Here is a 57,671-nt window from a genome sequence, read left to right on the forward strand (position 1 = left end):
CTTCATTAGAGACAAAGATAGGGAAACTGGTTTTGAAATATTTCAATTTCAACTCAAAACTTATTCACAAATTGTTCATCGAACGCCAATGCGCTCGACCTTAGTTTGTTCCAGCGACGATAGCTTGTCAGTGATGGTCCCGCTCAACGATTGACGCACGGCCAGCACAATGCGGCACGACAGTTCAAACTGAGTCTCCAGTTGCTCCAGATTGTCGTCTTTGATAATGGTCATTACGTCGTTCATCGCAGGATATTCAAACTTCACTTCGAGCAAATCTTCCACGACGCGTTCGATGATTTCTGCTTGTTCCAGCGCGTCTTCGGCAGCGGTTCCGTATGCTTTGATGAGCCCGCTAACGCCGAGCAGCGTTCCTCCAAAATAGCGAACCACTACAATGAGGATGTTGGTGAGCTCTTTTGATCGAATTTGCCCGAGAATGGGACGACCAGCGGTGCCCGAAGGTTCACCATCGTCGTTGGCCCGGTAACGTTCCATATCGGCTCCAAGCCGCCAGGCGTAGCAATGATGACGAGCATTGTGATGATTCTTTTTAAGCTCGGTCAGAATTTCCTTGATTTCCTCTTCCGTGAAAACGGGATAAGCATAAGCGATGAATTTACTTCCCTTATCCTTGTACAGCCCTTCTGATGGTTCGGCAATGGTTAGATATGTATCGGTTGTTTCCATGAATCAAATGTAAACGAGGATAAAGATACTGATGAATGAGAGAATAATCCCGGTCCAGTTAACAGTACTCAGCTTTTCGCGGAAGAAGAGCATGCCGAGAATGGTGGAGAAGGCAACGATGCACATGTTGTTCAGGCCGAAAACCACCGAGCTGGCCAATCCGCTGTACGAAAGCGCATGGATCATAAAATAGAGCGAACCGAAATTGGCTGCTCCCAGGAAAATTCCTCCGGCAATAACGGGAAGGCGGAAGAACTCTTTCCAGCCAGGCCGTTTAAAGAGGGTTACTACCAAGCCAATTATTCCCGCGGTAGCGAACAGGATAGTCGTAAAAACAGCCGTTGTAGTTCCTCTTACGTAAACCTGTTGAACGTATTTCACCATTGAGTCAACCGCTCCGGTACCCAGAAAGATGACGACCGGCAATAAAACGGCATTCCAATTGGTTTTTCCGTTTCGTTTATAAATGGCCAAAAGCACGGCCAGTATAGCAGTTGCAATTCCGATTATCCGGAAGATGGTTACCCGTTCGCCAAAGAACAGAATGGAGTAGAGGATGGGTACAACCATTGAAAGCTTGGCCGCCAACGCCGTAATCGTAATCCCGGCCTTTTGCGAAGAGCGGGCTATCAAAAAGAAGATGGCAATAAAAAGGATGCCAATCAAAAGAGCATAGGGAAGCCAGCCAGCTTTTACTATCGTAGTTACCGAAGGCAAATGAGGAACCAGCCGGAATCCTAATACCGACGCGGTGATGTAATTCAGCAGAATGACGAGAAAAAGGTCGGCTTTGTACTTTTCCAGGAATTTGAATATGAAAAAGATAAGCGTCGACGACAGAATACTTAACAGCAGGTAGTGCATGGATTTGCGATCTTTTACGGACACGAAAATATAAAAAAAAGCAGACCCGGAGGCCTGCTTTTTCATCACTTAATGAAGCATTACATCTTCAGCTTGCGTTCAATTTCGTCGATGTATACCCTGAAGTTTTTGTCCGTATCTTTCAGATTACTTACCGTTTTGCAGGCATGTAGCACGGTCGCGTGATCTTTTCCGCCAATTTGCGAACCGATGGACGCCAGCGACGATTTGGTCATGCTCTTCGAAAAGAACATGGCAATCTGCCGGGCCTGTACAATTTCACGTTTCCGTGTTTTGGCCTGTAAACTGTCGATTGGCATACCAAAATAGTCACACACTACCTTTGTAATAAAATCGATGGAGATTTCGCGCCGGGTATTTTTCACCAGCTTGTTCACCATCTTGATGGCCAGATCGAGCGTAATCTCTTTTTTGTTCAGGGTTGCCTGGGCGAGGAGCGAAATCAAGGCTCCCTCCAGTTCACGGACGTTGGTGTTGATATGCGAAGCAATGTACTCGAGGACTTCTTCGGGTATATCAATACCGTCTTTGTAGATTTTCTTCCGCAAGATGTTCATGCGGGTCTCAAAATCGGGGATCTGCAAATCAGCAGTCAATCCCCATTTGAATCGCGACAAAAGACGCTGTTCCAGTCCCTTCAGTTCAATCGGTGGCTTATCCGATGTCAGGATAAGCTGTTTTCCGGTTTGATGCAGATGGTTAAAGATGTGGAAAAATGTTTCCTGTGTCTTTTCCTTGCCGGCGAATTCCTGCACGTCATCAATAATCAATACGTCAATCATTTGATAGAAGTGCAGGAAATCGTTACGGTTATTGTTCCGCGTCGCTTCCGCAAACTGTGTCTGGAATTTGTTGGCATTTACGTAGAGCACTACTTTTTCGGGGTACCGCTCTTTTACTTCAATCCCGATGGCTTGCGCCAAATGGGTTTTCCCAAGTCCCGAATTACCGTAAATCATCAGGGGATTGAAAGCTGTTCCTCCCGGGTTTTGTGCTACCGCGAAACCGGCACTTCTGGCCAGCCGGTTGCATTCGCCCTCCACAAAATTATCGAAGGTATTATCCATCTTTAGTTGCGGATCGATGTGCAACTTCTGGATGCCGGGAATCACGAACGGATTCTTGATAGATTTTTCCTCTTGCGTGAGGGGAGCTGAAAGCGGCCGGTTTTTAATTTTCTTGTTGTTGTTTGTCGGCAGCTTCACGGTATAAGGCTTGCTGTTAACAGTATTGTTGTTGTCAACCACAACACTGTACTCCAACTTGGCTCCAGTCCCGAGCTCTTTTCGCAGGGTCTTACGTAAAATGTCAATGTATTGCTCTTCAAGGTACTCGTAAAAAAACGGACTCGGTACCTGAATCGTCAATACATTCTCTTCCAATTTTACCGGAACAATAGGTTCAAACCATGTCCGAAAACTAATGGCAGGAACGTTGTCCTTAATAATCCTGAGGCAATTTTCCCAGGCCTTTTCATGGTCGTTGTTCATTTAGGCAGCAGGCTTAAAAGAAGTTCAACTTTGTTATTATTTCCATTTCCCAAGACAAAGGTTATAAAAAATTAGCCTGAAAAAAATTCCATCGACTCTTGCATTTTAGTATCGGTTTAGACTTCAGTTTATTAAAAAAGTAAAAAAAATAAAATAAATTAACTATCTAGTAGTCAATTATTTGAGTTCTAGCATGAGCCACAAAATCTTGGTAAGTAGATTTTTGTGAATTCATTCGCTAAGCTGGTTTTTGGAATCTTCCCGGTAGTGATGCGGCAGGCTCGGTTACCGGGAGGCTATTTCCGATTTTATTCAGCTATCGAATTTAAAAAAAATGAAATTGGAATGAAATTTATTTGTTAACCTTTTTTAACGCTCTTTCTAATCTGATTTTTTTACCATTTTTGAATGCCACGATCGAGGCGTCGGGAAAGACATTTTGCGCCTTATTTAAAATAGTTCTAATTTGCTCAATCGATGATGTGTTCCCGACAAAATAGTTAAAGTACTTACCTGATTTGACCTCTTCGACATCCTTAAATGGTTTAAACAGAGCTGATTCCATAGGTATTGCTGAAGTGCTGCTTACCAGTAGAACCCTAAATTTCACATTCTCATTAGGTTGCGATGTATGCTTAGGAGTGAGATAAATTTCTTTGCCTAGATCGAATGCAGAGAAGTGGATAAAACGCTTCGGATTTTGACGTAAATCGATCAACAACCGGTTCAGGTTTTGAGTTATCCGGTTAAGATTGTTATACAGCATCGGATCATTTACCAGTAATCCCAAACTTCCATCCTGGTTATTCACTTTGGTCATAATCTCATCCAGGTTGGTGAGCATATCGTCGAACTTGCTCAACGAGGCTTGCAGCTGCAGTGCTGAAAGTGTATCGCTTACGTTCGACAGGTTTTTCATGATATTATTAATATTGTCAGCGTTGTTGTTCAACGTCTCACTTATCTTTCTCAAATTGGTGATGGTGGAGGCCATGTTTTCTTTCTGGGCGGCCACCAGCAAGTTCAGGTTCTTGGATGTTTGTTCGAGATTAAGAATGGTATTGTTGATGTGGGCGAAGCTTTCCCGCAGATTGTCCCGGGTTTTGTCATTAAATACATAAGTAACTACCGTGATTGCAGAGTCGAGCGAACCGAGCAGGTTTTCAGCCTTAGCTTTAATCGGGGCTAGCTCCTCACTTACCTGTTGTTTCAGGTCAGCCTCTACGGAAGTACGAAGTGTATCATATGGTTGGTAATACTGTTGACTTTTTCCCATCGTCAACTTTACCGAACGTGAGCCCAGAAGGTCTGTGCTGACAATTTCAGCTACGGTTCCTTTAGGGATTTCGAAGTTCTTGTTGATGGCCAGTTTGACCATGAGATCACCGGAGCGATCTTCCTTAAAATAGATGTCGCTGACATAACCTACTTTGAAGCCGTTCAGCCGTACATCTGATGAGGCCTCGAGGCCGCCGACGTTATGATAACGGGCGTAATATATTTTTTCTGATTTGAACAGGTCACGTCCTTTCAGGAAGTTGATTCCCCAGATAAGTATCGCGAGGCTACCCACAGTGAGTATACCGATTTTTGTGGTCTTACTAATTTTCATGCGTGGCTAAGATTGATATAGAGTCTAAACAAAAGTAAAAAGGAAAATCCTGATAAAAAAAGCACTATTTTACTTTAATGCTTCTGCAGCGACTTTTCTTCGTGCCTTTTGCATGGAAACCGGATGGCCGTTTTCGTATGCTACCACGTACGCATCCGGGTACTTTTTCTGAATCTCTTTCAGTTGATTCTGCACATCATCTTCGCTGGTCGATGCGCTGGTGAGGTACTTATATATATTGTCGGTCTTGATTCGGTACAGATATTTGACCCCTTTAAAATTCTCCGGCTCGAGTTTCAGCTCTCGTTTGGAAGCAGCAATTTGGATGGCAAATACGACTCCTTTATACAGGTCAACGGTGTCTCGTTTGGACACAGCTAACGAGTCGATGGCCGGCTTGACTTCCTCTTTTTTGTTTTCAACCACCTGTGTGTGGTACTTGCTGCGTGCCTCAATGGTTTCCTTGTATTTCCGGAATGCCCGGAATATGGCCGACGCAATAATGGCTCTTCCGTTGTCACTTTCGAGGTAGTTCAGCTCTTTCTTGTTACTCATGTAGCCGGTTTCAATCAATACGCTGGGCATTGATGTTTCGCGGAGTACAAGGAAACCCGCCTGGCGAACGCCGCGGTCACGTCGTCCTGCCCTGGTTCTGAACTGGTCTTCCACATCGGAAGCGAACATCAGGCTTTGGTCCAGAAATTCATTCTGAACCAGTTCGAACATAATATATGATTCAGAGGAGTTGGGATCGAAACCTTCGTACCGCGTGGTGTGATCCTTCTCGAGCAAAATTACGCTGTTCTCTTTCTTGGCAACTTCGAGGTTGTCTTCTGTTCGGTGCAATCCCAGCGCATAGGTTTCGGTACCATGAATAGACGGTGTACCACAGATATTCGCGTGAACGGAGATAAATAGGTCGGCCTTTATTTTGTTGGCGATTTCAGCACGTTTGTACAATGGAACAAAGAAATCGCTGTCGCGCGTATAGACGACTTTAACGTCCGGCATGTATTTCTCAATGTAATGACCTAATTTTAAAATAATGCCGAGAGCGATATCCTTCTCCATCTTTTTTCCGACCATGGCACCGGGGTCGCGACCGCCGTGGCCTGCGTCCAAAACAACTGTTTTCAGTTTATAGTTTGGATCGTTTCCTGGCTGGGAAAAAGCGGGCTCCGGGAACAGAGCGGCCATTCCCAGTATGAGAAGGACGATCTTTTTCAGGTCTTTTATTTTATTGAGGTAGAGGGAATTTATAATGTACATTTTGTCGCTTGCTTTATCATAACTACTACAAAAATAGAAAGATTAAATAATTTTTAGGGAGACCCCAATTCTAAAGGAGGTTTTTTTACTTTTGCACTACATAATTTTATCGCTGATTCGGTAGGTTAAACGTATTTGAATAGACACGATTTTGAGTAAAAATCATCGATTATATCTTTTCTTTGTCATCCTGTTGTTTAATTCGTTGATGGCTTATGCTCAGGAACCGGTTGAACGGAAAACACCTCAGTTGCGCTCGGGTAATGTGAATCCTCAGATGCAGCCCGCAACCAATATTTCCCCGGTTCCGGATTCGCTGAGTCAGAATCAACAGCAAGATCAGAAATCTTCACAGCAAGTACAATCCATTGATGCAGAAATCACCTATACGGCGTCCGATTCGCTGGATTTTTCCATCACCGGGAAAAAGGTGTTCATGTACGGTGATGCTCAGGTTAATTATAAAGATATTCAATTAAAGGCGGCTTACATCGAATTGAACCTCGATAGCAGCGAAGTTTATGCGGTTGGTATGCCCGACTCAACCGGAACCATTCAGGGAAAACCAAACTTTAAACAAGGTTCCGAAGAGTTTCAGGCAGATAAGATTCGCTACAATTTCAAAACAAAAAAGGGAATTGTATTTGGTGTGACCACCGAACAGCAGGGAGGTTATGTACACGCCGAAAGAACCAAACTGGTTAACGATTCGACTTACTGTCTGAAAAACGGTAAATACACGACCTGTGATGCGGAACATCCGCACTTTTACCTGGAAATGACCAAAGCCAAGGTAATTTCCAATAAGAAGATTATCACCGGTCCGGCTTACCTGGTGGTGGAGGATTTGCCACTGTATTTTGCCATCATTCCGTTCGGATTTTTCCCGAATTCGCCAAAATATTCTTCCGGTTTTCTGATGCCTTCTTACGGTGAAGAGAAGAACCGTGGTTTCTTCCTGCGCGATTTCGGTTACTACTGGGCGGCCAGCGATTATTTCGATGTAGCACTCCGCGGCGATATTTATTCGAAAGGCTCCCGGGGAATAAAATTTCATACCAATTACAAGCTTCGATACAAGTTCAGCGGAAGCTTCGACCTGAAATATTACAAGAACGTTTTTGGTGACAAAGGTCTTCCCGGGTACAAAACACAAAACGATTTTGCTATTACGTGGAGTCACCGGATGGATCCAAAAGCGAGCCCAAACCAGACGTTCAGTGCCAGTGTGAACTTCTCGACCAGTTCGTATGATCAAAACAATGCGTATTCTACGCAGAATTACCTGACAAACACCAAACAGTCGAGTATTTCATATACCAAGCGTTGGGAAAATTCGCCGTTTTCCATGTCGGCTAACCTGCGGCATTCGCAGAACAGCCGTGATACGACCATTAGCCTGACGCTGCCGCAGATGACGATTAATATGAATCGTATATATCCGTTCAAGTCGAAGAATCGTGCGGGGAGGGAAAAGTGGTACGAGAAGATTGGTGTTAGTTATACGGCCGATATTCAGAATCGGACCAACATGAAGGAATACGACTTGCTGAATTCGTCGTTTATTACCGACTGGGAAAACGGAATTAAGCAGAATATTCCGATTAGTACTTCCTTCAAGGCATTGAAATTCGTTACCGTCAGTCCATCGTTTAATTACACGGAGCGTTGGTACACCAAACAAATACGGAAAGATTATAATTACGATACCAATAGATTACAGGTTACCGATACCATTTACGGCTTTACCCGCGATTACGATTATTCGTTTAGCGTGGGGGCGTCTACCAAGTTGTATGGTACGTACGCTCCGAAAAATCCGAACAGCAAAATCAAGGGTATCCGGCACGTGATGACGCCCAGTATCAGCTTCAGCATGCGACCCGATTTCAGTGATCCGCGCTACGGTATGTATGGAACAGTTGCTGTTTATGACTCCCTCGGAAGACCTGAAATGATCAGGTATCCGTATCACGATGGTGCCCTTTACGGTACTGCGGGAAGCGGACGTTCTGGTTCTATCGGCTTTAGCCTGAACAATACGTTGGAAATGAAAAAGCTGAAGTCGGAGAAAGATACAACCAGCAAGGATGCTTACAAAAAAATCAAGCTTCTTGACCAGCTTTCGCTGAGTGGCTCGTATAACCTGGCAGCTGATTCATTGAATCTTTCGAACATCAGTTTGCGCGGTCGTACCAAAGTGGCGGGAACCAACATCAACTTTGGTGCTATTTTCGATCCGTATGCCATGGTCGACGGGCGACGTATCAATACCTTCGAAGTGAACCAGACAGGTAAGTTAGCGCGTTTGACATCGGCAAATCTCTCGTTTGGTCTGTCCTTTAAGTCGAAGAAAAACGATGATAAGAACGGGAAAACGCCGGGAGAAGAAGCGGTGGATGACGGGCAGGGAAAAATTCTGCCCGGAGAATACCCGGAGTATGCAGACTTCAATTTGCCTTGGGACGTTCGCCTCGATTACAGTTTCCGGTACAGTAAAAACAGGCCTGACGTGAGTGCTAATATAACTTCCACTGTTGATTTTTCGGGTAACGTGAACCTGACGAAGAAGTGGAAAATTGGCTTTTCATCGGGTTACGATATTGGCAACAACCAGGTGACGTTTACACAATTTAATGTGTTCCGCGACCTGCACTGCTGGCAGATGTCTCTCAACCTGATTCCATTCGGATACCGCCGAAGTTACAGTTTCACCATCAGGGCCAGTTCGGCGCTGCTGAAGGATTTGAAACTGAACAAACGTCAAAGTTTCTACGATAATAATTAGGATATTTTTTCAGAGAACCACGCCGGACGTTTGAAACGCAATGTCAAGCAATTGGTATAGTTCCGGAATGTTGATGCGCGTGAAATCGGGCGAGCCTAGTTCGCCCTGACGCACAACGATCATGTTTTCTTTTGGAACGATAATCAGGTATTGCCCCATTTGACCACGACTGAAAATAACCTGCCGCCCACGGTAATTGGTAATCCACCAGTACCAGCCCCAGCTGTTAATCTCTTTGCCGGCGGCATTGCGCAATCCTTCTACCGGGGTAATCATCTTTCTGAGGTAATCCCGCGACACAATTTGTCTGCCATCCCAGTAGCCTTCGTTCAGAATAAGCTGACCAATGCGCGCTAAATCTTTCGCGGTAGCAAAGAAGCAACAAAATGCTTTCACATTTCCTACATCATCGACCGACCAAAGCGCCGGTTCAGCACATCCTAATGGTATCCAAATTTTCTTTTCAAGGTATTCTGATATTTTCATACCGGAGGCCCTCTCGATCACCATGGCCAGCAATTGTGCGTTGGCGCTGGTAAAATGCCAGGTTTCGCCCGGCGGCTCCGACGATTTCATTTTCAGGATGCGTTTGTTCAGATCTTTGGCATAATAAGCCTGAAGGGAAAAGGGCCAGCGTTTGGTCATATTTTGCGCAGGTTGTAGTCCGGATGTCATCTCGAGAAGATTCCGGATGGTTATGCCCTGGTTCATCTTCTCATAGAACTCCGGATAAAAATCACTGACATGTTGGTCGACGCTTTTAATGTAGCCATCCTGAATGGCGCTTCCGACCAGTAAGGAGAGAATTCCCTGCGTCAGATTAAATGAGTTGGACCTGAATTTAGCACCGGCATCCTGCGAGTAGTATTCTTTAACAATCTGGTTTTGATGAACAACTACATAGCTGAAAGTATGGCCCGCTGTAAGGTAGAGTTTCTGTTTTTCGCTAAGCGGAATCTGGCTTTTTGGGGGAAGTACAGACCATGGCTCAACACTGCCGGTATCAATCTTCTGATTATCGAAAAGTTTGTAATCGTCGTACCCTGGTGTACGATACATAAGAATTCTTCTGCTGAAACGGGGCATGACAAATGCAATCACTAATCCGATAATTATCAGGCTCAATGAGAAGAATATACGTCCCCTTTGTCGTTTAGTTAGTGCCAAGCTTTGTTTTTTGTTTTCAAACAGCTGTATTCTGTTATTGTTGAACAATGAACGACTTACTGTGTTAATAGTACGCAAATTAACTAACGCTTAAAACCTGATATTATGAAAAAATTGGTGTTCATTACCCTTTTTGCTCTTCTTGCTATGTTTTCGGGTGAGGCAAAAGCCCACTGTGAGATTCCCTGTGGAATTTATGGAGATTCGCTTCGTATTCAATTGCTAAAAGAAGATATCCATACGGTGGAAAAAAGTATGCAAATGGTAACCCAATTATCTGGTGAAACACCTGTTAATTATAACCAGTTGGTTCGTTGGGTAACCAATAAAGACGTGCATGCAACCAAAATACAGGATACCGCGACGCAGTATTTTATGTTTCAGCGTATCAAGTTGAGCGACGATCCGGAACAACAAAAGAAGAATACAAAAATGCTGGGACTGCTGCACGAATTATGCGTGTATGCCATGAAAGCAAAACAAACTACCGATTTGAAATACATCGGGATGATGAACGATGTAGTCGATAAATTTGCCGCTTTGTACTTCGAAGGGGCAGAGCATGAACATAGTCACTGATAGAAAGTTTAGGTAAGGAAGAAAGGCGGGAATTTTCCCGCCTTTTGTTTTGTTGTCAATATTTCTTGTTTACAGGAATAACTCACACCATTCGTTAAAACGGTTAATATTTTTCTGTCCGAAGCGCCCCATCGATTTTCTGATTTCGTCGAGCGATTTTTCTTTTTTCAGGTCCTTGCTTTTGGAAAAGAACTTATCGGCAAAGCAAATAATTTGTTCTTCCACCGATTCCGGAACAAAATCGCGCTCCGGCAGAGGTAGTTTGTTTTTTATCACTTCTTCTGCCGTAATGCCTACTCCGGTGTGACGTTCACATACCAGGGCATGGTCGTTCAGGCCTTCTGTTTCCAGCATTTCGCGCCCCAAATAACCATGGCACAAATAGGGAAGTTCGCCGTGACATCCAAGGTCGGGAGCATGGGTTTTAATAATGCCGATATCGTGCAGCATGCCGGCTTCGGCAATAAAATCCGAATCAGGATTGAGTTCCGGATGACGCTGGGCAATCCATAAGGCTTTTTCGGTAACCAAATGACTGTGAGTAACCAGAATTTGGTAGGCTTGAGTGTCTTTTCTGTAGTAGTGGTCAATAATTTTCAGTGGTTCCATGCTCCTGGTGTTTCGGGTAAAATTAACGTTTTTGAAGTTGCCCAATTAAACGTCTATCATAAAATTATATAAAAGGCGATTTCCTTTTTATCCCTAAAGGGAAAAAATATTACAGAAATTCGATAAAACCTTTTCATTCTGTTAACTGGTTACGTTATTTTTAAAGTCTGTTAAATCGATAAATAATGACTGAAAATAGTTTCCCCGAAAACAAATTGTTCCTGAGAGGCTTGGAATTGCTGAAGAGAGGCAAGGTAGAAAAAGGCCTCAAGCGGATTCAAAAAGCATTCGATTCCGGTTATAAGCCAGCAATGATATTCCTTGATTTCTACGAGCAGGAGAACTCATGGGAGACGGCATACGAAGCTTTCGAGAATTTGATGGAGAATGGCTTTTCGGATGCCGCCTTAACCATTGGGAAGTGGTATTATACGGGCGAGAACCGGCAAAAAGATGCCAGTAAATCGGTTCGTTGGTTTCTCGAGTCAGCCCGTGCCGGCGGTGCCGATGGTTGTAATTACATCGGAGAAATGCGCGAAACAGGTATCGGGTTGGAAGAGAATGACGAGAAAGCGTTTGAGTGGTATGAACGGGGAGCTGAGCGGGGAGACATTATTGCGAAGTATAATTTCGGACGACTGGTCCGTATTGGTAAAGGCGGCCGCCGCGATTTGGAAGAGGCCGTTGATAACTGGTACGAATCGGCAAAAGCCGGCTATGCCCCGGCGATGTATAAAATCGGGGAGGTTTTCGAAGAAGGATTGTCGGTGCCCGTAAAATTGCCAAAGGCATTTGAATGGTATTTGAAAGCTGCTGAAAAAGATTATCCTGAAGCATGCGGTAAGGTCGGTCGTTTCTTTTACGAAGGAAGGGGAACGGAACAGGATTATGCACTGGCTTATCATTGGTTCTCGAAAATTGGTGAACTCATTCCGGCTGATATTTCCATGAAAATGGGAAAAATACTCTTCGAAGGACTTGGTGTTGAGAAAAATATCGAACAGGCGAAGAGATATCTGGAACAAGCTGCCGACGCGAATTTCATGGAGGCAATGTTTCTGCTTGGACGTTTATTGGACGAATTGGGCGAGTCCCACGATTGGTACCAGGTAGCGGCCGATAAGGGGTATGCGCCGGCACAGGAAATAATTGCTAGCCAATACCTTGAAAAAGCCGAATCCGAAGGTGTCGAATGGCTCGAAAAGGCTGCTTTGGGAGGTAATGCAGAGGCCATGCTTCGGTTATCATATCTGTATGAAAAGGGTGAGAATGTTGAAGTAAATACGAAGAAAGCTGTTGACTATGCCAAACGTGCGGCGGATAAGGGTGTCGTTGAGGCGCAATATCGTTACGCCAGTATCTGTCTGGCGGGAGAAATCACAGAAAAGGATGAGCATGCAGCGGCCGACTATTTCAGTCGTTCGGCCGAAGCCGGACATCCTCGCGCTACTTACCTGATGGGTATCTTGCACGAGAAAGGACTGAGCTATTGGTCGGATAAGGAAAAAGCGTTTCAATGGTTTATGGATGCGGCTGAGAAAGGTGTACCCGGTGCCATGTTCCGCGTAGGCGTTTACTTCGAAAATGGCATCACGGTAGAGAAAAATACCGAAAAGGCATTTAACTGGTATCAAAAAGCAGCCGACGAAGGTTATGCCCGGGCTTTGTTTAATCTGGGCGTGCTTTACGAAGCTGGCCGGGGAACGGAGGCCAGCATGGAAAAAGCTGTGGAAATGTATCGCCTCGCGGCAGAAAAAGATATTCCGGGAGCCATGAATAATTTGGGCAACGCCTATCATCAGGGCAAAGGCGTGGAGGTGAACCTGGAAGAGGCGGCCAAATGGTATCAGAAGGCGGCAGACAGTGGTTTTGCTTTGGGCGAATACAACCTTGGTGTGCTCTATTACATGGGCGAAGGTTTAGAGAAAAATTATTCAGAGGCATTTCAGTTATTTGAGAAGGCTGCAGAGAAAGGCTCAGTGGAAGCAAAATATAACCTGGCCGGAATGTACTTTTATGGCGAAGGTGTCCCGAAAGATCAGGAAACGGCTTTTGCACTCTACCGCGAAGCAGCTGAAAATGGTTTCTCCGAGGCTTGGCGAACACTAGGCGAACTTTATTTAGATGGTGAGGGGACGGAAGCCGATCCGGTCAAAGCGGCCGAATGTTTTGCCAAAGGTGGCTATGGCGGCGATAATGAGTCGCGTTTTATGCTGGGACGTCTGTATGCCGGAAATGACGAACAGGCCGATTTTCCGAAAGCCATTTCATTTCTGGAACCCGCAGCGAAAGACGGATTCCTTCCTGCTGCTAACCTGTTGGCGACCTTATTGGTCTCGCCCGAACTGGAAAAACGTAATCCGGCAGATGCCTGGAAATGGTTAAACACAGCTGCTGAAGGTGGATTGCGCGCGGCCAAATTGAATAAGGCCACTTTCCTGAAAAGAGGAGAATTAAATGGTCCCGATTTTAAAGCTTGTTTGGAGCAATTAACCGAGTTGGCAGATGGCGGCGATGAGATGGCCCGTTTTAATCAGGCTTTGCTCTATCTCGCAGGTTTGGGAGTTCGCAAAGATGTGGATAAAGCCCGTGAATTGTTGGAGGATGCTTCTGTTGGCGGCTGGTTTACCGCTGCCGAATTATTGCACATGGAGAAACTTCCGGAAGGCCCTGCTGCGCTGGAATACTGGATGCCATACCTGGTAACCGATGCCGAGGGGAATATTCTGAAAGGAAATCTAAGTTAGAGGAGGTAAGAGACGATTTCCTGGTAAGCTGACCTAACAAAACCTACATACGATGGAAAGACGTGACTTTTTGAAACGAGCCGGTCTGGCAACAGCCGGAACACTCCTTACTTCGGGCAGTGCTATGGCTTTCGATGAAGCAAGGGATATTCGCCCGGGGAAAATTCCCCGCTGGTATGGTTTTAATTTGTTGGCCAAGTTTTCGGGAAATCAGCCCAACCGGAAATATGATGAGGAAGATTTTGCCCTGATGCAGGAGCTGGGATTCAATTTTGCCCGTCTGCCCATGTCCTACTGGAACTGGTCGAAACCGGAAGTGGACAAATGGATGGACATCAACGAAAAGATATTCCTCGATATCGATCAGGCAGTGAATTTCGGTCATCAGTATAACGTTCATATTAATATGAACCTTCACCGGATTCCAGGATACTGCATCAATGGTCGGGGTCTGGAACCAATCGATTTGTTCTATGGACCAGAGAAGGAGAGAGCTCTTGAGGCTGCCATTTACCATTGGCGCTATATTGCCCGGCGTTACAAAGGAATTCCGAATCGTCGTTTGAGTTTCGACCTAATCAATGAACCTCCTGTTACACCTAATGAAAACTACGCTCGTGTGGTCAGAGCGTTGGTGGAAGCTATCCGAGAAGAAGATCCGAAACGACTGATTTTTGCTGACGGCATCAATGTGGGACGCGATCCGGTTCCGGAAATTGCTGATTTGGGCCTTGTACAGAGTTGTCGCGGTTACGACCCGATGCAGGTTTCACACTACCGGGCGAGTTGGGTCCCGGGATATACTCCCGATAGCTGGCCGGAACCTTCCTGGCCGTTTACTGATAAGAATGGTAAAACCTGGAACAAAGAGGTGCTCAGAAAGGAAAAGATCGATCCCTGGCGTCCGTTGGTGAAGAAAGGTGTGAATGTGCATGTGGGCGAATGGGGATGTTATAAATATACTCCGCATGAAATCTGCCTGAGCTGGATGGAAGACTTTCTTTCGCTGTGGCGTGAAATGGGCTGGGGATGGAGTCTCTGGAACCTAAAAGGCGATTTTGGTATCTTTAATTCAGGCCGGAAAGATGTGGAATACGAAAATTTCCGTGGTAACCAGCTCGATCGGAAAATGCTGGAATTGTTGCAGAAGTACCGTTCGTAGTTTGGCTATTTTGTTTTATCGGAGGTTTGCTTTAATGAGGCATCGATAGCCTTAAGGACCCTGTTTTGGGTGTGCCAGTTCAATAAATTCATAATCAGAAAGAAGATCTCAATAAACACGAGGACAAAACCAATTATTTCATTAAAGTAAAAACTAAAAGCAGAAACTGGCAGCAATAGGATAAACAACCATTTAATAGTTGAAACGGAAAATAAACCTGATTTGAAATGTAAAGTCATTAGTGATTTTTGCTGACCCTGCTCTTCTATTTTTAAGAATACTCTGAATTCTGCAGATCCACCGAGTCCGCCATTTTCTGAAATTAATAGTTCGTTGGTTTTCTCTGTTTCATGAATGTATAAAGAACCAGCTTCTAACGATTGTTTTTTATAGTTGGCCCAGCCTGCTTCAGGCGCTTTTTTGAAGAATGGTGAATTTAAAAGCTTCTCCAGCGCAGTTTCAGCGTTTTGGTTGATAACTTTTTCTGATTTCGAGGTTAGGTCAGGCATGGTAAATATTTTGGTTATCGAGGGTTTTAGTTTTCTTTCTTCGAACTTCGGTAAATATTTCGATACTCTTTGGGAGTCGTGTGCATTATTTTTTTAAATGAACGATTAAAGTTCGAGAGGTTGTTAAAACCGCAGGCAAAGCAAACTTCGGAAATATACATATCGCTAACCGCTAGTAGTTTGCACGCCTCGCTGACGCGGGTCTCGATTACAATCTCCGAGAATGTTTTCTTGGTTACTTTCTTGACAAACTTGCACACCGAACTCTTATTCATATTTAATTCCTGGCTCAGCTCCGTAAACGAAATGTCGTTCGATTGATAGTTCTGCAAGATGTAGGAATAAATTCGCTCAATGCGGTTTGATGCTTTCAAACTGTCTTTCACTTCGTGATGAAAATGCGTAATGACTTCCTGTGTTTCTGCATTAGCCAGCAAATCCAAGAGACGGAAGAAGTGCAGGAGCCGGTTGAATCCATTTTCGCGTTCAATCAAAAACATTAGCGGCAATGCTTTCGACGACGTTTGTGAATTGAAAAAAATGCCCTGCTGACTCTTGTCCAGCAACTCTTCAATTTTTTTCATCTCAGGAGCATTCCAGAATGCGTCGCCAAACATGTCCCTTTTAAAGTTGACTACAATCTGCTCAGTGTACTGATTGGTAATCCAGGAGTGGGGAAGGTTCTCACCAATCAGAACAAAGTCACTTTCGGTATAATCGGAAATATTGTAGCCTACAAATCGCTTCCCGGAACTTTTCAGTGTGTAAGTGATTTCAAAGTCGGGATGATAATGCCACACGCCTTCGTTGTGGATGTCGGGACGTTTCGCCCTTACAATCCTTCGGCAAAGGATGGATTGTCCCGGGTCCTCTGTCAGCATTTCGATGGTTGGTCTTCCGGTCATCTGTTTAGAATGATTCTTACTTTATGTTATTAAAATGGCAGTGTATTGACGATAAAGTTAGTCATTAAATGAAGAAAGGCAAATGAAGTATCATAAATGGAAAATAAGAGTCAGGAGTCCGGGAATTTTAGTTCCTAGTTTTACCATCAGAAAATTCAATCCAAGTCCTATTAAAAAATAGTAAACCTATGAAGACTAACATTTTTTTAGTTCATTTTCTAGCCTTAATGATGTTATCTCTGACATCAATGGCGCAGGGAACAGGTACCTTATCAGGAAAGGTGACTGAGAGTGATAACGGCAATCCACTGCCTGGGGCACAGGTATATGTCGATGGCACAACAAACGGTACCATCACCGATGGAAATGGCCATTATTCACTGAGCCTTCCGGCTGGAACGAATACGGTTAGTGTTTCGTTTGTTGGTTATACAAAGCAAACCACAAAAGTTACCATCCAGGAAGGCAAAACACTTAACAAGGATTTTGCCCTCTCTGCTGACTTGTTTAACCTGAACGATGTGGTTGTAACGGCAACGTTTAGTAAACGGACCCAATTTGATTCACCGTTGTCGATGACAACCATGGATAGCAAAAAACTGGAGAAATTGACGTCCAACAGTCAGGCTGATATTCTGCGGACGGTTCCCGGTATCACAGCCGAAGGTGGCGGTGGCGAGGTTGCTTCCAACGTGTTTGTACGTGGTTTGCCTTCCGGCGGACAGTATCAGTTTACACCGATTCAGATTGACGGAATTCCGATTTTGAGTGCTTTCGGTCTGAACTCTTCGGCACATGACGTATATTTTCGGAATGATTTAGGCTTCCGGAATATGGAATTTGTAAAAGGTGGTGTTTCGACCTTGTTCGGCGCTGGTTCGGTTGCCGGTATTATCAACTATTCCAGTATTACTGGTTCGGCTATCCCCGAAAACAAAATTCAGCTGGAATGGGCTGATGGCGGACGCGCACGGGCAGATGTTCTCTCTTCAGGACAAATTAATAAAACGACTTTCTATGCCTTTTCAGGATTCCTCCGGTATGACGAAGGGCCTTTGAAAACAGGCTTAAAAACAGTTGGTGGACAGTTCCGTGGAAATATAAAAAAGATGTTGAATGACGGTAAAGGCGCTTTTACCCTTTACGGACAGTACATCGATGACAAAGTAGTATTCTATTTGCCTTATCCGCTGAAAAACGACAACGGAAACTATTCCCGCCCGAAGGGAAATGACGGAAAAACGGTTTATACGACATTGACGGGTGAAGCGACTGATTTCTCTTTCGATACTCCTTATGGTGTGCACAAATCGCAAATTAGCAACGGAGTAATGACCAAAGGTGGTTACCTGATGGCTGATTTCAACTACAATTTCGATAATGACTGGGTGTTGAAGGTTAAAACAAAATACGCCAGCTACCAACATCAGTTCAACTTGTTTTTAGACGGTGACGGAGTGCATAACGTTCCGGAACTGCAGTCTGATTATCTTGCTGCAAGAGGTTTGCCTGCCAATGCAACGTTCACATATGTTTCTACCGGACAGCCGTTAAAATCGACCGATTTGCTTTTCCAAAACCGTATTTTGGATCGTAATCGTCCGATGCAGGAATTGGTTGGTGAGTTCAACCTCTCGAAAAATTTCGCCTGGGGAAGCGCGAATCACAATCTTACGATTGGAACATTCAATTCGTACACCTCAGCCCGCGATGATGACTACATTTACAGCTATCTGGGCGATTTCCGGAATGAACCGAAAATGGTTAACGTAACTTACCAGGAAAACGGAGCGACTCAGAATTATACCGAAGGTGGTTACATTGTCGGTTCCGGTTCGCAGACGTCCAATAAAGTAAATGCGATGCAGAAATCGGCCGGTTATCTGGCTGACGAAATTAAGTGGGAGCGATTCAATCTGGATGTGGGTATCCGTTACGAGCATGCCAAAGGATTTATTACCAGTGAAACCGGAATTGGCTCCAACACTTTCGATAAAGGAACCGTACAAACCAATGGTTTCGCGTTGGCCATGGCTGGTTTGTATAAATTATCGCACCAGGCTAATTTGTATGCGAACTTCTCGAAAGGTTATTTCTTCCCCGAAATTCGTTCGGTGAAATTTATCAGCCCCGGTGTGACACAGTCATATAAACCTGAAAAAATTTATCAGGCGGAAGCCGGTGCTAAATTCGGATTTAAGAATTTTGCAGCCAATCTTGGCACTTACTACGTAACATTAGGCGACCGTCGTTCAGTTGATTTTGTGAATGATGGTGCTGGTGGTGTCACCGAACAGGTAAGTGTGCAAAGTACACGGACCATTGGTCTGGAGGCGAATGCAAGTTATTACCTGACTAAGAAGCTGAATTTCTACGGTAACTTAACTCTTCAGAATCACGAGTATACCAAAGTAGAAGGAAATCCGGATCAGGTTGGTAACTGGTTGAGAAGACAGCCCCGTGCCATGGGAATGTTGGGTATTGCCTACAATGATGGTGTGTTTGATGCCGGTTTGTCGGATAATTTCATTGGCAAGCGTTTTGCCAACGATGCAAATACAGTTAAGCTGGATCCCTATTCCATCATGCGTTTGGATGCAGGTTACACAACGATGCTGGGCAAAACTCAGTCATTTCGACTGGGAGTATCGGTCTTTAACCTGGCTAATTCAGTGGGTATTACCGAAGGATCTCCTCGTCAGGGAAATTCGCAGATTAGCGGTGGCGACTTTTTCGTCGGCCGTCCGATTCTGCCAAGAAGAGTATATGTGAGAGCAACCTTTAGTTTCTAATCAAATTTTCACTAAGTCGGTTATTCTATTATGGAATAGCCGACTTTTTCTTCTCTATATGGAACTTGCTGAACAGTGTAAACAGGTGTTAGATAAGAACTGGAAAGGGAGATTTACCATTCCTTCGCCACGTTTGTATCCGTTTCAATGGAATTGGGATTCGGGATTTATTGCGTTGGGAAACCTGCATCACATGCCGGAGAGAGCACTTACCGAAATGGAGGCACTTTTTTCCGGTCAATGGAAGAATGGATTTTTACCGCATATTATTTTTCATGAAGCGGAAAAATATTCATCCTACTTTCCTTCTGCTGACTATTGGAACTCCGGTGTGTCGGAAGAAGCACCTGCTGATTTGAAAACATCAGGGATTACTCAGCCGCCGGTTCACGGTTTTATCCTGGAAGAACTCTTTAAGGCTGGGCTGGATGTTAGTCGGGTTAGTGAACTGTTCGACAAAATCAGTGCCTATCACCGATGGCTCTATCAGTACCGGGAGCACAAATCCACCGGATTGGTGGCCATTTGGCATAACTGGGAGTCGGGGATGGATAACTCACCGTGGTGGGATATTCCGCTGGAGCGAATTACGTTGGACAAACTTGAATACATTCAGCTCGAAAGGAAAGATGTTCACGAAGTGGAAGAGAGCGAATCGACCCGGCCTAAAGATTTGGATTACAAACGATATCTTTATCTGGTTGATACGCTCAGGGAACACAAATATTCAGGAATTCCCGCTGATTTTCCGTTCCAGATACTCGATCCGGTTTTCAACAGTATTTTGCTGGAATCAACCAGGAGTCTTATTCGCCTTGGAAAAGTATTGAATAAAGAAACAGACTGGCTTTCGCAGAAATTGAATCGGGGAATTGAAAGCTTCGATGTCTATTTTCTGGATGATGAGCAGGACCTTTATTTTCCTTGCGATCTGGTTGGAAAAGAACAACTAAAGCAACCCTGTTCAGGTTCTTATATTCCCATATTTGCCGGAATCCCTTCTTTGGCCCGTGTTCAACGGATGTTGGAATCTTACGTGAAGAGCCGAGAGATTCGTCCTTTTCCGTCATGTCATCCGGAAGGAGGAGGTTTTGAGAAAAAAAACTATTGGCGCGGACCGGTTTGGGTAAATATGAACTGGCTGATTTGGAAAGGTTTGCTAAATTACCATCTTTCCGATGAAGCTGAGCTGGTTAAAAATCAAACCATTGAAATGGTGAAGAAATACGGGATTTACGAATACTTTAATCCCTTTACCGATGACCAGTCGGAAACCGGTTATGGAGGAGCTGATTTTTCGTGGACTGCGGCACTGGTGTTGGACATGATTAATAAAACGACGTCATGAATTGGATAGACTATATCATAGTAGTTGTTTATGCCGGCGGCTTTTTGTTGCTGGGAAAACTGTTCAGCAAGAAAAGTGGACGGCAGGACTACTACCTCGGAGGAAAATCATTTGGCTGGTTTCCGTTGAGTTTGTCGGTGATGGCTACTCAGCTGTCTGCCATTAGCTTTATCTCGGCACCTGCTTTCGTTGGAATTCGTCAGGGAGGTGGATTGCAATGGCTCAGTTATGAGTTTGGGTTACCGCTGGCCATGATATTCCTTGGAGTATTTCTGGTTCCCAAGTTATATAAAGCCGGAATTGTCAGTATTTACGAATATCTCGAGAACCGGTTCAACCGCTCAACACGCGTTTTGATTAGCATTGTTTTTCAGATAAGTCGTTCTTTTGGAACAGGAGTGATGGTTTATGCCGTGGCCCTGATTCTGATGAGTGTGTTGGGGATTCCGTTTTACCAGACCATCTTGGTGATTGGTGTCATCACGCTGATTTATTCTTATCAGGGTGGAATGAGTGCAGTCGTGTATGGCGATATGATTCAGATGATTATCCTGGTCGGTGGAATTGTGGTTTCGTTATTTGTTGGGCTTGATTACCTGGGCGGTTTCCACAATTTTATGGCTCACCTGGATCCCTCACGTTTAAATGCAGTCAATTTTAAAGATTTTGGAATTGGGGAGGGAAGTGGTAGTGCTTTCGGATTTTTCCCGATGGTGATCGGTGGTTTCTTTTTGTATGCATCCTATTACGGAACAGACCAGTCGCAGGTGCAGCGTTTGTTGTCGGCGAAGAACATCAAAACAGCCCGAAATACTCTGCTGGTAAATGGTTTGCTGCGATTCCCGATTACGTTGCTGTATAGTATCATGGGATTGGTGGTTGGAACATTTGCGTTGGTGACCCCGGCTTTTTCCAGCCTGATTCCGGCTGACAAACCCGACCTGTTAATCCCGGTTTTTATTCGTGATTATTTGCCCCACGGACTGGTGGGATTATTGATTGTCGCGATTCTGTCGGCAGCCATGTCATCGCTCAGTTCAACTATTAACTCGTTGAGCGCCGTTACCACAGAAGATTTATTGGTAGCCGGAAAGAAAGTCAGCGATAAAACATACTTCAAATACTCTAAGCTTACCTCAGTCTTTTGGGGAGTTGTTACCATTGTACTTGCGTTTTTTACCGGGAATATTGCTGACACTGTTATCGAAGCGATCAATAAAGTAGGGTCGGTTTTCTATGGTCCCATTCTGGCCACATTTATGGTTGCCAGCATGGTTCGCTGGGTGCATTCGCGGGCAATGAATATTGGATTGGTCACCGGTGTTTTAGTCAATGTGTTTCTTTGGTTGGTTGTAGGTGATCATCTTTTCTGGTTCTGGTGGAACCTCATTGGCGCAGTGGTCACCTTCGCGGTAGCTTTAGCGGTTCAGAAACTGACTCAGAAGGAGAAAATAATAGCTGAAAAGCAAGCTGTTGATGAGGAACCCTATCATTTCTGGTCGAGAAATACCATTATTTTAATTGTACAGTTTATCGTGATTGTATTGATAAGCCTGTCACTAAAATATCTCTTGTAATTTATGGAATACATTAAGGAACTCCTGTCAGGTATATACAAGCCTGAAGAGGTTACTTTGCTTTTGGATGGAATTGATAAACTCTGGAATAAGTACCAGTTTCTCGCTGACGCGGAAAATAAAGTGCTTACGCAGAAGGATGTCGTTTTAATAACGTATGGCGATCAGGTTTATCAGGAAGGAGAGGATAAATTGGTGACGCTAAACCGGTTTTTGAATAAGTATTTAAGCCGGCAGGTTTCCATCGTACATATTCTTCCGTTTTATCCATATACTTCGGACGATGGCTTTTCGGTAACTGATTATTATTCGGTTAATCCTGAGCTGGGAAACTGGCAGGAAGTTGAAAAGATGTCTGACGATTTCCGGTTGCTGTTCGATGCAGTCATCAATCATAACTCGAGTCAATCTGATTGGTTTGTGAGTTTTTTGAACGGCGAAGAGCAATACGGTGATTTTTACATCGAAGTGGATAAACTGGACGGTTACGAGAATGTGACCCGTCCGCGAACATCTCCGTTGGTACATACTTTTTCAGGAAAGAACCGCGATTACCAGGTTTGGACAACGTTTAGCCGCGACCAGGTTGACCTGAATTTTGCCAATCCACAGTTATTGTTGGAGATGCTTAATCTGTTGCTGTTTTACGTGTCGAAAGGTGCTTCGATTATTCGGCTGGACGCAGTAGGATTTATCTGGAAGGAGAAGAATACAACCTGCATGCACCTTCCACAGGCACATAAATTGGTTAAGCTGATGCGAAGTGTTATTGAACATCTGAATCCTTCTGTAATGATGCTGACTGAGACCAATGTGCCACACCTGGATAATATCGCTTATTTTGGCGACGGCGACGAGGCGCATATGGTGTATAATTTTACGCTGCCTCCGTTGCTGGCTTTTAGCTTGCTAAATGAAACGACGGAGCGCTTTAGTGATTGGGTTTCGAATCTGGTCGTTCCGCATAAAAACGTCTGTTATTTCAATTTTCTCTCCAGTCACGACGGTATCGGTGTGATGCCGGTAGATGACATTCTGAATCGGGATGAACTCAATGTGCTCATCGACGCGGCGCAGGCTAACGGAGGTAAAGTTTCGTACAAATCCAAAGGGAACGGTGAGCAAGTTCCGTACGAAATCAACTGTAACTACCTTAGCTTACTTCATGGACCAACCCATGATGAGGAGTTGGGAGTGAGACGTAGTCTACTGGCTCATGCTGTATTGCTGACGATGCCCGGATTGCCGGCTATCTATTTTCATTCGATGGTGGGCTCGGTGAACGATGTAAAGGGAATGGAGGAGAGCGGACAGAACCGTCGAATCAACCGGCAGAAGTTCGAATACAAATACCTGGAGGAGCTGCTCGATAATCCGGATACGCGCCAGTCAGTTATCCTAAACGGATTGAAGAGTTTGATTGATATCCGGAAAAATGAACAGGCTTTCGACCCATATGGCGAATTTGAGGTTATCAGTTCGGTTAATGGCGTATTCTCTTTGTGCAGAAAAGGAAATTCGGATGAAGATTCCGTATATGCTCATTTTAACCTGACACAGCAAACGCAAAACATACTGCTGGCTGGAAATGCTGAATGGACGGATATCATCTCTAATCGTACCTTTAATAAGGAGTTGTCTCTTCAGGGACTCGAATTTGTTTGGCTGAAGAAAAGAGGATAAATAGCAGATATTCGAACTTTTTTATTACTTCATCTCATAAAAGTAAGCTGATGAAATTTCTGGTTGCCACCGATAAATTCAAAGGTTCCCTGACCGCCTTGGAGGCATGTAATGCTGTTAAGGAGGGAATTCTGAAGGTGATACCTTCGGCACAGGTCGATATGTTGCCTTTGGCCGACGGTGGTGATGGGACGTTGGAAACCATCGAATCGAAACTTCATTTCAAGCGGATTTATCTTGAAGTAAAGGGCCCGTTATTCGGGAAAGTGGAAGCCTGGTACGGCTTGCAGGAGGACACGGCTTATATCGAAATGGCGTCCGCTTCCGGTTTACTGTTATTGAAGGAAGAGGAACAACATGCTGCTTCCACAACTACACTGGGAACCGGTGAAATGATTGTTGATGCTTTAGAACGCGGTGCCCGGAAGATTTACCTGTTTGTTGGGGGAAGTGCTACCAACGATTGCGGCCTGGGTGTGGCGCAGGCATTGGGCTACCGTTTTTTCGATAAGTATAACAACGAATTACAGCCAGTTGGTTCTTCGCTGGAAAAGATTGTGTCCATTCGTGGAGAAGTCCATCCGGATGTCGCTAATACGGAGTTTGTATTGGTTACTGATGTGGAAAATCCTTTGTACGGAACGAATGGGGCTGCCCATGTTTTTGCAATGCAGAAAGGAGCTAATCAGGAAGAGATAGAAATGCTGGATAGAGGGCTGAGACGTCTCAGCGAACTGATAAAACAGGAGTGGAAGTTTGATGTGGCTAACATTCCCGGGGCAGGAGCCGCCGGTGGATTGGGAGCCGGTGCCATGATTTTTCTGAATGCAAAACCACAGAAGGGGATTACAACTATCATGGAAATTCTGCATTTTGACCAATTGCTGGAAGGTGCAGATATGCTTATCTCGGGCGAAGGAAAATTTGATAAACAAACACTGGAAGGCAAAGTCGTCAAAGGAACGATGGAGCGTGCACAGGAATTCCATAAACCTTTTGGCGTGGTTTGCGGTATTTCCGAACTGGCGCCCGATGAAATCAAAGATTTGCCTATCATTGCTGTTGAGGCTATCAAAAATGAGGAAACGAAATTTGAAGAGGCGATGCAAAATGCTTATGCTCTTTTGGTTTCCCGAACAGAACAACTTGTTGAGAAGATGCTAAAGTCCTGACAGTATTAGATTTCCAAAACTTTTGCTCCCCTGATTTTCCGTTGTTTGATGTCGATCAATGCTTGGTTGGCTTTTTCAAACGGATAAATCGTAACATCCGGCTTGAATGGCATCTCCGCCGCAGCTGAAATCAAAGCTTTCACATCGTGGCTGGTGACATTGGCCACACTTTTTATCTCCTTTTCCATCCACAGGTGCCGGTCGTAATCCATCCGGTACAGCTCATCTTTGTCAATACTTTCCTTCCGGATAGCGTTGATGACTAGCCGCCCGCCTGGTTTCAGGTATTCCAATGCTTGTATTACCGGCTTCCATACCGGAGTGGTGTCAATGATGCTGTCCAGCTTGTGGGGCGGTTTATCGGTTGTGTCCCCGGCCCAGGTAGCACCTAATTCCAATGCAAATTTTTGTTCGTTTGGATTTCGCGCAAAGACGTACACTTCTGATTTTGGGAAGCGAAACCGCAGCAGTTTAATGACCAAATGGGCGGAAGCTCCAAAGCCGGTAAGTCCGAACCGCTGACCGTCTATTGGGTTACAGAGTGCAGCGGAACGGTAACCAATGGCTCCGGCACAGAGCAACGGAGCGGCCTCGGCATCGCTGAACAAGTCGGGGATTTTGTAGGCAAAACCTTCTGGTACGGTCATGTATTCAGCGTATCCGCCGTTGACATCTCTTCCTGTTGCCAGGAAATCGGGGCAAAGGTTTTCCCTTCCCGAAAGGCAATATTCACATTTTCCGCAAGCCGAGAAAATCCAGGCTATACCTACGCGATCCCCTTCTTTTATGACGGAATTACTTCCCCGGTTTTCTTCTACGATTCCGACGACCTGGTGCCCCGGAACGACCGGAAACTTCGGTGGCGGTGTTCTGCCTTCAATCTCGTCCAGTTCAGTGTGACAGACGCCGCAGGCTTTTACCTTTATCAACAGTTCGCCTTCTTTTGGAACTGGTTTGGGCAGTTCAACCTGTTTGAGTGGTTCCTGTTCTTTATTCAAATCGCTGATTTTGTCAATAACCCACGCTTTCATGACGATGATTTTTAGCTGGTTCAACTATAAAGTTAGTGTCTGTTGAGCGGGATTACAAAATGGACCGTTGGTGAATTACAGATTCCCATACCGATTTCATAACTTTACCGGTAGCGGCGAAAAAAAAGATTGGTGAGATGGATTTCAATAACTTACATATCGGCACTTCGGGATGGAGTTACAAGCACTGGAATGGTGTGTTTTATCCTCCGGAAGTGAAACCGGCCCAATACCTTGAACATTATCTGACACAGTTCGACTGCGTGGAACTGAACTCCAGCTTTTACCACTTGCCTAAAAAGATAACAGCTTCCGGGTGGATGGACCGCACGCCGGAAAACTTCCGTTTTTGTCCGAAGATAAGTCGTTTTATTACGCACCAGCGACGTTTGTTATTTGCAGAGGAAGCAGTGCAGAACTTTTTCGACGTTTTTGATACCATGGCCACACGTCTGGGACCAGTGTTGATTCAACTTCCACCAGGTTTACATTATGATTTGCCCAGGCTAACTGATTTTCTGAATTACCTGAGTGAACAGTTTAGTGAGTATCAGTTTGCCATCGAGGTAAGGCATGATTCCTGGTTGCGCGACGAATTTTTCGATTTGCTTAGGCGAAATAATATGGCTTTTGTGATGGCCGATTCAGGGAAACGCTATCCGTCGGCCGAGGTGGTTACTGCCGGCTTCGTTTATCTCCGTCTTCATGGTAATGTAAAGTTGTATGCTACCGATTACCGCACGGAAGAGTTACAGGAATATGCAACGAAAATAAAGAACTGGATAAATGAGGGAAAAGAAGTTTGGGTATTCTTCAATAACGATTTTGAAGGATATGCTGTGAAAAACGCGATGGAATTAAGAGATTTGATGATGAACGACCAAAATTAGTTTGGCACGATGAACGATTTGATACCGGTTAAGGTTGAGTGTTATTCCGGCTACAAAGCAGACGAATACCCCATTTGTTTTTATTGGGGCAATATCTGTTTCGACATCAAAGAAATACTCGATCGCTGGTATCAGACCGACAGTCACGCCGAATGGCCTGCTGCCAATTACTTCAAGGTAGAGACTCTGAATGGCCAGTATTTCCTGTTAAAACACGAAATGAAACCCGATCACTGGTACCTCGTTGTCAAGGGCGAAAGCATGAACCTACAGGCTTGAGCTTTCTATTTTACCCATTGATAAACCTGCGTAGTCTTGTTTTCGAACAGATCCTTCTGGTGAACAATCTCTTTTAGCGGAAGCGATTTCAATTCATCCTGTACTTTTGTAATTGAGATGAGATAACCATTCGGGTGCTTCTGGAAGAAAGTACTGACCTCTTCCGGCGTTTTCATTTCGGGTATGTGTTTCTTCAGGGCAAAGGCAAAGGCTGGATTAAATCGTCCATAGAATGCAACTGGGCGACTGGTATCCATCACCGTAAGCGCTTTTTGTACCGGGTTTTGTTGGTTTACTAACGGGAAAGCTACCAGGAAAAAGAGCAGTCCTGCCATAATCCATCCAGCTGAGAGTGCTGTGAAAATTCTTTGTTGACTGCGGTTCCGGTAGAAATCATATAATGCCCAGGCGGCTCCTGCCGGAATCACCAAAAACAACCAGGCCAGGTTAGCTACCGGAACGAGGCTTTTATCCAGTTTCATGGCAATGAAAGCACCAATCGGGATGAGCAAACCAACTCCTAGGTTGATCCAGAGCGGGCCTTTCATTTTTAATTTACAGTTGCTGAGGTAATAACCAATGAGTACGGCTACAAACGGATAGGCCGGCATCGGGTAGTTGGGTAACTGCGTGGAAGATATCGAGAAGAAAACGATGATGACCACTGAAACAATCATCGCAAACAGAATCAAATCATTATTCTTGCGTTGACGAAATGCTTCCCGGTAGGACTGAAAAAGAAAAACAGTGTACGGGAGAAAGGCGAGTAAGACGAAAACAGCGGTCAACAGGAAGAAGCCGCCGTGTCCTTCCATTTCGCTGGAAAAGCGGTCGAGATTGTGCTTGAAAAAGAACTGACGTGTCCATTCGCCATTGGTCGCCAACCCAACTTTAACATACCACGGGATAGCTATAATTCCGGTTACGACAACTCCCAAAAGTAAACGGAATTGTTTGATGGTTTTCCAGCGGAAATCGCGTTTCAGAATTAAAAACAGCAAACCATTTAGTCCGGCAAAACCAAGTGCAACCGGTCCCTTGGCAAGGATTGCCAAGGCAAGTGATACATACATCGTGATGAGCCAGGACCATCGTCGAGACTGGTAAAACTCGAAGAAAGCCCAATGGGTTAATGTCATGAAGAATATAAGATAGGGATCGGGGACCGCTAAATGAAACTCGATAGAGAAATTCAGTGATGTGATAAGGATAAGCCAGGTAAGCAGGGCTGTTTTTTCTCCGGTATATTTTCTTGTAAACAGAAATGTGATGAGCAATGTAAGAGCGCCCATGATAGCCGAAAAGAACCGGGCGGCGAATTCATTCACTCCGAAAACCTTGAAAGAGGCCATCATAAAGTAATAGTGCAACGGCGGCTTGTCGGTGCGCAGCCGGTCGTTAAATGTAGGAACCACCAAATCGTTTCGGGTAAACATTTCCCTGGCACATTCCACATTTTTCGATTCATCGAGGATGTATATCGGATTGTAGCGGATACCAGCCGTATAAAGGAAAAAGGCTGCAAAAAATAGGAATATAGGAAGATATTTACCTGTTTTCATCTGTTTAAAATTTTTTGATTCCTGAATGTTCAAAAAATTTCTGCACATTCAGGAACTCACATCAATTTTAACCATCCTCGGGTGTGTATTAGAAGATGATAAAAATTCATGTTCGTTTCATCATTGTCTAATCTTAATTCTGGGCAAAAATACGGCTTACCGACTGTAATCATGTGTTTTAGCTGATTTTTCTTTTTTCTTTTTGTCGATTCGTTGAATTTCAGGTGGTTAAAGATGAAATTATGATTACCTTTAAAATCCGTTAAATTTATTATGTAACGTTTTTAAACCTTTTACTACCAATAGTATCAAAGAAACTAATCTTTCTAAGACGTTCCTTTCCTGTGAAAATGCAAGCTCCTGACTAACCGCTTATTCAGCGCTATACATCTGAATGTATTTCACATCGCAGGAATCGTTTTTCGAGAATTAGCTAATACGGAATCGATTGTTAACACCTCAAAAACTAAACGTGTGAACATTGAGATTAAAGATCTGAATAAGATTTATCCGAATGGAAATCATGCTCTGAAAGAGGTATCGCTGGAGATCGGAAATGGCATGTTTGGTTTACTCGGTCCTAATGGTGCCGGTAAATCGAGCCTGATGCGTATTTTGGTTACCCTGATGAAACCTTCGAAAGGGCAGGTGCTGGTAAATGGCCTCGATTTGCAGAAGCATCGTCGCGAAATCAGGAATATGTTGGGCTACCTGCCCCAGGATTTCCGCTTTTTCGCCAAACTAACCACCTGGGAATTCCTGGATTATAGTGCTCGTCTGGCGGGTATCAAACAACGGAAAGCCCGGATGAGCGCAGTAGAACAGATGCTGGAAGAGGTTGGGCTGTACGAAGCCCGCAACCGCATGGCCAACAAGCTGTCGGGTGGTATGAAACGCCGTCTCGGCATTGCGCAGGCACTGATTGGCGAACCGAAAATCATTATTGTGGATGAGCCGACTACCGGTCTCGACCCGGAAGAGCGCATCCGTTTCCGGAATTTGCTCTCGTCTATCAGCGAGCGGGAAGTTATTATCATTCTTTCCACGCACATTGTGGGCGATATCTCCAGTACTTGTACCGATATGGCGTTGCTAAACCAAGGCTCTTTGGCATATCATGGTGCTCCGGACAAGCTGATTGAAATGGCCCGTGGAAATGTCTGGCAGATTTCGGCTACCGAAACGGAATACCAGGAGATACAGGAAAAGTATCCCATTATATCTTCTATTCCGGCTGAGTCCGGCTGGGAAGTACAGGTGGTTGCCCGCGACGTGAACGGTTACGCCGGGGAACAGATTGAACCAAACCTGGAACATGCTTACGTGAATTTCATGGAGCATGAACTAAATCAACGCTGGCACGAAGAATAAGGTCTGCCGGTTATTATCTTAAAATCCTAACGCTAAAGAAACAACGATCATGGCATCACTTCACCATATTCGTACCGTAGCCACATACGAATCCAAAACCCTGTTCCGCAGTTGGTTTTTCCGGATTTTTGCCATCCTGGCGCTGGTATTTGTCTTCTTTTTCAACCTCTTTTATCAAACTAAAGTCGGATTTCCGTTCGACGATATGGTTGCCCTGCCAGCGAAGGTTCCGTTCATGAACCTGTACATTATTAATATGGCGCAGGCCATTATCGCGATTTTTCTGGCATCCGACTTCCTGAAAAGGGATAAAAAGCTTGACACCACCGAGGTTATCTACATGCGTTCTATGTCGAACGCCGATTACGTGATTGGGAAAACGCTGGGGAACCTGTATGTTTTCCTGTTGCTGAATGTAGTTGCACTGGTGATGGTAGCTGTTTTCAACCTGATTTCGCCGTACAGTGCGTTCCGGTTGATGCCCTATTTTTACTATTTCTTCCTGGTAAGTGTGCCTACACTGTTGTTCATTCTGGGGTTGGCCTTTTTACTGATGTCGGTTATCCGGAACCAGGCGTTGACCTTTATTCTGCTGTTGGGCTACATCGCGGCAACGCTTTTCTATCTGCAGGGAAAATCCCATTTCCTGTTTGATTACATGGCTTACCGGTTGCCGCTCACCTGGTCCGACTTCGTGGGCTTTGGTAACCTGAATAGCTTGCTGATGCAACGCGGAATCTATTTCTTCCTCGGTGTTGGCTTCATTTGTCTGACCATTCTGTTGCTGAAGCGGTTGAATCAATCGAAAACCGTAAACGGAGTTGTGACCGTTGTCGGAGTCGGTTCGCTGATTTTCGCGCTGGTCTTAGGATTTTTCTATGTAAACCGGGTTAGTCAGTTCGACAATCACCGGAAGGAAATGATTGCACTGAATGACCAGTACGCCAAGGCTCCGGTGATGCAAATGACTCGTTGCGATTTGGACGTGAAGCATAACGGAAATTTGATTGTCGCTACTGCCGATATGCAACTGAAAAATACGACCAGTGAACCGGTAAAAGAAATCATTCTGACGCTGAATCCCGGACTGAAGGTGACCAATGTGGAAGGTGCCGGATTCGAACGTGATCAGCAGCTGTTGAAGCTCAAGCCGCAAGATGCTGTTGCACCGGGTGATTCCTTGCATGTAAAAGTGCAATATGCCGGTACCATCGACGAATCGTTGTGTTACCTCGATTACGACCGGGAAAGACTTGATAAGATTACGCTGGAAGACAATGCAACCATCGATAAACGGCACGCATTTGTGCAGAGCAACTATGTATTATTGACTCCTGAAACGCGCTGGTACCCAACGCCCGGAATTACTTACTCCTCAAAAGGACTGGGCTGGTTGCACAAGGAATTCACCCGTTTTTCGCTTACCGTAGAACCGGCCAATGATAGTTTGAAGGTATTGTCGCAGGGCGAGAAAACAATTGCTCAGGATGGTAAAATAACCTTCCGCGATAAAGAGCCGTTGCAACAGATCTCGCTGGTGATGGGAAATTACCAAACCCGTTCCATCACCGTCGATAGTATCCAATATAGCCTGACTTACCTGAAAGGACATAACCGTTTCGACGAATTCTTCACGGAAGTAAAGGATTCACTGGCACCGGTTATCCGTGATTTGAAAAGTACATTTGAGGCTAAATTGCAGCTGCGGTATCCGTTTAACCGGCTCGAGCTGGTGGAAGTACCGGTGCAGTTTTATTCTTATTCGCATCTGTGGACGGTTGCCCGCGAGCAGGTACAGCCCGAAATGGTCTTTCTGCCGGAAGGCGGTTACATGGTTTCCGGAGCGAACTTTGCTTTGTCGAAACGCTGGGCCGAGCGCAGGAGCCGACATACCAACGAAAGTGTTACAGAACGGGAGTCGGAAGAGAACCTTTTCCGCGATTTTGTGAACCGAGCATTGTTATCAACTGATGAAGGCCGCGGATTTCGTATGCGGTTCGGAGGCCCAGGACGAAACTTTGATGACAATCCGAATCCGTATTTTCTCTTTCCCGATTATTACACTTACGTGAATGAAATCAATTCACCGAAGTATCCCATCATGAACCGCGTGCTCGAATCATATCTGGTCGAGCGCACATCGGATGATCGCCCCGGTTTCATGCGTAATTTCATGGGAATGTCGAGCGATGAGCGTGGAAACATGGAACTTCAGGATAAATCGTTTGCACAGGTATTGCAGAATCAGGACGACCCGGATATTGTGGATAACATCATTCAAACGAAAGGTGAATTCCTGTTTGCGCTGATGAAAGCGGCTGCCGGCGAAGATAAGTTCGATAACGTGCTGAATTCCTTCCTGGAGAAAAGCCGTTTCCGGGAAACCGGAATCAATGATCTGAAAACAGATTTGGCCTCTTCATTCAATCTGCAACTCGACGATTATCTTTCTTCCTGGTACAATTCGAAAGAGTTACCGGGTTACCTCGTTACTGATGTGGAAGCTGTGAAAGTGAAAGATGGCGACCGGACGCCAACGATGGTGACTTTCCACTTGTCAAATACCGGAAAAGAACCCGGTGTGGTGAAATTTACCTTCCGTTTGGGCGGTCAGGGCCGGAGGGGAAGACGTTTCGGCGGAGGCGGAGATGAAGAGACGGTAGAGCGGATTGTTGCTATCGCACCTCATCAAACCAAACGAGTTGGCATCTTGCTCAACGAAGAGCCCCGTATGATGATGACCAACACGTTCGCATCAGCCAATATTCCGTCTGTGTTGACACAGCGTTTTGAGAAAATTGAGTTGGACGAAAAACGGACTCCGTTCAATGGGGAAGAGGTGATTGATTATGAAGATGGAACTGCCCCAAATGAGACGATTGTCGATAATGAAGACCCTGAATTCAAACTGATACAACCCGAGTCGAGCAGTTTCCTGAAAAAGATTTTTGAGGCTCAGCTCGTGGATAACGAGGATCAGAAGTACAAAGGTTTGAACTTCTGGCGTCCGCCGGTGGAATGGACCTTAACGACCAATACCAATTTCTATGGGAAAACGGTTCGTTCGGCCTATTATACCAAAGGAGGTACAGGCGATCGTGAAGCTATCTGGAATGTTCCTGTTAAGGAGTCCGGTTATTACACCGTGTATGCTTACGTCCCGAAAATCAACATGCGTTGGCGGGGTGAGGACAAAGGCGAATACACTTACACCATTCATCACGATGATGGAGAAGATCATCCGGTAGTTGATATTAAAAGCACCGATGGCGGCTGGGTTGAACTGGGAGCTTACTATTTCTCACCTGATACCGCGAAAATTGAATTAACGAATAAAACCGACGCCAGTATCGTGTATGCCGATGCAGTGAAACTGGTCAAAGAAAAATAACCTGAAAATCCATGAATAAACTAAAGTATCTCTATTTATTGTTGTTGCTGGGAGTGACTTTGCCGTTGCATGCACAAAAAATTCTGACCCTCGATGATGCCATGGCAATCGCAGTGAAGCACAGCCCCGATTTGATTGCTTCGAGGCTGAACCTGGAACGGACGAGCGAATCGCTGAATGCGAAACGGGCTTCCATGAAATCCCAGTTTTCGCTGAATCTGAACCCTCTTCAATACAGCCAGAGCCGGGAATTCAACGATTTGATCTCGCAATGGAACACCACGGAAAATTTCCAAACCTATGGAACGTTTACGGTTGAGCAGCCGATTTTGCTCACCGATGGAACCATTTCGCTCAACAACCGATTTGGCTGGAGGAACAGTTACAGTGAGTACTCGGGCGTCCGGGATAAATCATTCTATAATGACCTCTATCTTAGTCTTACACAACCGTTGTTCACCTACAACAGGCAGAAAATGGAACTGAAACAGCTGGAGCTGGATAACGAAAATGCCATGTTGAGCTATGCCATGCAGCGGTTAAACCTCGAAAAGAATGTGTCCCAATTCTTCTACAATGTTTATCTGGCGCAAATGAGCCTGAACATCAAAGAAGATGAATACAAAAACACGCAGAAGAGCTACGATATCATTAAAAATAAGGTGGATGCAGGACTGGCTGCCCAGGAAGAACTGTACCAGGCCGAGGTGAACCTGGAAACAGCACGCTCTGACCGGGATAATCAACGGGTGACCCTGGAGAATTACAAAGACCAGTTTAAGCAGTACATCGGTATGGATATTTATGAAGATATCACCGTGATGACCGATGTGGAAGTGAAGCCGGTAGCTGTAGATCAGCAAAAAGCGATTCAGCACGGTTTGGCTTCCCGCATGGAGATTCGTCAACGCGAGATTAATGTTCAGAATTCACAGTTCGACTTGATCCAGGTGAAGGCAGCTAATGAATTTCGCGGGGATGTCAGTATTACCTATGGTTTGTTGGGTGACAACCAGGAGTTGAAGGATGTGTACAGAAATCCAACGCGGAATCCTCGGGTAAACGTGGCGTTCAATATTCCTTTGTGGGATTGGGGAGAAAAGAAGGCTCAAATTAAGGCACAGGAAGCTGTGATTAAAACGCAGGAACTGAACCTGAGCAATGAAAAAGTTCAGATTACATTGGACATTCGTCAAGTGGTGAGAAGTCTTCAGAATATGAAAAACCAGATTGACATTGCTAAAATCAACGAGAAGAACGCACAGTTGACGTATGATATTAACCTGGAACGTTACCAGAACGGCGACCTGACCAGTATGGATTTGAACCTGTATCAAACACAGCTTTCGGAGAAGAAAATGGCTTATGCGCAATCGCTTATCGATTATCGCATTGAGCTGTTGAACCTGAAGGTACAAACGCTATACGACTTCGAGGCGAAAAAATCGGTTGTACCCGAAGAATTTCTGAAAGAATATCGCGATAGCCAAACGAAATAACCATTCCTGAAAAATCTTGTAACATGAAGATCTCGAATAAATGGCTGCTTGCTGCTCTTTTACCTGTAATGGCAGCATGTGGCAATCAGAATAACCAAACGGATAACGAACTGGCCATCCCGGTTTCAGTTCAGGATGTGAAGAAAAGCTCGATTGTTCAATACGTTAGCACAACAGGAACGACGAAAGCTGCAAGCGAAGCCACGTTGAGTACAGAGATGGCTGGTAACTATTACCTGCAGCGCAATCCGAAAACCGGGCACCCTTTCCGTTTAGGCGATAAGGTGCAGAAGGGGCAGACGATTGTTAAGCTGGAGGATGAGGAATACAAAAACGGAGTTTCGCTCGAAACCAAGAAGCTGAATTACGAGATTGCCAAGTTGGAGCATGAGAAGCAGCAGTCGCTTTACGAAAAAGGTGGCGTCACCCTTCGTGAAGTGAAAAACTCGGAAGTATCGTTGAGCCAGGCAAAGCAGGATTACGAAAACGCGCAATTGCAATTGGCGAAGATGGATATCCGGGCTCCGTTTGCCGGAATTCTGGTCAATTTGCCTGATTACACCAATGGAACACGCGTTGCTTCGGGAACAGCAGTTGCTACCCTGATGGATTACAACACGCTCAATATGGAGGTGAATCTGCCCGAGAAAAACCTCTCCGTAGTGAAGGTTGGACAGGATGTTGATATTACCAATTATACCCTTCCGGAAGATACCCTTTCGGGAAAAATCAGTGAACTATCGCCGGTTGTGAGCAGCGAAACCCGGACTTTCATTGGGAAAATCCGCATCGATAATCCCGATTTGAAATTGCGTCCCGGAATGTTTGTGAAGGCTGACATTCAGGTAGCGCGTAGAGATAGTGCCATTGTCATTCCTAAAGACATTATCGTTTCGGGTAACCGCGGAAAAACGGTTTATATCGTCGTGAAAGGTGCGGCGCAGCAGCGGGTTATCGAAACCGGACTGGAAAATGCGGACCAGGTGCAGGTTACTTCCGGCCTGAAGGCAAACGACCGGGTGGTTACCAAAGGTTTTGAGACATTGCGTAACCGGTCGAAAGTAAAGGTAGTTAAGTAGTTATTCCGGCAGCTTCCGCTGACCAGGAAAATCATATTTCTATGAGAAAACTAACGAATTTTTCGGTGAATTATCCGGTTACGGTGTTGATGGCGGTACTGGCAATCCTGTTGCTTGGTATCATCTCGTACCAACGGCTGGGAATTGACCTGTTTCCCGATTTGAACTCGCCCCGGTTGTACGTGGAGATAAAATCGGGTGAACGTCCGCCTGAAGAGATGGAAACGCTGTTTGTGAAAAACATCGAAGCGCTGGCCATCCGCCAAAGCAAAGTCACACAGGTTTCTTCGATTATCCGCACGGGTTCGGCACAGGTAACCGTCGAATATGCGTGGGGAAAAGATATGGACGAAGCTTTTCTTGATTTGCAGAAAGCTTTATCGAACTATTCGCAGAACAGCGAAATTGATGAGCTGAATATCACTCAACACGATCCGAATACAGCGCCGGTCATGATCGTTGGTCTTTCCAACGAGTCGATTTCCGATATGAATGACTTGCGGAAAGTGGCTGAAAACTATATCCGGAACGAACTGATTCGGCTGGAAGGTATTGCCGAGGTAGAGTTAGCGGGACAGGAAGAGCGGGAAGTACGCATTGACACGGATCCGTATAAACTGGAAGCTTTCAACCTGACGATGGATGACCTGAGTCAGAAGATCGAAGCATTTAACCGAAGTATTTCCGGTGGTTCCATTACCGAAACCGGTATGCAGTACATCGTAAAAGGCGTGAGCATGCTGCGCGATATCGACGACTTCAACAACCTGGTTGTCGGTTATAAAGCGCCGGTGGCTGGTAGTGAGACAATGCAGAAAGCGCCTATTTTCTTGCGGGAAATTGCTCATGTTTCTTATCAGAATAAAGAGCCTGAAAACATCGTCCGTGTCAACGGAAAGCGTTGTATTGGGCTGGCGATTTACAAGGAAACGCGGTTCAATACCGTAAAAGCGGTTCAGGATATCAACGAGGAACTGGCCAAGATTACCAAAGCGCTTCCGGGCTACCACTTCACAGTAGTAAGCAACCAGGGAACGTTTATTAAGAGTGCTATTAATGAGGTGAAGAATACGCTTCTCATCGGTATTGTTTTGGCTGTGTTTGTGCTGTTTCTGTTCCTCAGAAGATTTGGAACGACACTTATCGTCAGCCTCGCCATTCCCATATCCATCATTGCCACCTTCAACCTGATGTACTTTAATGGGTTAACCCTGAATATTATGACGCTGGGTGGACTGGCGTTGGGAGCTGGTATGCTGGTGGATAATGCCATTGTGGTGATGGAGAATATTTTCCGGAATCACGAAAACGGTTTGTCTGTGCGCGAATCGGCTATCGTTGGTACGGCGCAGGTGGGAGGAGCCATCACGGCTTCAACGTTGACGACCATCGTGGTTTTCCTGCCCATCGTTTATCTGCATGGCGCTTCAGGCGAGTTATTCCGCGACCAGGCGTGGACAGTAGCTTTTTCACTGCTATCCTCACTCGTGGTTGCCATATTCCTGATTCCGATGATGTATCACCGCATCTACCGGAAGAAAGAAGCAACATTGAAGTTTCGTTCCGTTCAGGTAAAAGGATACGGAACTTTCCTGTCGCGGATTTTGGAACGTCGGTGGTGGGTGATTGGCGGAGGAATTGCTCTGCTGGTTATTTCAGCTTTGCTTTATCCTTTTATCGGAAGTGAGTTTATGCCCAAAGCCGATAGTCGCGAATTCACCATCGAGGTAAAAATGCCCGAAGGCACACCGCTCGAACGAACATCGGATGGAGTTGCATCAATGGAAGCGCTGCTGAAAGAACTGTTGGGCGATAATGTGCAGTCTATCTATTCCCGCGTTGGCCCGGGTTCCGATTTGTCCGAAACAACGCAAAGTGTTTTTGAAGGAGAAAATACGGCTGAGGTAAAAGTGGTGCTGAAGCCGAACGCGAAATACAATTCACGCAATGTGGTGGAAGCGGTTTCGCAATGGTACAAAGACAATCCGCAGTTCGAAGTCAACTTTGTGCAGGATGAAACGGCGTTGCAGAGCATTCTGGGTACACAGGATGCGCCGGTAGTGGTGGAAGTACAGGGAGAAGATTTGAACGTAATCGATACACTCACCCGGCAGGTGATGACAAGAGTACAGGATATTCCTGGATTGTACAATATGCGCACAAACATCGAAGACGGTTATCCGGAAGTAGATGTGGAAGTCGACCGCTTGATGGCTGGAATGCATAACCTCAGTGTGGAGCAGGTGGTCAGTCAGATTACTGCTCAACTCGAAGGACAAGATGCAGGCCAGATGGAAAAGGGAGGCGAGATGCGTGACATCACCATTCATACTCCGAAAATGAGTCTGCATCAATTTCATAATATCGAGCTGAACAGTGACGGACAGGTAATCCGGCTGGATGAGATTGCCAGGCTGAAAGAATCAGTCTCGCCGAAAGAGATTTATCGTCTTAACCAAAACCGTATTGGAAAGGTGATGGCTGATTTGGATAAAAACGTGCCGCTGGATAAAGTTGTCAGCCAGATGCGCAGCAAACTGGCCGGTATGCAGTTACCCAACGATTATAAACTTAAAATTGCCGGCGAAGAGCAAAAGCGCGAGGATTCGATGCATAGCCTCGAGTTCGCACTCCTTTTGTCCGTTATTCTGGTATATATGGTGATGGCTTCTCAATTCGAGTCGTTGATTCATCCATTTGTCATTTTGCTCACCATTCCATTCTCGATTGTGGGAACTGTGCTGTTGTTCTTCATCATGGGACAACCGTTCAATATCATGGCGCTAATCGGTGTGATTATGCTGGTGGGAATTGCGGTCAACGACTCCATCATTTTTGTCGACCGAATTAATCAACTGTGGCGCAGCGGTATGAATAAACGCGAAGCTATCGCGGTAGCGGGACAGCAACGTATCCGTCCGATTATTATGACCAGTTTGACGACCATATTGGCACTGCTTCCGTTGACATTTGGCTTCGGAGAGAGCGCTTCGTTGCGGTCGTCGATGGCATTGGCGGTTATCGGAGGTTTGGTAACCAGCACCATTCTAACATTGGTGGTGATTCCATGTGTGTACGATCTGTTTACCGGAAAAACGATTCGTAGTCTGGATACAGTGACGGACGAAGAGGAGTAACGAATACCGGGATAAGGACGGTCCGAAAGGCACCGAATCAGGCCTTCGGACAAGCTAAACTTGCGAACGAATGAAATTTATTATAAACAGAAAGACCCTTATCAGCATGTTATTCATCGGGCTGAGCTTGCTGGGATATATCTCCTGGCAAAATCTTCCGATGGAGCTGTTTCCCAATGCTGAGCTGCCCGTGCTTTTCGTTCAGGTGAATACCCAAACGGAGGTGGACCCCAAATACATGGAGAACCAGGCCAATATTCCGTTGGAAGGAGCGATTGGAACCATGCAGGGAATCGAGAATTTGCAATCCACAGCACAATCGCAGCGGGGTACCATTGTCGTTGAGTTCAAGAAGAACGTCAATTTCAAATATACCTATCTGAAGCTGCAGGAGAAGATTGATGAGGCAAAGCAGTCACTTCCTGAAGAATTCCGGGTAACCGTGATGAAAGTGGACCTGGACCAGATGAACAACCAGTTCATGGAGCTTCAGGTGCGCGGATCGGGAGGTGTTGACAGAGTGCGGAATGAAACCGATCAGGAGGTTGTACCTGAGCTGGAAAACATCGACGGTGTTGCAGGTGTAACGGCCTACGGCGGCCGTGAAAAATCGGTTGAGGTGCGACTGAAGAAGGCCATGTGCGAGGCGTATGGCATTACGCCGGCGACTATTCGTAGCAAAATTGCCCAGAGTTACCGTACCCGGGCTTTCGCCGGAAATGTGTATCAATCGAACCGGCAGTACATCGTGCATGTCAATGCTGAATATACCGATATTAAATCGCTGGAAAATCTGGTCATTGCAGATGGTCCCATCCTGTTGAAGGATGTGGCGAATGTTTATTTCGGCGTAAAGGAAGAGACTTCTTATTCCCGTGTCAACGGAAAGGATGCGGTGACCGTTCGGCTGGTGAATGACGCGCAGGCGAACCTGATTGATGTCTCGCACAAAACACTGGATGTGGTTAAGAAGCTGAATGAAAAACTGGCTTCGAAAGATATTGAGATTGTCGTCCAAAACAACACGGCGCAAACCATGGAGGACAACATCAACCAGATTATTGAACTGGCGCTGGTGGGCGGACTTTTGGCTGTGCTGGTGCTCTGGATCTTCCTGAAAAACTTCCAGCTGGTTTCGGTCATTGCTCTGGCCATTCCCATTTCGGTTTATTCGGCGTTCAACTTCTTCTACGCGGCCGATATCACTATCAATAGTCTGACTTTGGTTGGAATGGCGCTGGCCATCGGGATGTTGCTAGACAATAGCGTCGTCGTGCTCGAAAATATATACCGATTACGATCCCAGGGCCTTCCTCCGGCGAAGGCAGTCATTCAGGGTACTACGGAAGTGTGGCGTTCGATTGTGGCGGCTACATTGACCACTATCACGGTATTTTTGCCCTTCCTTTTTTCTGATAACTACCTGATTAGCCTTATCGGGAAAAATGTGGGGGTTTCCATTATTTCGACTCTTACCATCAGTTTGTTTGTGGCGCTGTTGCTGGTGCCCATGATGGCCCACTATTTCCTTTCCAGGAAGAAAAGTACCTCCATCAATTTCAACCAGGTTTCGATGCGAAATCCGTTGATTCAGGGATATGTGATGGTGTTGAAGAATACGCTCCGAAGTCCGGCCAAGACGATTATCGGTGCACTGGTTTTCTTCTTCCTGACCATTTTTATCGTATTGGCGGTGAGCGTGAATAACCTCAGCGAAGTTGAGACCAACGATTTTCAGATTTATGTGACCATGCCTTCCGGTTCAACGCTCGAGTCGACCGACAAGGTTGTTTCCCAAATCGAAGCACGCCTCGAACCGATTGAGGAAAAGCAGGATGTTGTTAGTAAAATTGAAGAAGATAACGCGGTCGTTACGGTTACGCTGAAAGACGACTATAAGAAGACCAGCAAACGAAGCATTGCCGAAATCAAGAGCGATGTGGAAAATCGCGTTGAAAATATTTCCGGCGCTGAAATTAGTGTCGACGAAGAGCCGGCTTCTTCCGGAAACCGCGGCGGCGGAGGCGGCGGTTCGTTTGGAGGTGGGGGAACCAGCTTCATGCGGTTGCTGGGAGTGGGAACCAACTGGGAACGCATTCTCATCAAAGGACAGGATTTCGAGACGATGAAGAATGTGGCGTCCGATTTTCAGTATTATCTCGAAAACCTGGAGTCGATGCGTCGCGTGCAGGTGAGTTATTCCGACAACCGGCCGGAAGTTCACCTCGAGTTTCATCCACTGTTGCTGACCGCTTATGACATTCCTTTGTCCAATATCGCTTCCGAATTGAATTCTTTCAACCCGGAAATCAATACCAACGTTCCGTTCAAACAGGGAACCGATGAATACGATATCATCATTCGCGATGAAGACGCGAAGGATAAGAAAGAGCGCTCGGCTGATGACTTGCGGCATTTGCTCATTACTGATGCGAATGGTGGTACACACGAATTGCAATCGGTAGCCGATGTGGTTTTCTCTTCAGGGTACGCACAAATCGACCGGGTGAACCAGGAAAAGCAGATTGAAGTGCGCTACCGTTTCATCGATGAGGCGCAGGATTCGAAGACCTTGCTCGATGCTTACCGCATGGAAGTGGACCAGATCGTAGCCAATTACAATCTGCCTTCGGGTGTTGCTGTTCAGGTTATTCACGAAGAAGATGATCTGCAGGAGTTTTATTTCCTGATTTTGGCGGCCTTTATCCTGATCCTGATGATTCTGGCTTCGGTATTCGAATCATTGTCCACTCCGTTTGTGTTGATGTTTTCCATTCCACTGGCGGCTATCGGCTCTTTCCTGGCGCTTATTTTTACCGGGAACAGTCTGTTTAATGCGAATACCTTAACGGGATTTCTGATACTGTTGGGAGTGGTGGTGAATAACGGAATTATTCTCATTGACTATACCGGTATTCTGCGGAAGCGTGGTTACCGGAAAGAACGGGCCCTGATTACGGCCGGAATGTCGCGTATTCGCCCCATCCTGATTACGGCTATCACGACCATCGTGGCCATGATGCCGCTGGCGATGGGCGATAATGAATACGTCGGAGCAATTGGTGCACCGTTCGCGATTACTGTAATTGGAGGACTAAGTGTCAGTACGCTGTTGACGCTCATCTTTATACCGACCTTCTATTTTGGCCTGGAAAATGCGATTAACTGGGTGCGCAAGCTCGATCTCCGGATTCAAATCCTTCAGATTTTACTCTATATCGGTGGTTGTATTCTGATCTTCACGAAAGTGGATACTTTCATGTGGCAGATGGTCGATCTGGTTGGATTGACGGTATTGATTCCCGGAACGACCTGGTTCGTGAAAAATAGTCTGCGAAAAGCCACCGAAACGGTTATCGATTCGGATGTGCCGATTCAAATTAGGATACAGAACCTCGTGAAGATTTACGATCGAGGCAACCGGTTTATCCGTGAATGGAAGGGTAACCGGAACATTCGCGAACGCAAAGGCGAACTGAAAACGTACCATTCGTGGCGCGATTTCGACGACTTTGTCTGGGAATTGCCGCTATTGGGCTTCCTGACCTATTTCACGTTCTCGTATCTCGACAGCGGTTGGTGGATGTTCGTCATGGCGCACTTTGTTTTCCTGATGTCGTTATCCATTTGGCGTAGAGTACAACTGTTGCTGGCTTATTCTTCCGCGCAAAGCGGAAAAGACCGGCCTGTGAAAATGGGAATTATCATTCATCGCCTGCTGTATTGGGGACTTCCGGCAGTGGCATTGGTACTGTTTTATCTGAAATGGGAAAACATCGGTTCGGTGGTGATGATCGCCGTGCTGTGGTATTTCGTTCTGGCGGTGAAAGTAACGGCCGACAAACTGTATCGCGACAAGGTAAACATCGAACGGTTAAAAGGTCGTTTTGCCGGCCTGCGCCGATTGTTCTTCAAACTGGTGGAACAGATTCCGGTTATCGGTCGCAAACGCGATCCATTCAAAGCATTGCGTGGTGTTTCGCTGGAAATTGGCACGGGTATGATTGGTTTGCTGGGACCGAACGGTGCCGGTAAATCGACGATGATGCGCGTGATTTGCGGAATTTACGACCAAAGCTACGGTAAGGTTTGGATCAATGGCGTGGATACGCAGCACAAACGTGAAGAGCTGCAGGGACTGATTGGTTATCTTCCGCAGGAATTTGGTACGTACGAAAATATGTCGGCATGGGAATTTCTTGACTACCAAGCCATGCTGAAAGGTTTGTCTGATAAAGAGGCACGTGAAGCCCGCGTTCAATATGTACTGGAAGCTGTTCATCTATGGGACAAGAAAGACGACAAAATTGGTTCGTTTTCGGGTGGGATGAAGCAACGGATTGGAATTGCACAAATCCTGCTGCATCTGCCGCGCATTCTGGTTGTCGATGAGCCTACTGCCGGCCTCGATCCACGCGAACGTATCCGCTTCCGGAATCTGTTGGTAGAATTGAGTCGTGAGCGCGTGGTCATTTTCTCGACACACGTCATCGAAGATATTTCCAGTTCGTGTAACCAGGTAGCTGTCATCAATCGAGGTGAACTGCGTTATACGGGTCATCCCAACAACATGCTGAAATTAGCCGATGGCTTGGTTTGGCAGTTCCTGATTCCGGCAAGAGAATTTGATGCCATGGAAGGAAAAGACCGGGTAGTACACCACATGCGCGATGGTGACCAGATTAAAGTCCGGTACATTTCTGCAACCCAACCGGCTCCTGATGCTGTAATGGTGAAGCCGGTGCTGGAGGAGGCTTATTTGTGCCTGTTGAAAGGAATTCAAAAAGAAAACAGTTGATTCAGTTCAACTAAATGAACGCTTGAAGATGAATACAAGATATATCGATAGAATCGTGAAAAACCGCTGGTTGGATTTGATTGTTCGTATGGCGAGGTACAATATGAAAATCATATTTGCCGGACGGTTCCTGTGGTTTTTCCTGGCATCGCTGGTTTTTTACATTCTGCTGGCCATTAATCTGGTCTTTAACGAGCCGGGCTACACCATGTCGTCGGTTTATGGAATTTTGTATTTCCCGGCGGTGCTGCTCATCTTTTATCCTACTGCTTTTGGCATTCAGAACGACGCTGACGCACGTATCCTGGAAATCCTTTTCGGGATACCTGATTACCGTTACAAAGTGTGGCTGGTCCGTTTGGTAATGATATTCGTTCTGGTGTGGCTGTTTTTGCTGGTGTTTTGTGTGCTGGGCTACTATGCGCTGGTGCCGTTTCCTATTATTTCTATGTCGTTCCAGCTGATGTTTCCTGTGGTTTTCCTCGGTTGTATGTCGTTTATGTTGTCTACCGTAGTGAAAAACGGAAACGGAACAGCGGTCATCATGGTGATTGTTGGAATTGCGCTGTTAATCCTGAGTGATGTGCTTGCCCGTACCCAGTGGAATGTCTTTCTGAATCCTTTCTCGATTCCCGATGATATGAATGAGCTAATCTGGAGTCAGATAACCCAGAAGAACCGGATTTTCCTGGCGGTTGGCAGCGTGATATTCCTCCTGGCCGGATTGACTAATCTGCAACGCCGTGAGAAGTTTCTGAAGTAGGAATAAAATTTTGTCTGCCGGACGTAAATTTATTTTGGCAGTTGTGATTCAGCATTACCTTTGCAGAAACAGATAACCTGACAATGAAAAGTGAAACGCTGAAGAGCCATTTTAAGCTGCATTTTGTAGTCCTGATTTATGGATTCACGGCCATAATTGGTAAGTTGATTACGTTGCCGGCCACGCAATTGGTCTGGTTCCGCATGCTTATTGCGGCTGTTTCGTTCTATCTCTATTTCCGTATCCGGAAGAAGAGTTTTCGCGTTTCCCGGAAGGATTTGCTACAAATTCTGGGTGTTGGGCTCATTGTGGGGGCGCATTGGATTACCTTCTTCGGAGCGATTAAAATCTCGAATGTTTCGGTAACATTAGGTTGTCTCGCCTCAACTACATTGTTTACCAGTTTCCTGGAGCCGTTGTTTTATCGTCGTCGGTTGAACCTGCTCGATATATTTATCGGGCTGATGATCATCGCGGGACTCTACATGGTGTTCCGTTTCGAGACACAGTATACGGCTGGAATCTTAGTCGCCCTGACTTCAGCATTCCTGGCCGGGCTTTTCACTGTGCTGAATAAAAAGCTGATTGCCCATAACAGCGCGTCGGTCATTAGTTTTTACGAGATGCTGGGCGGATTTGCCGGTATCTCTGTGTTTCTGGCGGTGAGCGGACAACTAAACTTTTCCTCTCTGCAGATGACCGGCATGGACCTGTTTTATTTACTGTTGCTGGCTGTTGTTTGTACGGCTTTTGCGTTCGCGGTTCAGGTTGACGTGATGCGCGAGTTGTCCGCGTATATTGTTGCCCTGACCATTAACCTCGAACCGATTTACGGCATTCTCCTGGCCTTTTTTATCTTCGGCGAGTCGGAACAGATGACCGGCGGTTTTTATGCCGGTACAGCGGTTATCCTGCTGGCGGTGTTCGGCTATCCTGTCTACCATCATTATAAACGGAAAATAGCGCTTCAAAAAGCCTGATTCTTCTCTTCTGTTTTTTCCCGCGAAGCGCTGAAACGAATTATTTTAGGGGTACTCTTTCAATTGCTTTATCATCAGATTTATAGTAAATTGTATAAAGCAGTGTTTAGGTGGAAATTTCTTTTTGCTAACCTTTAAAGATTACGTCATGGTGCATGCAGTGAATAAGAGGAAAAGTTCTGTCGGCAGGAGAGAGGAAAAACAGGTAGTACCGAAATTGAAATGGGCAGGAAGCAAGGTGCAGGATGATATCTTTTCGGATGATGTAAGCCTGTTTAAATCGCATTTCGATGTCGATTATGAGAGCTATTTGCAACGGTTGTGGGATGCCAATAACGATATTTACCGGATTTTAGCAGATACAGACGATTTGGAACAGGCCCGCGATAGCTTTTATGCCTATTTGGACCGGACCGAGCGGAAGGTTTTCGATTTGGACAATAAGCTGCATATTCTCGAAAAATCGACTGTGCGCGAGTGCATACGGGTATTGCGCAGTATCATTGGGCCAATCAACGAGTTTCGGACCGAGTTCTCGGCGCTGGATAGTTTGTGGAAATTAGCCCGGGAGCAACGAACCGAGCTGAAAGAGAAGATATCGGTCGGGTTTATCCTGGAGTTTATCAACCTTTTTCGCGGCGTAACCGGCAAGTCACATATTTACCTTGAAGATAAAGAGGTGGAGAAAGGAATCCCCGACTTCCTCCGAATGGAAGGCCGGGAGGCGGCTCACTTGCGAACGGAGATCCTCGACGAAATGGGCTCCGGCATGCTGAAATATTTCAAGAAATATCCTTCCGGACTGCAAGAGGAAGTGATTGGCTGGCGAACCGAAAACCGCTCGCGCATCCTTCGGCACTTCAAGGGTACTGAAAAAGACTGGAGCAGCTATACGTGGCAAATACGGAACGTGATTCGATCATCGAAACCGCTGGCTGATTTGATTGAGCTCTCGGCCGAACAGCAGGAAACTATCGACCGTGCCGTGCAGAATCATATTGCTTTCGGAATCACGCCCTATTATCTTAGCCTAATGGATTCGCAAATCTCGGTCGGATACGATCATGCTATCCGGGCACAGGTGATTCCGCCCAAAGAGTACGTGGATAAAATGAGCGAATTGCGGCCGGGCCGTAAGCTCTCGTTCGATTTTATGGGTGAGCACGATTGCTCTCCGGTCGACCTGGTGACCCGGCGTTATCCGATGATTGCCATTATCAAACCGTATAATACCTGTGCGCAGATTTGCGTGTATTGCCAGCGAAACTGGGAGATTGAACGGGTACTCGAGCCACGGGCGATGGCGTCGAAGGAGAAATTACAGAATGCGTTGTCGTGGTTCGACCGTCATAAGAGCATCGGTGATGTGCTGATTACCGGGGGCGACCCGCTCGTGATGCGCGATGCGCAGCTGGAAAATATCCTGGCGACCCTTTCGGAGAAGAAGCATATTTACCGTATCCGGATTGGCTCGCGCACGCCGGTGGTTCTGCCCATGCGTTTCACCGACGAGCTGGTGGCCATGCTGGCCAAATATCATCAGCCGCCAAGATTACATCTTTCCATTGTTACGCATTTCGAACATTCGTATGAAATTACGCCCGAAGCAATGGAGGCGGTCCAAAAGCTTCGGAAAGCGGGCATCAGCGTTTATAACCAACAGGTGTTTACGGTCGAGAATTCGCGACGGTTCGAAACTGCCAAACTGCGCAAGGATTTGAAATCAATCGGTGTCGACCCGTATTACACCTTCAACATGAAAGGGAAGGAAGAGACGAAGCAATACATGGTGCCCATTGCCCGCATTCTGCAGGAGCGAAAGGAAGAGGCTCGTCTGCTGCCCGGCCTCGACCGCACCGATGAGCCGGTGTTTAATGTTCCCCGTTTGGGAAAAAACCATCTGCGTGCCGGCCAGGACAGGCGCCTGGTGATGATTCTGCCGGACGGCTCCCGGGTGTATGAGTTCCATCCGTGGGAAAAGAATGTCAAGCCCATTCCGCCCTATAACTACGTGGATGTGCCCATTTACGACTACCTGGAAGAGCTGGCTTCGCGCGGCGAGAATATCCACGATTACCGGACGATCTGGTTTTATTATTAAGAACCTCCCGCAGGTTGTGTTCGCCTTCTTCAGTACCCGGAAGAATCTCCCGCAGGTTGTGTTTGCCTTCTTCAGCGCCCGGAGGAATCTCCCGCAGGTTGTGTTCGCCTTCTTCAGTACCCGGAGGAATCTCCTGCAGTTTGTGTTCGCCCTCTTCAGTACCCGGAAAAATCTCCAGCAGGTTGTGTTCGCCTTCTTCAGTGCCCGGAAGAATCTCCTGCAGGTTGTGTTCGCCCTCTTCAGCGTCCGGAGGAACCTCCCGCAGGTTGTGTTCGCCTTCTTCAGCGTCCGGAGGAATCTCCTGCAGGTTGTGTTCGCCTTCTTCAGTAACCGGAGGAATCTCCTGCAGTGTGTGTTCGCCTTCTTCAGTAACCGGAGGAATCTCCTGCAGGTTGTGTTCGCCTTCTTCAGTACCCGGAAAAATCTCCTGCAGGTTGTGTTCGCCTTCTTCAGTAACCGGAGGAACCTCTCGCAGGTTGTGTTCGCCTTCTTCAGCGTCCGGAGGAATCTCCTGCAGGGTGTATTTGCCTTCTTCAGTACCCGGAGGAATCTCCAACAGGGCGCATTCGCCTTCTTTTGTTGCCCCGATGGTCGTCACTGTTTGGCAGGAACCATTCCGGGTTAACCGGGAAGTCGCTGCAGTGCAGTTTGGTTGGCGCTCACCGGTCTTGCCTAGTACACCTCAATCTCATCGGTGAAAATAAATACGCCCTGGTGCGGAACATGCGCATATTTTGCTTTTACCCGGATGTAGCGGCACGCCTGTTCGGGGAAATCAACCCTGATGGTTTTTACCTTTATTTCCGGCGATTTTTTCGGGTTCGCCGGTTCGGCTTGTTTCCAACTTTTCACATGCCGGTAGTTTCGCCCGTCTTCCGATAACCATACATCCACGCCTACCGGGAAGCGGATGCCGGCGCCCGAATCTTCCAGGCAATTCAGGCCCACCTCGTGAACGTTCATCACCGAGTCGAGCTGAACAATGGCGTCGAAATCTTTCCCAATGACGCCAATCCATTTGCCGTTGCCCCATTTGTTGCCGCCAAAATCCAGGTCGGTCAGTGTTTGTCCGCCGTGTGCGCTGTATTGGGCCGTTGGCTTGCTTTTCAATATCACTTTCGCTCCCCTCGCTTTGTGAACAATGGCCTTTTTGATTTCCGGCTTCACCAAAGCAACACTGTCTTTTACCGAAATCGCCTTCACGGTAGTGGAGTGGTCGAGCAAAAACGGTTGGGTATAATGTATGCCGTTGTTGAGCGTTGGCACTGAGCCATCGGTTGTATAAATAATGCCGGCCGGAAGTTCGGTGGTGATGTCCACTTTCAGTTTCTTATTTTCCGGGTTAACCGAGAAGTTAATGGCTGGCCGGTAGGCGCTCGGTGCATAGTTGATGTTGAGTTCCCTGTAGCGGCTCAGCATTCGTTCCATTTTGGACTGGAAACGGTGCCAGTTTTTGGTTCCTTTTTGTTGCCACGCAATTTCCGACAGCGCGGCCATGCGCGGAAACACCATATATTCCACATGTTTGGCATTGGGCATGTATTCGGTCCACACATTGGCCTGTACGCCCAATAAGCGCGAAGCATCAGCCGGTGTGGCATTTTTTGGTAGCGGCTCGTAATCGTATACCTTCTTTAGCGGAGAATAACCGCCAAATGCCCTGGGCTCGTTATCGCTGAGGCTTTGGTAATGGTCGAAGTAGAGCACCGAACCGGTTGTCAGCACCGTGGGGTGGCCTTTGTCGAGCACCCGTTTCACGCCATCTGCGCCGCCCCAGTACATGATGCTGGCGGTAGGGGAGAGCTTACCTTGCAGGATTTCGTGCCAACCGATGAGCTTCCGTCCCTTCGATTTCAGGTATTTGTCGAAGTGGTTGATGAAGTAACTCTGAAGACCGTTGGGCGTCAGATGCTTTTCGCGCATCAGCTTTTGGCACGAGGCGCATTTCTTCCAGTTACTCTTATTCACTTCGTCGCCGCCAATGTGGATGTATTTCGACGGGAAGAGCTGCACCACTTCGTCGATGACATCTTCCAGCAGCTGATAACTCGCCGGGTTGCTGGCGCAGTAAACACCGGTGTTCGGCAGTCGTTTCCCGTTTTTATCCTTGCCGAGCAGTTGCGGATAACACTGAAAAACCACCTCGGAATGGCCTGGCAATTCGATTTCCGGCACTACCGTAACGAAGCGCTTCTTCGCGTAAGCAACAATCTCTTTGATCTGTTTCTGGGTATAAAAGCCGCCGTACTTGGGACGGTTATCGCCCGGTTTCCATACCTCGAAATCCTGCCAGGGCATTTTCCCCGGTTTAACCACCCGCCAGGCGCCCCATTCGGTCAGCCTGGGATGTGATTTGATTTCGATTCGCCAGCCAATGCCATCGACCAGGTGCCAGTGAAAAACGTTGAGTTTGTGCATGGCCAGGTAGTCGATGTACTTTTTAATGAAATCGACGGGCATAAAGTGGCGCGACACATCGAGGTGCATGCCCCGCCACCGGAAGCGGGGTTTGTCGGTGATTTCGACAGCCGGAAGCGCCAGTGCCGGAAGCGTATCTTTTTCCACCGTTGCCGGAAGAAGCTGCCGGATGGTTTCGACCGCATAGAAAAGCCCGGCTGCCCCGGACGATTGTATTAATACCTGTTTTTGATCTATCGAAAGGGTGTAACCCTCGTTGGTGAGCGAGTCGAGCGCCGGATTGTATTGAAAACGGATGACTTTCTTCCCGGTAGGTGAACTGCTGGCAAAGCTGGCAGGAAGATTCATTTTGGTTGTACGCCGCAACTGTTCCACTGCCGGAAGCATGGTGGAATCGGAAATAATAACCGGTGTTGAGGTCTTTAGAATGAAGTCGGGCGTTTCTTTGGTGGTCAGCTGCCAGGGCTGAGGAATCACTTCGACGGGTCGGACGGCTTTTGGAACGGGCTGACAGGCCATACACAGAAGCGCGATAGAAAGGGTGAGCAAGGTGGCGAAAGACTTCATACTACAGTTGGTTTGTTGTTATTGACGGCTAAAATAACCATTCGGAGGAAAGCCGGGTAAAGTTTTAATAAGATTGGCGCAAATGAGAAAATTACTTCGGGAGTATTTCAACCTGTTTTGGATGGAGACTATCGATTGTTAACAGTTTTGACTTAATTCTGAAATAGATTCCTCATAACTTTTCAATGCTTTCGTCATAACTAAATAAGGTGCAATTAATACGTTCCAGTTTTTCCCGCCGTAATTTTGAACCGGTAAAAATAATGCTGGCATCATGTATATGATGCTGTTTTTACCGCCTGATTTAAAGATTTTTGACTAAAACTGATCGAAATGAAAGGGGTATTGTTGATTTTACTGTTCGTCTTGCCGTTGCATATGCTGTTAGGACAGGATTTTGCAGCAAATGCGAACGGAACGAAATTCAAAACCAAACATCCGGCAGAAAAGGAAGCGGTTGCGAGAGCTTATAAGTGGGAGTTTTATTCTCCGGATCTGAATAGTTATCAAAAGAGAAAGTCTCCGGTTGAAAATGGAGAGCGTTTCGACGCACCACTCGAGCCGTTGAAGGATATGTTCAACGAAAGTTATACCGATAAGGAACCGATTGCTCCGGGAAATCCGGCAACGCGCATTGTGATTCGCAAACCATCGATATACAACGCCGTCCGGAAGATTGACAAATACTATTCAAAACAGGTAGCGCGTGGTGAAATGAATTCGGTGAATGCCCGCAAAAGTCTCGAAAGAGTCCTGTCCATTGCCATTGCGGCCCTCAGCGAGAGAAGCCAAAGTTTCGAGGATGCTCTTCAGCAAAACAGGAGAAATCCGGAGGCGCTGCTAGCTCAATTTAACCAGGTAAAACTGAAGGATATGTAATATGAAATGAACAAAAGGGGTTGCTGCAACAACCCCTTTTTTATGCAAATAAGCTATTTCAAATAACCTATTTATTAACTGTTTTAAAGATATGAAAAAAAAGCTTTTTCTGTTTCTGGCCTTTCTGGGATTCCTTACGGGACAACAGGCCTTTGCGCAAACAGAAATAAAAGGGTCTGTTAAAAGTCCGGAAGGAGAATCGATTCCGGGAGTGAATGTGGTGATAAAAGGCACCACCAACGGAACAATAACCGATATCGACGGAAACTATACCATTCAGGCGCCGGGTGGAGGCGTGCTGGTATTTTCCTTTATCGGATACAAGCCTCAGGAAATTCCCATCGATGGACAGAAAACCATTAATGTTGTCCTGAATAAAAATACTGAAGCAATTGACGAAGTAGTTGTCACCGCATTGGGGATTAAAACCGAGAAGAAGCGCCTTGGGTATGCTACGCAGGAGATAACCGGTAAACAACTTACCCAGGTGGAAGATGTGAACGTGATGAATACCCTCGCGGGAAAAGTATCCGGTTTGACTGTTCACACCAAAACCGGTTTATTTCAGGCACCTGATTTTCTCCTTCGCGGGAAAAAGCCATTGATAGTACTGGACGGTATTCCTATCTCGACTGACTTTTATGACATTTCGAGTGATGATATTGCCAGCATTAACGTGCTGAAAGGCACAGCAGCTTCGGCCTTATACGGCTCACGGGGTAAAGATGGCGCTATCATGATTACCACAAAAACAGCGGCTAAAGGGAAACTGAATATTTCCGTCAGCAACAGCGAAATGTTCTCCGCCGGATTTGTCGCTTTTCCGAAAGTGCAAAGCGAATATGGTAACGGTTCCAACGGACAGTACAAATTTGTCGATGGAGCCGGCGGCGGTATTCACGATGACGACTTGATTTGGGGACCGAAGCTGGATCAGGGCACCAAAATCGTTCAGTGGAACAGCCCGATTAAAGATTTGCAAACGGGCGAGCTGATTCAATGGAAAGGGCCGGTGAAAGGAACAAAATACGATGACTCGAACCGGTACGAACGTGTCGCAACGCCCTGGGTTTCGCATCCCGATAACCTGAAGAATTTCCTGGAAACAGGAATCGTATCCAATTCCAATTTCAGCATCAGCTCTTCTAACGACAAAGGTTCTGTCCGCCTATCGGGAAGCCATATGTATCAAAAAGGTATGGTGCCGAACTCTTCGTTGAAAAGCACCGGCATCAACATGAGCTCGCACTATAAGATTTCGAATAACCTGACGTTGGATGCCAAGCTTTCGTATAACAAAGTTTACACCGATAATTATCCTCGTCACGGCTATGGCCCGCTGAACCACATGTACACGATTGTGGTGTGGATGGGTTACGATGTTGACGTTCGTGATATGCGTGATTACTGGATGAAAGGTCGCGAAAACTACAAGCAGGCCAACTGGAATTATCTGTGGTACAATAACCCGTATTTCATGGCTTATGAATGTACGCAAGGTTATGACAGGAACGTTATCAACAGTAATGTGTCGCTAAATTACCAGCTTTTGCCTAATTTATCTATACAGGCGCGTGGTGCGGTACGAAACCGTTTTCAGTACGAAAACCGGAAAACTCCGAAAAGCTACCTCTATTACGGAAACAGTGTGCTGGGAAATTTTGAGGACTGGAAAACCAAGTGGAACTATTATGACTTCGATGTTCTGGCAACTTATACGAAGAGTTTTTCCGATAAATTCAGCCTTGATGCGTTTGCCGGAGCTTCTTCTTTTAGCTACGATTACGACTACCAATATGCTTCTACGGATGGTTTGATTACGGGTGGGCTTTTCAACCTGGGTAACAGCCTGGGGCCGGTGAAAGCTGATAACCGAATTGAAAAGAAGGCAACCCGGAGTGTATACGGTAGTGTGAACATCGAGCTGTTTAAAGCATTTTACGGAACGGTATCAGGTCGTAACGACTGGTCATCGACGCTTCCGGTCGATAACAACTCGTATTTCTATCCTTCGGTGTCGGGTAGTTTTGTTTTCGACAACATTGCAAAATTACCTTCCTGGATGAGTCATGCACAGGTGCGTTCAACCTGGGCACAGGTATCGACCGATTTGAGCGTGTACAGTCTGTACAATACTTACTCCAATACTGCGATGTATGGTTCGACTCCCGGTATGTCATATCCGTCCGGTTTGGCCAACAGTGAAATTAAGCCGGCTAAGTCTACGTCATGGGAACTAGGTGGAAATATTGGACTCTTCAAAAATCGGCTGAGTATTGATGCGACCTATTACCAGGTAAAAGACGAAAACCAAATCATCGATCTACCGATTTCTATTACGTCCGGATTTGATTCCCGCAAGGTAAACGGTAACGTGTATAACACGACCGGTGTGGAGTTGATGGTGAACGTAGTTCCTGTACTGACCAGCAAAATGCGCTGGAACATGGCGATTAACTGGTCTACCAACAAGAAGGTGCTCAGCGAAATTTACGGCGGTGCTGATAAGTTTGGTTACCTGCACAAAGACGAACGTGTAGACAGCTATTATGCCACTGTTTGGGAAAAATCTCCCGACGGACAGACTATTATCGATCAGGCGAGTGGATTGCCTATCCGTGACCCGTTTGCACGGAAATTGGGCCATCTCAATGCGAATTGGCAGTTTGGTTTTAATAATACGTTTACCGTTGGACACTGGCAATTCAACGCACAGGTTGATGGTCGCGTAGGCGGAATTATGCCTTCCCTTACCGTTGCTAAACTCTGGTGGGGTGGAAAGCATCCGGAGTCGGTAGCCAACCGCGATGCAGAGTACGCAGGTAAACTCTATGTTCCGGATGGTGTTGCCGTTGTTAGCGGTGATGTTCAGTATGACACCGATGGCAACATCGTTTCGGATACCAGAGTGTTTGCCAGGAATGAGAAAGGACTGAAGTATTCTAACTGGGCGATGACGTATGGTTATCGTGCGAAGGAGTTAGGAGTAAATACCTTCGATGCTTCTTTTATCAAACTTCGTGAGGCTTCAATTAAGTACGATTGCTCTTCGCTTTTTGCCGGAACGGTTGTAAAAGAAGCGTATGTGCAGCTGATTGGCCGGAACCTCGCGATGTGGAAAAAAGCGAAGTTGATTGATCCTGACTTTGGTAATGATGATCACTTGCAGGATCCTTCGGCACGGTATGTTGGTTTTGGACTGGGTGTTAAATTCTAATCAATGCAAATCATGAAATTCTTACAAAAATCGATATTACTCTTCCTGTTGGCCGGCACGCTGTTTTCGTGTGAGAAACTGCAGGATATTAATGATAATCCTAACAATGCTCCGGTTACCCATCCCAAACTTCTGTTGAAAGATATAGCATGGAATGCGTTCGACGGGCAGGGAACCGGTTCGATGTTTGCGTCGCGGGTAATGGTTAGCTCCGATGGGGCCAGCAACGAACAATACTATACCTGGGATCGCGATAATTTTGACCGCTACAATCAGCTTCGGAATATTACAAAGATGATGGAAGAGGCAGACAAGCAGGGTACACCTGAATACACTTATCTGGCTCATTTCTTCCGTGCTTATCAGTTTTACCAGTTGACCCGCCGGTTTGGGGATATACCCTATTCCGATGCTTTAAAAGGGGAAACAGATGGGGTATATGCACCAAAATACGATGAGCAATCGAAGATTATTCCGGCTTTGCTGGATGAACTGAAAGCCGCGAATGAAGGTCTGAAAAGTGTAACCTATATTGACGGAGATATTATCTACGGAGGTGATCCTGTAAAATGGCGTAAGCTGATTAACTCTTTCCGGTTACGTATTTTGATGAACCTCTCAAATAAAGCGAATGATGCTACGTTGGATATTCCGGCGCGTTTTCGGAATATCTATCAAAACGAGCCGTTGATGGAGAGTATCGACGATGCGGGCCAACTGGTTTATCTTGACCAAAAGGGAAGCCGCTATTTTGAGTTTCTGGGAAAATTCGGCTCGGTCGGGATGGATTCCACTTTTGTCCAATTGCTGAAGGACCGCCAGGATCCCCGGTTGTTTGTCTTCTGTCAACCGAATCCGAATGCTGTATCTGCAGGTCTTCCTGTAAGCGATTTTGACGCATATGGTGGTGCCGATCCTACGTTGACATTCGGTGCGATTTCCGACGAGAGAAACAAAGGATATGTTTCCATGGTGAATCCGCGTTATTTTGACGACCCGGTGAACGAGCCTCACAAATTGATGGGGTACGAAGAGCTGCAGTTTATTCTGGCGGAAGCGACGGTTCGTGGCTGGATTGAAGGTGGTGATTTGGCGAAAGCAAAGGCCTTTTATAATGAAGGAATCAAAGCATCGTTTCTTTTCTACCGAAAGTATGCAGAAAAATATGCTGCATATTTGGGAGATGATGCTATCGCTGAATACCTGAATCAACCAATGGTTAATTTTGATAATGCTACGACTTTCGATGAGCGTATTCGGTACATTATCACGCAGAAATATATCCAGTTTTATTTCCAGACTGGATGGGAACAGTTTTATAACCATCGCCGAACAGGATATCCAAAATTTCTGACCGGCGGTGCGGTTGGAAATAATGGCCAGGTTCCTGTGCGTTGGATGTATCCCGAGGATGAATATAACACCAATGCTGCCAATGTGCAGGATGCTGTTGCGAGACAATTCAATGGCGATGATAATATTAATGGAACAATGTGGTTATTGAAATAAGGCTGCAGTGTGCATCAATTTGATCTGTTTTTTTTTGATTCATTCCAATAAATCAGGTTGTTGTACGTTTAATAGTAAGTAGCCAATCTCTCTTTTCGCAAAGTTTTTAGGTTTTTATAAGCGGAGTCCCTGTCTGGGATTCCGCTTTCATTTTGACAAGTGCCAGCTGCAATGGTTGTTATTACCGTACGGCATTGGTTCACTTTCTTTGTTGTTTTATAACAATTTTAGATATTCTATAAAAATATTTTGAAATATGAACATCTTGTCTTATCTTCAGGAAAACAAACTATTAAGGCCATGTTTAACGGAAATAACTAAGGCTTTTCTCAAATGATTTCATAAATACTGATAGTAATTGCAAAGAATTATTATCCTTTTTGATGGATCTTTTCGTTTGAATAAGAGGCTATATAATTGATGAATGACATAATAACGTTTTTAGTATCGGTCCAATGGAAGCGTAGCAGGCTCAAATGTTTCCATTTTCGTTTGACCACCCCTCCTGACTACTCTGGTTCGGAGGGGTTTTTTTATTTCAGTTGAATTTGGCAAGTAGTTGAGTTGTTGTTTTTCTTAAAAGGATTACAAACGGTGTATTAAAAAGATTATTAGAAAATAGCCAACTTTTTGATGAATGTACCGATCTGTTACGTGAATGTGCAGATCCTTTCGTTAAACGTATAATATTATGAAAAATAAGTATAGGAAATTAGACAAAAACGAACTTTCTGGTCTATCTTAAATTTGCTAAATATTCAAGAGTGTACTATTTTTAGTTATCGAAAACTAACTAACATATTATTTTTACTTGCTATTGAGTTAATCATGTCAGTCAGTGAAAGAAAAAGCAGCATTGTTGGTATCACGGTTGCATTTTGTGCCGCGAGCGGATTTGTTCTGGAGTTGTTTGCATCATCCGAAATGCGATTCGGGACGGGTATGATCATCGGGGCAATTATTGGTTTTCTTTTTGGCAATTTTATTAAAATGCTGGGAATGCCGTGGAGACAGCGCTAATTGATTTATTCGGTTCAAACCTTTTCCTTTTTTGTCGATTCATCAATCGTATTTCTCTTTCAGTGCGATAGCCGGATTACCGGTTAGGTGATTTTGTGTACCTCAGGTATCGGGTATATCGCGGTAGCAAATTTTGGCATGGTGACACTTATGTGAATTGGGTTCACCGGTACCTTCTTTTTGACAGGAGAAAAAC

General features: G+C 45.8%; 38 protein-coding genes. 24 read left to right on the plus strand and 14 right to left on the minus strand.

The annotated features are described in order from the left end of the window. Positions 1–75: 75 nt before the first annotated feature. The 5 genes from AC060N_RS06440 to AC060N_RS06460 all read right to left on the minus strand — a co-directional run bounded on the left by AC060N_RS06440 (position 76) and on the right by AC060N_RS06460 (position 5,946). Positions 76–690, minus strand: a complete 615-nt coding sequence (locus tag AC060N_RS06440) for an IMPACT family protein (protein WP_479526359.1) — start codon at positions 688–690, stop codon at positions 76–78. 3 nt (positions 691–693) lie between these two features. Next, the gene (locus AC060N_RS06445) at positions 694–1,554 is read right to left on the minus strand and encodes a hypothetical protein (RefSeq protein ID WP_479526360.1); all 861 of its coding nucleotides are present in this window, start codon (positions 1,552–1,554) and stop codon (positions 694–696) included. Between the two features lie 80 nt (positions 1,555–1,634). Continuing rightward, positions 1,635–3,065 (minus strand): chromosomal replication initiator protein DnaA, encoded by a 1,431-nt coding sequence (gene dnaA / locus AC060N_RS06450; RefSeq protein ID WP_106542029.1) that lies wholly within the window; start codon positions 3,063–3,065, stop codon positions 1,635–1,637. Between the two features lie 352 nt (positions 3,066–3,417). Then, positions 3,418–4,677, minus strand: a complete 1,260-nt coding sequence (locus AC060N_RS06455) for an MlaD family protein (RefSeq protein ID WP_106542028.1) — start codon at positions 4,675–4,677, stop codon at positions 3,418–3,420. 69 nt (positions 4,678–4,746) lie between these two features. After that, positions 4,747–5,946, minus strand: a complete 1,200-nt coding sequence (locus AC060N_RS06460; RefSeq protein ID WP_463234117.1) for an N-acetylmuramoyl-L-alanine amidase family protein — start codon at positions 5,944–5,946, stop codon at positions 4,747–4,749. A 151-nt stretch (positions 5,947–6,097) separates the two neighbouring features. Here AC060N_RS06460 and AC060N_RS06465 point away from each other — a divergent pair, with 151 nt between their 5' ends. Further along, positions 6,098–8,734: a putative LPS assembly protein LptD gene (locus AC060N_RS06465; protein WP_463234114.1), complete on the plus strand. Its 2,637-nt coding sequence runs from the start codon at positions 6,098–6,100 to the stop codon at positions 8,732–8,734. Positions 8,735–8,743: 9 nt separating this feature from the next. Here AC060N_RS06465 and AC060N_RS06470 read toward each other — a convergent pair whose 3' ends face one another. Then, on the minus strand, positions 8,744–9,793 hold the full coding sequence (locus tag AC060N_RS06470; RefSeq protein WP_479526361.1) for a serine hydrolase domain-containing protein: 1,050 nt from the start codon (positions 9,791–9,793) through the stop codon (positions 8,744–8,746). A 213-nt stretch (positions 9,794–10,006) separates the two neighbouring features. Here AC060N_RS06470 and AC060N_RS06475 point away from each other — a divergent pair, with 213 nt between their 5' ends. Next, positions 10,007–10,480 carry a superoxide dismutase [Ni] gene (locus tag AC060N_RS06475; protein WP_479526362.1) on the plus strand — a complete coding sequence of 158 codons (474 nt, stop codon included), beginning with the start codon at positions 10,007–10,009 and terminating at the stop codon, positions 10,478–10,480. A gap of 69 nt (positions 10,481–10,549) precedes the next feature. Here the strand turns inward: AC060N_RS06475 and AC060N_RS06480 are convergent, their stop codons facing one another. Further along, positions 10,550–11,089, minus strand: a complete 540-nt coding sequence (locus tag AC060N_RS06480) for an HD domain-containing protein (protein WP_479526363.1) — start codon at positions 11,087–11,089, stop codon at positions 10,550–10,552. A gap of 185 nt (positions 11,090–11,274) precedes the next feature. Between AC060N_RS06480 and AC060N_RS06485 the strand changes: the two genes are divergently transcribed. Together AC060N_RS06485 and AC060N_RS06490 are read left to right on the plus strand one after the other, a co-directional pair. Beyond that, positions 11,275–13,836: a hypothetical protein gene (locus tag AC060N_RS06485; protein ID WP_479526364.1), complete on the plus strand. Its 2,562-nt coding sequence runs from the start codon at positions 11,275–11,277 to the stop codon at positions 13,834–13,836. A gap of 52 nt (positions 13,837–13,888) precedes the next feature. Beyond that, positions 13,889–14,998: a glycoside hydrolase family 5 protein gene (locus AC060N_RS06490; protein WP_479526365.1), complete on the plus strand. Its 1,110-nt coding sequence runs from the start codon at positions 13,889–13,891 to the stop codon at positions 14,996–14,998. 5 nt (positions 14,999–15,003) lie between these two features. On the opposite strand, the gene AC060N_RS06495 is transcribed toward AC060N_RS06490, so the two are convergent. After that, on the minus strand, positions 15,004–15,507 hold the full coding sequence (locus tag AC060N_RS06495; RefSeq protein ID WP_479526366.1) for a hypothetical protein: 504 nt from the start codon (positions 15,505–15,507) through the stop codon (positions 15,004–15,006). 26 nt (positions 15,508–15,533) lie between these two features. Next, positions 15,534–16,412 (minus strand): AraC family transcriptional regulator, encoded by an 879-nt coding sequence (locus tag AC060N_RS06500; RefSeq protein ID WP_479526367.1) that lies wholly within the window; start codon positions 16,410–16,412, stop codon positions 15,534–15,536. Positions 16,413–16,600: 188 nt separating this feature from the next. Between AC060N_RS06500 and AC060N_RS06505 the strand changes: the two genes are divergently transcribed. The 5 genes from AC060N_RS06505 to AC060N_RS06525 are packed head-to-tail and all read left to right on the plus strand — an operon-like array spanning position 16,601 to position 24,984. Continuing rightward, complete coding sequence (locus tag AC060N_RS06505) at positions 16,601–19,204, plus strand: TonB-dependent receptor domain-containing protein (protein WP_479526368.1); 2,604 nt, start codon at positions 16,601–16,603, stop codon at positions 19,202–19,204. A 58-nt stretch (positions 19,205–19,262) separates the two neighbouring features. After that, positions 19,263–20,552: an MGH1-like glycoside hydrolase domain-containing protein gene (locus AC060N_RS06510; protein ID WP_479526369.1), complete on the plus strand. Its 1,290-nt coding sequence runs from the start codon at positions 19,263–19,265 to the stop codon at positions 20,550–20,552. Continuing rightward, on the plus strand, positions 20,549–22,129 hold the full coding sequence (locus tag AC060N_RS06515; RefSeq protein WP_479526370.1) for a sodium:solute symporter family protein: 1,581 nt from the start codon (positions 20,549–20,551) through the stop codon (positions 22,127–22,129). The genes AC060N_RS06510 and AC060N_RS06515 overlap by 4 nt, the downstream gene beginning before the upstream one ends. A gap of 3 nt (positions 22,130–22,132) precedes the next feature. Beyond that, entirely contained in the window at positions 22,133–23,812 is a 1,680-nt protein-coding gene (locus AC060N_RS06520; protein ID WP_479526371.1) for an alpha-amylase family glycosyl hydrolase, read from the plus strand. A gap of 50 nt (positions 23,813–23,862) precedes the next feature. Beyond that, complete coding sequence (locus AC060N_RS06525; protein ID WP_479526372.1) at positions 23,863–24,984, plus strand: glycerate kinase; 1,122 nt, start codon at positions 23,863–23,865, stop codon at positions 24,982–24,984. Positions 24,985–24,989: 5 nt separating this feature from the next. Here AC060N_RS06525 and AC060N_RS06530 read toward each other — a convergent pair whose 3' ends face one another. Beyond that, a complete protein-coding gene (locus AC060N_RS06530; protein WP_479526373.1) occupies positions 24,990–26,015 on the minus strand; it encodes a zinc-dependent alcohol dehydrogenase family protein in 1,026 nt (341 codons plus the stop codon). 137 nt (positions 26,016–26,152) lie between these two features. Between AC060N_RS06530 and AC060N_RS06535 the strand changes: the two genes are divergently transcribed. Then, positions 26,153–26,905, plus strand: coding sequence for a DUF72 domain-containing protein (locus tag AC060N_RS06535; RefSeq protein ID WP_479526374.1), 753 nt, complete (start codon positions 26,153–26,155; stop codon positions 26,903–26,905). Positions 26,906–26,914: 9 nt separating this feature from the next. Next, the gene (locus tag AC060N_RS06540) at positions 26,915–27,184 is read left to right on the plus strand and encodes a cytoplasmic protein (RefSeq protein WP_153638459.1); all 270 of its coding nucleotides are present in this window, start codon (positions 26,915–26,917) and stop codon (positions 27,182–27,184) included. Between the two features lie 5 nt (positions 27,185–27,189). On the opposite strand, the gene AC060N_RS06545 is transcribed toward AC060N_RS06540, so the two are convergent. Next, positions 27,190–28,746, minus strand: coding sequence for an ArnT family glycosyltransferase (locus AC060N_RS06545; protein ID WP_479526375.1), 1,557 nt, complete (start codon positions 28,744–28,746; stop codon positions 27,190–27,192). A gap of 474 nt (positions 28,747–29,220) precedes the next feature. On the opposite strand from AC060N_RS06545, the gene AC060N_RS06550 reads away from it, so the two are divergent. From AC060N_RS06550 to AC060N_RS06590, 9 genes are all read left to right on the plus strand, one after another. Beyond that, on the plus strand, positions 29,221–30,117 hold the full coding sequence (locus AC060N_RS06550; RefSeq protein ID WP_106542009.1) for an ABC transporter ATP-binding protein: 897 nt from the start codon (positions 29,221–29,223) through the stop codon (positions 30,115–30,117). Between the two features lie 49 nt (positions 30,118–30,166). Beyond that, entirely contained in the window at positions 30,167–33,508 is a 3,342-nt protein-coding gene (locus AC060N_RS06555; RefSeq protein ID WP_479526376.1) for a golvesin C-terminal-like domain-containing protein, read from the plus strand. 11 nt (positions 33,509–33,519) lie between these two features. Continuing rightward, positions 33,520–35,007 carry a TolC family protein gene (locus tag AC060N_RS06560; protein ID WP_479526377.1) on the plus strand — a complete coding sequence of 496 codons (1,488 nt, stop codon included), beginning with the start codon at positions 33,520–33,522 and terminating at the stop codon, positions 35,005–35,007. 23 nt (positions 35,008–35,030) lie between these two features. Continuing rightward, positions 35,031–36,086: an efflux RND transporter periplasmic adaptor subunit gene (locus tag AC060N_RS06565; RefSeq protein WP_479526378.1), complete on the plus strand. Its 1,056-nt coding sequence runs from the start codon at positions 35,031–35,033 to the stop codon at positions 36,084–36,086. Between the two features lie 41 nt (positions 36,087–36,127). Continuing rightward, positions 36,128–39,223, plus strand: a complete 3,096-nt coding sequence (locus AC060N_RS06570; RefSeq protein ID WP_479526379.1) for an efflux RND transporter permease subunit — start codon at positions 36,128–36,130, stop codon at positions 39,221–39,223. Between the two features lie 70 nt (positions 39,224–39,293). Continuing rightward, complete coding sequence (locus AC060N_RS06575) at positions 39,294–44,021, plus strand: efflux RND transporter permease subunit (protein ID WP_479526380.1); 4,728 nt, start codon at positions 39,294–39,296, stop codon at positions 44,019–44,021. Positions 44,022–44,049: 28 nt separating this feature from the next. Further along, complete coding sequence (locus AC060N_RS06580) at positions 44,050–44,784, plus strand: hypothetical protein (RefSeq protein WP_479526381.1); 735 nt, start codon at positions 44,050–44,052, stop codon at positions 44,782–44,784. Between the two features lie 83 nt (positions 44,785–44,867). Further along, a complete protein-coding gene (locus AC060N_RS06585; protein WP_479526382.1) occupies positions 44,868–45,764 on the plus strand; it encodes a DMT family transporter in 897 nt (298 codons plus the stop codon). Positions 45,765–45,912: 148 nt separating this feature from the next. Next, positions 45,913–47,865: a KamA family radical SAM protein gene (locus AC060N_RS06590; RefSeq protein WP_479526383.1), complete on the plus strand. Its 1,953-nt coding sequence runs from the start codon at positions 45,913–45,915 to the stop codon at positions 47,863–47,865. Here AC060N_RS06590 and AC060N_RS06595 read toward each other — a convergent pair. The 3 genes from AC060N_RS06595 to AC060N_RS06605 form a co-directional block, all read right to left on the minus strand. Continuing rightward, the gene (locus AC060N_RS06595) at positions 47,750–48,463 is read right to left on the minus strand and encodes a hypothetical protein (protein ID WP_479526384.1); all 714 of its coding nucleotides are present in this window, start codon (positions 48,461–48,463) and stop codon (positions 47,750–47,752) included. The two genes, AC060N_RS06590 and AC060N_RS06595, sit on opposite strands and share 116 nt — an antisense overlap. 74 nt (positions 48,464–48,537) lie before the next feature. Then, the gene (locus AC060N_RS06600; RefSeq protein WP_479526385.1) at positions 48,538–50,850 is read right to left on the minus strand and encodes a beta-N-acetylhexosaminidase; all 2,313 of its coding nucleotides are present in this window, start codon (positions 50,848–50,850) and stop codon (positions 48,538–48,540) included. A gap of 138 nt (positions 50,851–50,988) precedes the next feature. Continuing rightward, positions 50,989–51,126: a hypothetical protein gene (locus tag AC060N_RS06605; protein WP_479526386.1), complete on the minus strand. Its 138-nt coding sequence runs from the start codon at positions 51,124–51,126 to the stop codon at positions 50,989–50,991. A gap of 57 nt (positions 51,127–51,183) precedes the next feature. Here AC060N_RS06605 and AC060N_RS06610 point away from each other — a divergent pair, with 57 nt between their 5' ends. The 4 genes from AC060N_RS06610 (at position 51,184) to AC060N_RS06625 (ending at position 57,475) form a co-directional block, all read left to right on the plus strand. Then, a complete protein-coding gene (locus tag AC060N_RS06610) occupies positions 51,184–51,729 on the plus strand; it encodes a hypothetical protein (RefSeq protein ID WP_479526387.1) in 546 nt (181 codons plus the stop codon). A 91-nt stretch (positions 51,730–51,820) separates the two neighbouring features. Further along, positions 51,821–54,946 carry a SusC/RagA family TonB-linked outer membrane protein gene (locus tag AC060N_RS06615; protein WP_479526388.1) on the plus strand — a complete coding sequence of 1,042 codons (3,126 nt, stop codon included), beginning with the start codon at positions 51,821–51,823 and terminating at the stop codon, positions 54,944–54,946. Positions 54,947–54,958: 12 nt separating this feature from the next. Further along, on the plus strand, positions 54,959–56,455 hold the full coding sequence (locus tag AC060N_RS06620) for a SusD/RagB family nutrient-binding outer membrane lipoprotein (protein ID WP_479526389.1): 1,497 nt from the start codon (positions 54,959–54,961) through the stop codon (positions 56,453–56,455). An 828-nt stretch (positions 56,456–57,283) separates the two neighbouring features. Then, the gene (locus AC060N_RS06625) at positions 57,284–57,475 is read left to right on the plus strand and encodes a hypothetical protein (RefSeq protein WP_479526390.1); all 192 of its coding nucleotides are present in this window, start codon (positions 57,284–57,286) and stop codon (positions 57,473–57,475) included. Positions 57,476–57,671 lie beyond the last annotated feature (196 nt).

This window comes from Prolixibacter sp. DSM 2831 (assembly GCF_056493735.1).

Coding starts and splice junctions, on each gene's coding strand:
- AC060N_RS06440 (WP_479526359.1), bottom strand. CDS start 690: ATGGAAACAACCGATACATATCTAACCATTGCCGAACCATCAGAAGGG.
- AC060N_RS06445 (WP_479526360.1), bottom strand. CDS start 1,554: ATGCACTACCTGCTGTTAAGTATTCTGTCGTCGACGCTTATCTTTTTC.
- dnaA (WP_106542029.1), bottom strand. CDS start 3,065: ATGAACAACGACCATGAAAAGGCCTGGGAAAATTGCCTCAGGATTATT.
- AC060N_RS06455 (WP_106542028.1), bottom strand. CDS start 4,677: ATGAAAATTAGTAAGACCACAAAAATCGGTATACTCACTGTGGGTAGC.
- AC060N_RS06460 (WP_463234117.1), bottom strand. CDS start 5,946: ATGTACATTATAAATTCCCTCTACCTCAATAAAATAAAAGACCTGAAA.
- AC060N_RS06470 (WP_479526361.1), bottom strand. CDS start 9,793: ATGTATCGTACACCAGGGTACGACGATTACAAACTTTTCGATAATCAG.
- AC060N_RS06475 (WP_479526362.1), top strand. CDS start 10,007: ATGAAAAAATTGGTGTTCATTACCCTTTTTGCTCTTCTTGCTATGTTT.
- AC060N_RS06480 (WP_479526363.1), bottom strand. CDS start 11,089: ATGGAACCACTGAAAATTATTGACCACTACTACAGAAAAGACACTCAA.
- AC060N_RS06485 (WP_479526364.1), top strand. CDS start 11,275: ATGACTGAAAATAGTTTCCCCGAAAACAAATTGTTCCTGAGAGGCTTG.
- AC060N_RS06490 (WP_479526365.1), top strand. CDS start 13,889: ATGGAAAGACGTGACTTTTTGAAACGAGCCGGTCTGGCAACAGCCGGA.
- AC060N_RS06495 (WP_479526366.1), bottom strand. CDS start 15,507: ATGCCTGACCTAACCTCGAAATCAGAAAAAGTTATCAACCAAAACGCT.
- AC060N_RS06500 (WP_479526367.1), bottom strand. CDS start 16,412: ATGACCGGAAGACCAACCATCGAAATGCTGACAGAGGACCCGGGACAA.
- AC060N_RS06505 (WP_479526368.1), top strand. CDS start 16,601: ATGAAGACTAACATTTTTTTAGTTCATTTTCTAGCCTTAATGATGTTA.
- AC060N_RS06510 (WP_479526369.1), top strand. CDS start 19,263: ATGGAACTTGCTGAACAGTGTAAACAGGTGTTAGATAAGAACTGGAAA.
- AC060N_RS06515 (WP_479526370.1), top strand. CDS start 20,549: ATGAATTGGATAGACTATATCATAGTAGTTGTTTATGCCGGCGGCTTT.
- AC060N_RS06520 (WP_479526371.1), top strand. CDS start 22,133: ATGGAATACATTAAGGAACTCCTGTCAGGTATATACAAGCCTGAAGAG.
- AC060N_RS06525 (WP_479526372.1), top strand. CDS start 23,863: ATGAAATTTCTGGTTGCCACCGATAAATTCAAAGGTTCCCTGACCGCC.
- AC060N_RS06530 (WP_479526373.1), bottom strand. CDS start 26,015: ATGAAAGCGTGGGTTATTGACAAAATCAGCGATTTGAATAAAGAACAG.
- AC060N_RS06535 (WP_479526374.1), top strand. CDS start 26,153: ATGGATTTCAATAACTTACATATCGGCACTTCGGGATGGAGTTACAAG.
- AC060N_RS06540 (WP_153638459.1), top strand. CDS start 26,915: ATGAACGATTTGATACCGGTTAAGGTTGAGTGTTATTCCGGCTACAAA.
- AC060N_RS06545 (WP_479526375.1), bottom strand. CDS start 28,746: ATGAAAACAGGTAAATATCTTCCTATATTCCTATTTTTTGCAGCCTTT.
- AC060N_RS06555 (WP_479526376.1), top strand. CDS start 30,167: ATGGCATCACTTCACCATATTCGTACCGTAGCCACATACGAATCCAAA.
- AC060N_RS06560 (WP_479526377.1), top strand. CDS start 33,520: ATGAATAAACTAAAGTATCTCTATTTATTGTTGTTGCTGGGAGTGACT.
- AC060N_RS06565 (WP_479526378.1), top strand. CDS start 35,031: ATGAAGATCTCGAATAAATGGCTGCTTGCTGCTCTTTTACCTGTAATG.
- AC060N_RS06570 (WP_479526379.1), top strand. CDS start 36,128: ATGAGAAAACTAACGAATTTTTCGGTGAATTATCCGGTTACGGTGTTG.
- AC060N_RS06575 (WP_479526380.1), top strand. CDS start 39,294: ATGAAATTTATTATAAACAGAAAGACCCTTATCAGCATGTTATTCATC.
- AC060N_RS06580 (WP_479526381.1), top strand. CDS start 44,050: ATGAATACAAGATATATCGATAGAATCGTGAAAAACCGCTGGTTGGAT.
- AC060N_RS06585 (WP_479526382.1), top strand. CDS start 44,868: ATGAAAAGTGAAACGCTGAAGAGCCATTTTAAGCTGCATTTTGTAGTC.
- AC060N_RS06590 (WP_479526383.1), top strand. CDS start 45,913: ATGGTGCATGCAGTGAATAAGAGGAAAAGTTCTGTCGGCAGGAGAGAG.
- AC060N_RS06600 (WP_479526385.1), bottom strand. CDS start 50,850: ATGAAGTCTTTCGCCACCTTGCTCACCCTTTCTATCGCGCTTCTGTGT.
- AC060N_RS06605 (WP_479526386.1), bottom strand. CDS start 51,126: ATGATGCCAGCATTATTTTTACCGGTTCAAAATTACGGCGGGAAAAAC.
- AC060N_RS06610 (WP_479526387.1), top strand. CDS start 51,184: ATGAAAGGGGTATTGTTGATTTTACTGTTCGTCTTGCCGTTGCATATG.
- AC060N_RS06615 (WP_479526388.1), top strand. CDS start 51,821: ATGAAAAAAAAGCTTTTTCTGTTTCTGGCCTTTCTGGGATTCCTTACG.
- AC060N_RS06620 (WP_479526389.1), top strand. CDS start 54,959: ATGAAATTCTTACAAAAATCGATATTACTCTTCCTGTTGGCCGGCACG.
- AC060N_RS06625 (WP_479526390.1), top strand. CDS start 57,284: ATGTCAGTCAGTGAAAGAAAAAGCAGCATTGTTGGTATCACGGTTGCA.